The organism is Tsukamurella serpentis (assembly GCF_054780975.1).
The window spans coordinates 795706-851499 of the sequence record NZ_BAAGVH010000002.1 but is presented as its reverse complement, the minus strand read 5'-3'; the positions used below and the strand labels follow the sequence as shown (position 1 = coordinate 851499).

Here is a 55794-nt window from a genome sequence, read left to right as displayed (position 1 = left end):
ATCGCCGCCGAGCTCAAGATCGCCGGGAACCTGGACCGGTTCGCGGTGATCCGCGACGCGGGGCACATGCTGCCGATCGAGCAGCCGGAGAAGGTCAACGCACTGCTCGACTCGATCATCGAGGGCCGCCCGGCGCACACCGGCGCCCCCGCCTGACAGCCGCTAGGAGAAGACGACGGTCTTGCGGCCGTGCACCAGAACCCGGTTCTCCAGGTGCCAGCGCAGACCGCGGGCCAGCACCACCTTCTCGATGTCCCGGCCGCGCAGCACCATGTCCGAGGCCTCGTCGGAATGATCGACACGGGTCACGTCCTGCTCGATGATCGGCCCGGCGTCCAGATCCGCGGTCACGTAGTGACAGGTGGCACCGATCAGCTTCACCCCCCGGGTGAACGCCTGGTGATAGGGCTTGGCGCCGACGAACGAGGGCAGGAAGCTGTGGTGGATGTTGATCGCGCGCCCCGCCCACGCTTCGCACAGCTGCGGCGGCAGCACCTGCATGAACCTGGCCAGCACCACCGCGTCGGGGTCGAACCGGTCGGTGATCGCGGCGACCTCCGCGAAGGCCTCCGACTTGTCCTGTCCGGGGCCGGGGAAGGGCACGTAGTGGAACGGGATGTCCAGCCGCGAGGTGAAATCGCGCAGGTCCTCGTGGTTGCCGATCACCGCCGCGATCCGCGCGCGCAGCTCGCCCGTCGCGACCCGCCCGACCAGATCGTGCAGGCAGTGCCCCTCCTTGCTGACCAGGACGACGATGTCCTTGGGTTCGGCGGTGGAGGTCAGCCGCCACTCGGTCTCCGGTCCGATCTCGGCGGCGACCTCGGCGAACCGGGCGCGCAACTGCTCCAGCGGTAGGTCGACGCTGTCCGCCCGTACCGCCTGCCGGGTGAAGAACCACCCGGAGTCCGCATCCGAGTGGTACGCCGCCTCGACGATCCATCCGCCCACGTCGGCGAGGAAGGTCGAGATCTTCGCCACGATGCCGGTCGTGTCGGGGCAGCCGAGGGTCAGGACGTAGCGGGTATCACTGGTCACGAACGGTATCGTCTCAGACGTGCTCACACGTTCCGAAGTCGCCGCCCTCGTCGATCACACGCTGCTCAAGCCGGAGGCCACCGAGAGTGCCGCGGCCGCGGCCTACCAGGAGGGGCTGGACCTGGGCGTCTACGCCGTCTGCCTGTCCCCGTCGATGCTGCCGCTGCGGATCGCGATCGATGCGCAGGAGGCCGCTGGGGCGCAGGGCCGCTGGGCTCCGAGGACCTGCGTCGTCGCGGGTTTCCCGTCCGGCAAGCACCACTCGCTGATCAAGGCCGCCGAGGCGCGGATGGCGGTCGAGGAGGGTGCCCACGAGGTGGACATGGTGATCGACGTCGGCTTGGCGCTCGCCGGCGACCTCGACCGGGTGTTCGCCGACGTGCTGACGGTGCGCGAGGCGATCGGCGCCGACCCGGTGCTCAAGGTGATCGTCGAGTCCGCAGCGTTGCTGGAGTTCGGCGACGCCGACCTGCTCACCGAGGTGTGCCGCCGGTCGGTCAAGGGCGGCGCCACCTTCGTCAAGACCTCCACCGGGTTCCACCCCAGCGGCGGCGCCTCCGCCGAGGCGGTGCGATTGATGCGCGCGGCCGTCGGCCCCGAGGTGGGCGTGAAGGCCTCCGGCGGGATCCGCACCGCCGACGCCGCGCAGGAGATGATCGACGCCGGCGCGAACCGCCTCGGTCTCTCGGGGACCCGGGCCGTTCTGGCCGGGTTCCCCGAGTAGCCGGATCAGAGCAGCGAGCAGTTGGTGGCGCCCACGTCGTTACCGCTCTCGATATCGTTGGGCAGCACGTTCTGGCCGCTGTAGCGCATCGAGATGCCCTGATCGGTCATCTTGAGGTCGCTGGCGGTCAGTCCCTTCGGGGTGGGGATGTCGGCGACGGCGGTGATCAGCTGCTGCGCCAGGTCATCGGGTACGCCGATCCCGAAGACCGAGGCCTTGCTCGCGGTGAGCACCACCTTGTTGTCCTTGATCGACGGCGTCAGGTTCACCGTGACCGGGAAGATCACCGCGGTGCCGCTGATCTCGATCTTGTTCTCCGCCGCGTTCAGGTTCACCTTCGGGTCCGAGATCACCTTGACCTGCGTGATCTTGTTCTTGATCCCGTCGGCGGTGAACTCGCCGACGATGGTGGCGTCGTCGACCCGGTTCTCACCGCTGGGCTCGACGCCCTTGAGCAGGATCCGGGCGGACAGGCCCTCGGTGCCGTTGAGGCCGTTCGCCCGAATGTCGATCGACGGGATCTTGCCGGTGGCCTGCAGCAACATCGGGGTCTTCTCGAACGAGACCTGCACGTCGTTGGCCTGAGTGCCGTTCTTGATGTTGTCCGCCAGACAGCCCTGCACGCGGTTCCGGATGTACAGTTCGGAGCCCACGGCGAGGATCACCAGCAGCGCGACCAGCCCGACGGCGACCAGGCCGATCAGCTTGCCACGCGACTTCTTCGCCTGGGGCTTCGCGGCCGGAGCCGGGTTCGGGCCGCGCGGGGCGGGGTTCTGCGGAGGGTTCAGGTTCGTATCCATCGGCTGTGATTGTTCCTCATCCTCGGGTTGCAGTTGCGATGTCCCGGCGATCGGCGAGTACGCGCAGGTCGTGCACACCACACTACTGACTTCGGGTGCGGACTCAGCGAGCCGCTGCGGTGCTGCCGGGCGAGCCGGCGGCCGAGTCACCTCGTGCCGGCGGGCGGTCACGGCGCGACGAGGGCCCAATCGACGGTCAGCAGGTTGTCGCGGACCGGCCGCCGCGGTGCCCGCGCGGCACCGCCGGTGCGCTCGGCCAGCGCGGCAGCGGCGGCCCGCCACCGCATCCGGTTGCCGTACGGGGCGTACCCGGCGGCGTGGTCCCAGCACTCGTCGGCCAGCGTCAGCAGAGCGTGCACCTTCTCGCCGGGGACGTTGTGGTGGATCAGCGCCTTGGGCAGCCGCTCCGCCAGCTCGGACGGGCGGCCGGTGAAACCGGGATGCCAGGCCAGGGTGAGCACCTGCGGGCCGGACCGGTCCAGCGTGAGCCAACAGCACCGTCGGCCCAGTTCATCGCAGGTGCCCTCGATGAAGACCCCACCCGGGGCGAGCCGCTCCAGCACGGTCCGCCACGCATCGGGCACCTCGGGCTCGTCGTACTGCCGCAGCACGTTGAACGCGCGCACCAGGTTCGGGCGCAACCCCGCGAGTTCGAAACCGCCGCGGGCGAAGTGCACTCCGTCGCGTCCGGGGACCACCCGTGCCGGATCGATCTCCAGGCCGGTGACCCGCACCGACGGTGCCACCCGCCGCAGCCAGGAGGCCCATTCGAGAGTCGTGTCCGGGCGGGCGCCGTAGCCCAGGTCCACGGCCATCGGGGAGGGACCGTCGAGTGCGGCGCGGACGGTGCGCTCGTGCGCGGTCCAGCGGTCGCTGCGCCGAAGCCGGTTCAGGCCGGTGGTGCCGCGGGTGATGCGCCCGTGAGGCGAAGCGGCCGGCACCGGTCTAGTCGTTCTTGGACACCCAGTACTTGAGGTACTCGGCCTCGGCGCGGAACAGGTCCACCAGGTTGATCAGAATCAATTGTTCGAGCTTGGTGCCGACGAAGGGCACGAAGACCTTCACCACAGTGGTGTACCGCATGGTGCAGCCGGTCTCGGTGTTGAACAGCGAGCTCTCACCCTTGAGTGAGCCCGGTCCGGCGGGGATGGACGCCTTGTAATCGCCGATCGAGTTCTCCCCGTCCCACGCGCCGTAGAACTCCTCACGGGTGATGATCATGTCCTTCTTCACCACGCCCTGGGCGATCGGCGGAAGGTACTCGTGCGGCAGGTTCTGCTTCTGGACGACGGTGATCCCCTCGTCGTCGACGTCGAACTCCGTCACCTCGGACAGTGGGGTCAGGTTGCGGAAATCGGTCATCTTCTCGGTCCAGTACTCCTTGGTGGAGTACGCGTCGTAGAAGACCTGCGCGGGGAACGGGAACCGCGCCGAATAGCTCAAGCGTCGTGCCATGAAGGGAGACTTTACAAGGTCAGGGGTGCTCGGCGATCCACTGCAGCGTGAACTCGCGTTCGCTGACCATGAGCTCCTGCAGGTTCTCGATCACCAGCGACTCCACCTTCGAGGCCACGAACGGGATCGACACGGTGGCCTCACCGGCGGCGGTGATCCGGGCACCGTCGGGTCCGGGCTCCAGCACTGCGGTGCCGGAGAGCTGCGCCGGAACGCCCTGCACATCGGCGGAGAAACGCCCCTCACAGCGGTCACCCTGCAGCGGCCCCCACTCCTCGCGGCGGTGGATCTCCAGCCCGCCCGGCCGGATCGCGGTCACCACAGGCGGCAGCTTGTCCTCACTGATCACATGCACCACAAGGACCCGCACCGTGCGTGCGGCACCGTCGCCGGTCACATCCAGCTCCTCGATCCGCGCTCCGTCGCCGCCCACGGCAGCCACCCGGGCGGGCCAGTACGCGTCGTCGGTGAAGGCGGCGTGCAGTGCGGCCGGGGTCGCGGCGAAGTCGAGCGAGCGCTCGAGACGGGTGCTCATAGCGGGACACGTTACCGTTGCTTCGTGCCTGAACTGCTATCGGAGTTGACCACCCTGCGCCTGGGCGGCCCGGCGCGGACGTACCTGCGCTGCGCCGGCGGAGCCGAGGTCGTGGACGCGGTGGCGCGCGCCGACGCCGCGGGTGAACCGGTGCTGCTGGTCGGCGGCGGCTCCAACCTGGTGATCTCCGACGAGGGCTTCGACGGCACCGTCGTGCACGTGAGAAGCAGTGCGATCGAGATCGACGGGACCACGCTCACCGCCGATGCCGGCGCCGTCTGGGACGACGTGGTGGCCGCCTCCGTCGAAGCCGGGCTCGGTGGCCTGGAATGCCTGTCCGGCATTCCCGGCTCGGCCGGAGCCACCCCGGTGCAGAACGTGGGCGCCTACGGCGTGGAGGTGGGTGCCTGGCTCGACGCGGTGCAGCTGTACCACCGCGCGACCGGCACCGTCGAGTGGGTCACGCCGCAGTCCCTGGAACTGGCCTACCGCACGTCCCGGCTCAAACGTTCCGCCACCGACTCCGACGTGGTGCTGCGGGTGCGGTTCGCGTTGACCGACGGTGTCAGCGCCCCGATCAGGTACGGCGAACTGGCCCGCGCGCTGGGTGCCGAACCGGGAGACACCGTCGACCCGGCGGTCGCGCGCGAGCAGGTGCTCGCGCTGCGCCGCGGCAAGGGCATGGTGCTCGACCCGGGTGACCACGACACCTGGAGTGTGGGCTCGTTCTTCACCAATCCGGTTGTCCCGGAACAGGAGATCGTTGACCGGATCGAGCAGCTGACCGGCGAGAGCACGCCGCGGTACCCGGCGCCGGACGGCATCAAACTCTCCGCCGGCTGGCTGATCGAACGCGCCGGCTTCGGCAAGGGTTACAGCGGCGGACGAACAGGGGTGTCGCTGTCGACCAAGCACACCCTGGCGCTGACCAATCGGGGCACGGGCACCACCGCCGAACTGCTCTCACTCGCCGCGGAGGTCCGCGACGGAGTGCGCGATCGGTTCGGGGTGGAACTGCATCCGGAGCCGGTGCTGGTTAGGGTGGCGCTATGACCGCCACCGCAGCCCGGAAGATGTCGGCGCGGATCTCGTGCACCGTGCTCGCTCCGACAGCGCTCGAGTACCAGGTCACCGTGGCGCGGGTCCCTGGCCTGCAGGTGTACGAGTCGCTCTCGGTGACACGCGACGGCGCACCGTATCCGGTGCGCGAGATCGTCGGACCCCAAGGCGGGCGGATCCACCGGGTGGAGGTTGATTCGGGGTCCATCGAAGTGGACTACCTGGCGCGGGTATCGGGCTGCGCCGATCCGGAACCGGTGGACGACTACTTGAGTTCGCTGTACCTGCGGCCCTCGCGCTACGCCGATGTGGACCGGTTCTTCGGGTTCGCCGGACAGCAGTTCGCGGGCATCACCGACGACACCGACAAGGCTCTCGCGGTGCGTGACTTCGTGGCGGGCCGGCTCGATTACGTGCCCGGAGCCAGCCGTTCGCTCGACGGTGCCTCGGACACCCTGCTGGCCTCGGCCGGGGTGTGCCGCGATTACGCGCACCTGACGATCGCGCTGCTGCGGGCGCTGAAACTGCCGGCCCGGATGACGGCGGTGTACGCGCCGGGATGCGATCCGATGGACTTCCACGCGGTCACCGAGGTGTTGATCGACGGACGCTGGTGGGTATTGGACGCCACCGGACTGGCGCCGCGTGCGGCGATGGTTCGGATCGCCACCGGGCGGGACGCCTCCGACATCGCCTTCCTGGACAACCACGGCGGGTCCATCCGGTTCGAGCAGCTCACCGTGACCGCCGAATCCGCGGAGCCGCTGCCGGTCGACGATCCCGGAGCCCTGGTCCCGATCGCCTGACGGCCCAACCCGGCCGGCGCGCCCGATCGGGGTAGGAGCGGTTCAGCGCCGGCGCAGTGCCAGCAGATCCTCGAAGACGGTGCGTGCGGCGGCCGGATCGTCGACCCGGTACCGCGCGCCGGTCGCCACCTGCGGATCGGTGGCCACCTTGATCGAGACGTCACCGGCGCCGGTGAGTACCGCGAAGGCCTTCTCGTCGGTGACGTCGTCACCGAGGTAGAGCACCGCCTGCGCACCGATCCGTTCCCGCAGGATCTGCAGGGCCCGGCCCTTGGAGGCGTCGAGCACCGTCAGTTCCAGAACCGCCTTCCCCTCGGTGGCGTGCACACCGGCGAGTGCGGCAGGCCCCTGACGGGCCTGGTCGAGCGCTTGCGCCGCGGCGTCGGCGCCCGCCTCGACGTTGCGCACATGCAGTGCTGCGCCCAGTGGTTTCGCCTCGACCGAGGCGCCGGGGTAGCGCCCGGCGATGTCGGTGAGCCGCCCGAGCACGGTCGTCCGCAGAGCTCTGAGCCCTTCGTCCAGGGCGGCCTCGAATCCGTCGGCCCACTCCGCCCCGTGACTGCCGACGGTGACGATCGGGCCGCCCGCCCCGGACAGTCGGCCCAGGGTGTCGCGGTCGCGCCCGGAGACCAGGGCGACGGTGACCCCGGGCAGAGCGGCGAGTGCCTGCAGCGCCGCGATCGAACCCGGCAGTGGGAACGCCGCCGCCGGGTCGGAGACGATCGGTGCGATCACGCCGTCGTAGTCGGAGGCCACCAGAACCGTCGGCAGCGCGGCGAACCGTTCGAGCGCCCCGGGCAGGGTGATCATGCCCGGGGAGCCTCGTCGACCTTGCCGGCGAGGGTCTGCAGGAACGAGCGGGCCCAGCGGTCCACGTCGTACTGCAAAACCTGGCGGCGCATGGTGCGCACCCGGCGTTTGCCCTCCTCGGGATCCTGGTTGACGGCCTCGTCGATGGCGTTCTTCACGCCTTCGAGGTCGTGCGGGTTGCACTGGTAGGCCTGCCGCAGCTCGGCGGCGGCGCCGGTGAATTCGCTGAGCACCAGCGCGCCGGAGGAATCGGTGCGGCACGCCAGGTACTCCTTGGCGACCAGGTTCATGCCGTCGCGCAGCGGGGTGACCAGCATGACGTCGGCGGCCGCGAAGAACGACATCAGTTCGCGGCGCGGCACCGGCCGGTGGATGTAGTGCACCGCAGGGTGCCCGACCCGCCCGAAGTCGCCGTTGATCCGGCCCACCTGGCGCTCGATGTCGTCGCGCATCACCTTGTACGACTCGACCCGCTCCCGAGAGGGGGTGGCGAGCTGGACGAAGATGTGCCGCTCCGGATCGAGCCGGCCCTCCTGGTAGAGCTCGCCGATGGCGCGCAGCCGCACGTCGATGCCCTTGGTGTAGTCGAGGCGGTCCACTCCGAGCAGGATCTTCTCCGGGTTGCCGAGGTCCTTGCGGAGGTCGCGCGCGCGTTTGCGGGTCTCGGGCAGTTTCGCGATCGACGCGAGTTCGGCGGAGTCGATGGAGATGGGGAAGGCGCCGACCCGCACGGACCGGAACCCGACGGTGACCACGCCGAACTTCGAGCGCACCCCGATCGAGCCCTTGCTGGTGGGGTAACCGGCGAGCCGTTTGGCCAGGTAGAGGAAGTTCTGGGCGCCGCCGGGCAGGTGGAATCCGACCAGGTCGGCGCCGAGGATGCCCTCGATGATCTCGCGCCGCCACGGCATCTGCATGAACAGTTCGACCGGGGGGAAGGGGATGTGCAGGAAGAACCCGATCTTCACGTCGGGCCGCAGCATCCGCAGCATCTTGGGCACCAGTTGCAGCTGGTAGTCCTGCACCCAGATGGTGGCGCCCTCGGCGGCCACCTTCGCGGTCTCCTCGGCGAACCGGCGGTTCACCTCGACGTACGTGTTCCACCATTCGCGGTGGTACTCGGGCTTGACGATCACGTCGTGGTACAGCGGCCACAGGCTGCCGTTGGAGAAGCCCTCGTAGTGCTCCTCGACCTCCTGCGCGCTGAGTTTGACCGGGACCAGCAGCATGTCCTCACCGGTCACCGGATCGTCGGCCCCGCCGCCGATGTCCGGGGCGCCGGGCCACCCGACCCAGGCGCCGTTGCGGGCGCTGAGGATCGGTTTGAGCGCGGTCACCAGGCCGCCGGGTGCCTCCTTCCAGGTGAGAGTCCCGTCAGGAGCCTGCTCGACGTCCACCGGCAGCCGGTTGGCCACCACGATGAAATCGGATTCCCCCCGCACCGCAGCAGCCATGAAGGGCTACGCCTCCTTGGGGCCGATGCCGAGCATCGACAGCAGCATGCGGCACTCGTCGGCGTCCTCGGCGTACGCCGCGACGACCCGCTGGGCCTGGCGGGCGGTCTCGTCCCCGACGGGCTCGAGATCGTCTTCGCTGATGTCCTGCGTGGTCTTCGGGGGCATGAACGCACCTTTGTTTGGAGTGACGAACGTCTTCACTTTACCCGCGCATGGATCTATTCGCGGACCCGGCGGAAGGGCAGGCCGTTGATCTGGGGCCGGCGGATGGTGCGCGCCACCCATTCGCCGAGGGTCACACCGGCGGCGAGGGCGCATCCCACCGCGAGCGCGGTGGCCATGTTGGTCAGCGCGGACGTGGTCTGTCCGTCCATCAACTCCGATAGCCCGCGGTACACCGCAAGGCCCGGCACCAGCGGGGTGATGCCGGCGACGGCCACGATCAGTGGGGGAACCACGGCGCGCCGGGCGAGCAGGCCACCTGCGAGGCCGACGGCGGTGGCGGCCACCGTCGACGCGACGATCGGCCCGACGCCCAGGTTCAGGATCGAACCGGCGACCAGAGCTCCCGCTCCGCCCGCCAGGAACGACGCGGTGAGGGCTCGCAGCTGCGCGTATCCGGCCAGTGCGAAGGCCGCAGCCGCGACACCGCCGGCCACCACCAGGATCGGCAGTGGTGCGTAGTCGAAGGGCTGTTGCTGCATCGGCGGTAGGGTCGCCCCGAGTTCGCTGGTGACGCGCAGTGCCATGCCGACACCGGCGACCACACCACCGGTGAAGACGACCACCTCGAAGAAGCGGGCCGCACCGGTCACCGGCGCCCCGGTGATCGCGTCCTGCACCGAGCCGACCAGTGACAGTCCGGCCATGAGCACGATGATTCCGGCGACGATCACCCGGTACGGCTGCACGTCCCAGTCGTAGGTGATCGAGAGCCGGTAGATCAGCGCGGCCGGCAGCGTCGCCAGGAAACCGCCGACGACCTGTTGGAAGAAGTAGGGCAGGCCCCACTGGCTGAGCCGCACGTTCACCGCGTAGATCAGGGCGGTGGTCACGAAGGCCACCGCGGCGAGCGCCGGCTGGCCGCCGAGCAGCATGGTCAGGGAGGCCGACATGATCGCCCAACCCAGGGTCGCGACGGTGCGCGAGTACGGGTGCCCGGCGGTCATGATCGATTCGAGGGCGGTGAGCGCCTGGTCGGGCCGGATCCGGCCGCGGCCGATCCGCCGCACCAGGGTGTCCACCTGGGACAGCCGGGTGTAGTCCAGGGACCGGTGGCTGACGGTGCGCATGTAGGTCGACGGGGGCAGGCCGCGGCCGCGCTGCACCGAGACGTTGATCGAGTTGTAGGTGACGCTCACGGTCACCTCGTCGATGCCGTAGGTCGCGGCCACGTACCGCACCTGGGCCTCGGTGTCGACGGCGCCCGTGCCCGAGTCGAGCAGGACCTCCCCGACCTTCATCGCGACTTCGAGGACCTCGCCGACGGTCTCGTTGTCCCGTAGGTCGACCGGTTGCAGCGGGGTCAGCACCGGCATGCCCGCGGTATCGACGGTGGCGGCGTTACGGCCGGTCACGGATTGGACCGCGTTCGCGAGACGGTCGCGGAATGGGGTCATGTCCGGGGCACCTCCTCCGGGGCTGCACTGTGGTCCTACAAGCAGAACGGGCGCAGAACCGGCCGGGGCCGGCGCTGAACCCGTCGATGGAGCCCCCCGTCGGGATTGAACCGACGACCTTCGCTTTACAAGAGCGGTGCTCTACCACTGAGCTAGGGAGGCGGGCGGCCGTACGGCCGTCGATGCACAGCATATCGTTGCCCCATGACCGACTCCTTCGAGACCATCAGCTGCACGCTCGACGCCGACGGCATCGCCACCCTGGTGCTCGACCGGCCGGATCGGCTCAACGCCTTCAGTGTGACCATGGCGCGGGAACTGACCGAGTTCTTCACGGTGAACGCCCAGCGCGACGAGGTGCGCGCGGTGGTGGTGACGGGGTCCGGACGGGCCTTCTGCGCGGGCATGGACCTCACCGGGGAGGGCACCGAGGTCGGTGAGGGCGGCAACGTCTTCGGCCTGGACGAGTCGCTCGACCCGACTCCGGAGGAGTTCGCGGCGAACTTCGACCGTCCTCCGTACCAGGACGGGGTGCGCGATACCGGTGGCAAGCTGACGCTGGCGATCCACGCGCTGCCGAAGCCGGTGATCGCGGCGATCAACGGTCCCGCAGTGGGGATCGGCGCCACCATGACGCTGGCCATGGACACGCGGCTGGCGTCGACGACGGCGCGGATCGGGTTCGTCTTCGGCCGGCTCGGCATCGTCACCGAGGCCTGCTCCAGTTGGTTCCTGCCGAGGATCGTCGGCCCCGCCCGGGCGCTGGAATGGGTGTACTCGGCGGAGGTGCTGACGGCCGAGGACGCGCATGCGGGCGGACTGGTGCGCAGCCTGCACCAGCCGGACGAGTTGCTGCCGGCCGCCCAGCAACTGGCCCGGTCGTGGACGGTGGGCCGCTCGCCGGTGGGGATCGCGCTGAACAAGCAGCTCATCTACCGTGGAATGGGCGCAGCGACCCCGTTCGAGGCGCACCTCGCCGATTCTCTGGCGATGTACTACACCTCGGTGGGCGACGGTAAGGAGGGCGTGGCGGCCTTCCTCGACAAGCGAGCGCCGCGGTTCACCTCCCGGGCCTCGCAGGCGCCGCGGATCGTCGCGGACTGACGGCGTGCGAGAGTCGGTGTCATGACTGCGGGACCGCTGCACGAACAGATCGCGAGCCTGGCCCAGGGGAGCACCACCTCCACGACTCTGGTCGACCGAGCGTTGCGGGAGATCGACCGGACGCAGAGCACGCTGAACTGCTTCCGTCACGTCCGCGCCGACCGGGCCCGCGCCGAGGCCGCCGCCGCGGACGCCGAACGGTCCCGCGACGCGGCGGCCGCGGAGCGCAAGCCGCTGCTGGGTGTACCGATCGCGATCAAGGACGACACCGACATCGAGGGCCTGCCCACCCACTTCGGGTGCGGCGGCGAGGTGCCGCCGGCCACCGCCGATGCCGAGATCGTGCGCCGGCTGCGGGAGGCCGGCGCGGTCATCGTCGGCAAGACGAACACCCCCGAGCTCGGGCAGTGGCCGTTCACCGACGGTCCCGCCTTCGGGCACACCCGCAGCCCGTGGAACCGCGAACTGACCCCCGGCGGCTCGTCGGGTGGCAGTGCCGCCGCGGTCGCGGCCGGGATCGTCGCCGCGGCGGTCGGATCCGACGGTGCCGGGTCCATCCGGATCCCCGCCGCCTGGAGCAACCTGGTCGGCATCAAACCGCAGCGCGGCCGGGTCTCGACAGCGCCCTGGCCCGAGTTGTTCAACGGCCTGACCACTTCCGGGCCGCTGGCCCGCACCGTCGGCGATGCGGCCCTGCTGCTGTCGGTGATCTCCGGCAACGCCGAGGCGGACCTGCATCGCGCCGAGCCGATCGACGCCGTCGCCGCGGCCGCACGGACCCCCGGTCCGCTGCGCATCGGTCTGGCCACCACCGTCCCGTTCTCCGGCTTCCCGCACCGCGTGCACCCGGTCGTGGTCGCCGCGACCGAGCGGATGGGACGGGTGTTGCGCGAGCTCGGTCACCAGGTGGAGAACACCTCGATGCCGTACCGCTTCTACGACGGTCTGCAGTTCCTGCCGCGGTCGATGGCGGGTCTGCATCAGTGGGTCACCGAACGTCCGGCGATCGTTCCGCAGGACCGGCGCACCCGCTCGAACGCCGCTCTCGGGTCGATCGCGATCGCACCCGTCCTCGGCGCCGCCCGCCGGGCCGAGGCGGGGTTCGGCCGGCGCGTCGGGAAGCTGTACCGGCGGTTCGACGTGGTGCTCGCGCCCGCGACCGCCACGCCCGCTCCGGACGTGCACGGCATCGACTCCGCCGGGCCGATCGCCACCAACCGGATCATCACCGAACACTGTCCGATGACCTGGCCGTGGAACGTGCTCGGCTGGCCCGCGGTGAGCGTCCCGGCCGGATTCTCCGAGTCGGTACCGCTGGGCGTGCAACTGCTGGGCGACCCGGGCAGTGAGGAGACGCTGATCTCCCTGGCCGCGCACCTCGAACGCATCGAGCAGTGGCACCGGCACGTCCCGGGCCGGTGGTGGTAGCGCTTCGGTGGTGCGATCTCACGAGCGGGCAATAAGCTGGCCGTATGGAGATCCGCGACGCGCAACCGTCCGACCTGCCGGCGATCCTGGTCATCCACAACGATGCGGTGGAGAGCTCGACGGCGATCTGGTCCGAGGAGCAGACGGACCTCGCCGAGCGTGAGGCGTGGCTGGCCGAGCGGACGGCCGGGGGATTCCCGGTGCTGGTCGCGATCGTCGACGGTGAACTGGGTGGGTACGCCTCGTACGGGCCGTTCCGCGGCAAGTCCGGGTTCCGGCACACGGTGGAGAACTCGGTGTACGTCGCGGACGGTTTCTACCGGCGGGGGATCGCCGAGGCACTGATGAACGCACTGATCGAACGCGCTCAGCAGTCCGATGTGCACGTCGTGGTGGCCGCGATCGAGGAGTCGAACCACGCGTCGGTGGCACTGCACCGCAAGCTCGGGTTCCGCGTCACCGGTCAGATGCCGCAGGTCGGCAGGAAGTTCGGACGCTGGCTCGACCTGGTTCTCATGCAGCGCATCCTGTGACTGCGGCCGCGATCGGGGCTTAGTCTCGGAACCATGAGCAACCTCGATCGACGGCCCGAGGAACTGGCGTGCGGCGCCGGTGGCGCGGTACCGGACTCGGGGGTGGAGGTGATCGCGGCGCGTGAGGTGCCCCTCGGTGGCCCCCGCGCGATGACGGTGCGCCGCACTCTGCCCACCCGCCAGCGGTCGATGATCGGGGCCTGGTGCTTCGCCGACCATTACGGCCCCGATCAGGTGTCGAGTTCCGGCGGGATGAACGTGCCGCCGCACCCGCACACCGGGCTGCAGACCGTGAGCTGGCTGTTCGAGGGCGAGATCGAGCACCGCGACAGTGCGGGCGTCGTCGCCCCGGTGTTGCCGGGGGAGCTGAACCTGATGTCCGCCGGTGCCGGGATCAGTCACTCCGAGGTCTCCACCGGCAGCACCGTGCGACTGCACGGCGTGCAGCTGTGGCTGGCACTGCCGGACCGGGCGCGTCACGCCCCCAACGGTTTCCAGCACTACGCGCCGCCAGCCGTGGATGTTCCCGATGTCCGGTCCGGCGCTCCGGCGGCGACGGTCCGGGTGTTCGCCGGTGAGCTCGCCGGAAGCCGAGCGGAGGTGGTCACCGCCACGGAGCTGCTCGGCGCCGAACTGGTCCTCGCGCCCGGCGCCCGGATCGCGCTGACCGTCGACCCGCGATTCGAGCACGGCGTACTGCTCGACACCGAGCGGATGATCGTCGACGGCGTCCGCCTGGCCCACGGCGACCTCGGCTACCTCGCACCGGGCCCGGCCGGCCTGCGTCTGCACAACCCCACGGAGGCACCCGCCCGCGCGGTGCTGCTCGGCGGCGTCCCGTTCGACGAGGACATCGTCATGTGGTGGAACTTCGTCGGCCGCAGCCACGATGAGATCGCCGAGTACCGCGCGCAGTGGCAGGCCCGGGCCGAGCGGTTCGGCACCGTCGAAGGCTGGCGCGACGATCAGTACCTACCCGCGCCCCCACTGCCGACCACCAGGCTCACTCCCCGGAGGAGACGGGAGTAGACGTTCACAGCGAACTGACAGCGAGTCGTCAGAGTCCTGGCCGGTCCCACGGGCACGATGATCGGGTGAGCAGGATCAACACCGAGTCGGCGCCGCGGGTACTGGTCGTCGACGACGAGCAGAGCATCCGGGAGTTGTTGCAGGTCAGCCTCAAGTTCCAGGGATTCGACGTGGCGGTTGCGCAGGACGGCCCGGCGGCCCTCGATGTGGTGCGCGGCTTCCGCCCCGATGTGATGGTGCTCGACATCATGATGCCGGGTATGGACGGCCTGGGCCTGCTCAAGCGGATGCGGCAGGACGGTGTGGAAGCGCCCGTACTGTTCCTCACCGCCCGCGACTCGGTGGAGGACAAGGTCACCGGCCTGACCCTCGGCGGGGACGACTACGTGACCAAGCCGTTCTCCCTGGAGGAGGTGGTGGCCCGGATCAACGTGCTGCTGCGGCGCAGCGGATTCGGGGAGAAGGAGGTATCCACCCGGATCAGTTTCGCCGATCTCGAACTCGACGACGAGACCCATGAGGTGTGGAAGGCCGGTGAGCTGGTGGCCCTGTCACCGACCGAGTTCACGCTGCTGCGCTACTTCATGGTGAACGCGGGCGTGGTGCTGTCGAAGCCGCGGATCCTCGATCACGTGTGGCATTACGACTTCGGCGGTGACGTCAACGTCGTCGAGTCCTACGTGTCCTACCTGCGGCGCAAGGTCGACACCGGGGAGCGGAGGCTGATCCACACGCTGCGCGGGGTGGGGTACGTGCTGCGCGAGCCGCGGTAGCCATGCCGGGCCGATTCCCCCTCGTATCGCGGATACCGCTGCGGTTCTCCCTGGTCGCGGTGGTCGTCCTGCTGGTCTTCCTGGGGCTGTTCGTCTCCGGTACCGCGCTTACCGCCGCCATGCAGGACCGTCTGCTCTCCCGGGAGGACCAGAACCTGCGGCAGGCCGCGGACACCTGGGCGCGACCGCGGCAGAGCCTGCCCGAGCCGACCCGCGGCCGGACCCCGCCGACCCGCTTCTACCAGGCGTTGTTCCTCCCGGACGGTACCCAGCTGCAGATCAGCAACCCGGACTTCACCGAGCGGCCGGATCTGTCCGGGCTGGACGAGTTGCACGGCGCCGCCGTCACGGTGCACTCGGTCGGCGGGCGGGGCCCGAAATGGCGGGTGGTGCAGTCCAGCTCGCCGTACGGCGTCGCTTTCGTCGCGGTCACACTGTCCGATCTGGAGGCGACACTGCGCGCGATGGTGGCGCTGGAGCTGCTGATCGGCGGCGGTGTGCTGATCGTCGCCGGTGGTGTCGGCTACCTGGTGGTGCGCCGTTCACTGCGCCCGCTGGAGGAGGTCGAGACCACCGCGGAGGCGATCGCCGCCGGTGATCTCACCCGCCGCGTCCCCGAGGCGCCGCCGAACACCGAGGTCGGACGGTTGTCGTCGTCGATCAACGTGATGCTGCACCAGGTGCAGGACTCCTTCGGGCGGGTCGCCGCATCGGAGGAGCAGGCCCGCGCCGGGGAGGAGAGGATGCGCCGGTTCGTCGGCGACGCCTCACACGAGCTGCGTACCCCACTGACCTCGATCCGTGGCTTCTCCGAGCTGTACCGGCAGGGCGCCACCGACGACATCGGCTTCGTCATGTCCCGCATCGAGTCCGAGGCGCAGCGGATGGGCCTGCTGGTGGAGGATCTGCTGCTGCTCGCCCGGCTGGACGCGCGGCGTCCCCTGGCCCGCGACACCGTCGACCTGGCCGTCGTGGCCGACGACGTGGTGCGCGCCGCGCAGGCCCGCGAACCGGGCCGCGATATCGGACTGCAGGTGCGCGCCGATGGTGAACCCGGTGCCGCGGAGATCACCGGCGACCGGGACCGGCTGCACCAGGTGGTGACGAACCTGGTCTCGAACGCCTTGCGGCACACCCCCGACGATGCCTCGGTGCAGGTGTCGGTGACGGCGCAGGCCGATGCTGTGGTGATCTCCGTCGCCGATACCGGACCGGGGATGGGGCCCGACGAGGCCGCCCGGGTCTTCGAGCGGTTTTACCGCACCGACAGCTCCCGCAGCCGCGGCAGCGGCGGTTCCGGCCTGGGGCTGTCGATCGTGCAGGGCATCGTCGAACGGCACGACGGCTCGGTCACCGTGCACACCGCCCCCGGGCAGGGGGCGCGGTTCACCGTCCGCCTGCCCCGCTGAACGCCATCCGCGGGGCACGCGGATCTCGGAGTCTATTCGGCGGCGAGGGCCTCGACGATCCTCGTCTGCGCCTCGTCGAGGGATTCCGCGGACGGGTTCGGGTCGGCTTGGCCGAAGTCGAAATCCCCGAGGGTGTACGCCGGGAAGACGTGTACGTGCAGGTGAGGAACCTCCAGGCCGGCGATCACGACGCCCGCGCGCGGTGCGTCGAAGGCGCGTTTGACGGCGCGGCCGAGCTTGCGGGCGACGGTGCTGATGTGGTTCCACAGCTCGTCGTCCACCGACTCCCAGTGATCGACCTCGTCCCGAGGAACCACCAGCACGTGGCCCTGGGTGAGCGGGGCGATGGTCAGGAACGCCACCACCGAATCGTCCTGGTACACGAACCGGCCGGGTAGCTCTCCGGCGATGATCTTCGAGAAGACGGTTGCCATGCGCCCAGGCTAGTGGAGCGCCCCGGTAGTGTCATGACCGTGCGAGTACTCGTCATCGGCACGGGCGGCCGCGAACACGCCCTCTTGGATGCACTGTCGCGCGACCCGAAGGTCACCGAGCTGCACGCGGCACCGGGCAACCCCGGAACCGCGGCGCTGGCCACCAATCACGAGGTGGACGCCTCCTCGGGGGACGAGGTGGCCGGGCTCGCCGAGCGGATCGGCGCCGATCTGGTGGTGGTCGGACCGGAGGTGCCGCTGGTCCTCGGCGTGGCCGACGCGGTCCGCGCCCGCGGTATCGCCGTCTTCGGTCCTTCCGCCGAGGCCGCGAAGATCGAGGGTTCCAAGGCCTTCGCCAAGGACGTCATGGAAGCAGCGGGCGTCCGCACCGCCCGCAGCGAGATGATCGACAGTCCCGCGCTGATCGACGCCGCCCTGGACCGCTTCGGACCCACCTGGGTGATCAAGGACGACGGTCTGGCCGCGGGTAAGGGCGTGGTGGTCACCGCGGACCGCGCGCAGGCCCGCGCGCACGCCGCTGAGCTCATCGAATCCGGCCGTCCCGCCCTGTTCGAGTCGTTCCTCGACGGCCCCGAGGTCTCACTGTTCTGCCTGGTCGACGGCGAGGACGTGGTCCCGTTGCTGCCCGCGCAGGATCACAAGCGGGTCGGCGACGGCGATACCGGCCCCAATACCGGGGGTATGGGTGCCTACTCGCCGCTGCCGTGGCTCGCCGAGGGCGCGGTGGATGAGATCGTCGAGACCGTGGTGCGCCCCGTGGCCCGGGAGATGGTGCGCCGCGGCGTGCCGTTCTCCGGCCTGCTCTACGCCGGTCTGGCGATGGGAGCCGACGGGCCCGCAGTCGTCGAATTCAACTGCCGCTTCGGTGACCCCGAGACGCAGGCGGTGCTGAACCTGCTCGAATCCCCGCTCGGTGAGGCGCTCAACGCCACCGCCACCGGCGCGCTGGGTGCGCTCGCACCGTTGCGGTGGCGCGACGGTGCCGCCATCACCGTGGTGCTCGCGGCCGAGAACTACCCCGCCGCACCGCGTAAGGGCGATGTGATCACCGGAGCCGACGGTGCCGGGATCTACCACGCCGGCACCGCCCGCGACGCCGAGGGCCGTCTGGTCTCGGCCGGTGGCCGGGTGCTCAACGTGGTCGGTGTGGGCGACGACCTGGCCGCGGCCCGCGCCGATGCCTACGCCAAGCTGGAGCGGATCAAGCTGCCGGGCAGCCACTTCCGCACCGATATCGGACATCAGGCCTTGCAGTAGTGCAATTCACCCGCTGCGCCGTCCCCGGTCGGAGTGATTTGATCGAAACCGGCTGACGGGGCGCGGCTGCCTGGCACCATGTCTGGGATGACGGCCGCGACCACGCCCAAGGGAGAGCGCCGGCGGGCGGCCCTGGTGGCCGCCGCCGGTGAACTGCTCGTGGAAGGCGGCTTCGAATCGGTGCGTCACCGCGCCGTCGCCGACCGCGCGCACATCCCGCTCGCCGCCACCACGTACTACTTCGAATCGTTGGGGGACCTGCTCGCGAACGCGGTCGCCTACGCCGGTGAACACGATGCGGAGACGGTGCGTGAACGCGCCGCGGAGGTCAGCCGCCGCCGGCGCGGTGACGGCGCCCTGGCGCGAATGCTGGCCGCGGTCTTCTTCGCCTGCGAGACGCCCGCGCAGCGCAGCGCCCTGGTCTCGCGGTACGAGCGCATGGTGTTGTGCTCGCGTGACGCCGAACTCGTTCGGGTGCACGCGCGTTCGCGTTCCGTGCTGGCGGATCTGCACGGTGAGGTGCTCGCGCGGTCCGGCCGGCGGGCCGATCGGCGCACCGTCGAGCGTCTGATGGCGATCGAGGACGGTGCCGCGCTGGCGGCGCTCGCCACCGACGGTGCCGATGTCGAGCGTGCGGTCCGGGAGGCGCTGGCCGTCGTCGTCGACGATCTGGCACTGATGCCGCAGTGATTCCCCGCGCCGGTCCCGGTACCGCGGTACGTGCGAGAATCGTCGGGTGAGCACTCCCCGCATTCCCGATGTCCTCGCCAACCGGTACGCCAGCGGGCGTATGCGTGAGCTGTGGTCGCCCGAGTACAAGATCGTGCTGGAGCGGCAGCTGTGGATCGCGGTTCTCAAGGCGCAGCGCGACCTCGGGATCGACGTTCCCGACGGGGCCGTCGAGGCCTACGAGCGGGTCGTCGACCAGGTCGATCTGGCGTCCATCGCCGACCGTGAGCGGATCACCCGCCACGATGTGAAGGCGCGGATCGAGGAGTTCAGTGATCTCGCCGGGCACGAGCAGATCCACAAGGGCATGACCAGCCGCGATCTCACCGAGAACGTCGAGCAGCTGCAGGTGCTGCGTTCGCTGGAGTACGTGCGCGACCACGCGGTGACTGTTGCGGCGCGGCTGGCCGAGCGTGCGGCCGAGTACTCGTCGACGGTGATGGCCGGACGGTCGCACAACGTTGCGGCGCAGGCCACGACGCTCGGGAAGCGGTTCGCGTCGGCGGCGAACGAGCTGCTGGTGGCGATCGCCCGGCTCGAGGATCTGATCGCCCGGTACCCGCTGCGCGGTATCAAGGGCCCGATGGGCACCTCGCAGGACATGCTGGACCTGCTCGGCGGTGACGCCGCGAAGCTGGCCGCCCTGGAATCGCGGGTCGCCGAGCACCTCGGGTTCTCGGAGTCGTTCGTCTCGGTGGGGCAGGTCTACCCGCGCTCGCTCGATCACGACGTGGTGAGCGCCCTGGTCCAGGTGGCGGCGGCACCGTCGTCGATGGCCACCACGATCCGGCTGATGGCCGGGCACGAGCTGGTCACCGAGGGGTTCCAGCCGGGGCAGGTGGGTAGCTCCGCTATGCCGCACAAGATGAACACCCGCTCCTGCGAGCGGGTCAACGGTCTCGCCGTGGTGCTTCGCGGGTACGGCTCGATGGCCGCCGAGATGGCCGGTGCGCAGTGGAACGAGGGCGATGTCTTCTGCTCGGTGATCCGACGGGTCGCGCTGCCGGACGCCTTCTTCGCGCTGGACGGGCTGTTCGAGACCTTCCTGACGGTGCTCGCCGAGTTCGGCGCCTACCCGGCGGTGATCTCCAATGAGCTCGACCGTTATCTGCCCTTCCTGGCGACGACGCGGGTGTTGATGGCCGCGGTGCGTGCGGGGGTGGGCCGCGAGGTCGCGCACGAGGCGATCAAGGAGCACGCGGTGGCGGTCGCGCTGGCGATGCGGGAGCAGGGGCGTGAGCCGGACCTGCTGGACCGTCTGGCCGGCGACTCCCGCTTGGGCCTCTCCCGGCCCGAGCTCGACGCCGCCCTCGCCGACCGTGCCGCCTTCACCGGCGCCGCGCAGGACCAGGTCGCGCAGGTCATCGCCGATGTCGAGTCGCTGGTCGCGAAGTACCCCGCCGCCGCCTCCTACACCCCGTCGCCCATCCTCTAACCCCGCTTGAACACTGTTACGGTCCACCGCGACCTGCGGTTATGCCGGACGTAACAGTGTTCAATTGCGGTCGGCGGGGGAGGGTCAGCTTCGGGACCGTCGGCGACGGGCCGTTCCAGCCTCGGGACCGCAGCTCGCGCTCGACGCGGTCTAGGAACGCGGCTCGGCCGCTGAGCAGAGTCGTCGACGTGGCCCGGATCAGGCTCCAGCCCTGTCCGGTGATGGCGTTCCACCGGATCACGTCGGCGCGTTGCTGCTCGTCGGTGCGGTGATAGCCACCGTCGTACTCGATGGCGACGCGGTACCGCTGCGAGCCGAGGTCGACGTGGTAGGGCGTGCCCGGAATCGGTTGCTGCGGCCGGAAGAAGTCGAGTCCCGAGCGGTGCACGACGAGCCGGCTGTACGTTCCCACGGAGACTGCGAGCCCCCGTCGGCCTCGCCGAGGACCGCGCGGACGCGATTGGATGCGTACAGACCCGGATGGCTGTCGAGGTACGCGGCGATGGCGTGCCTGGTCGTGATCGATCGTCCGTCCCGGTTACGCCGGAGGAACTGGTCGATGCCGACGACGGCCTCGTCGTTCCTGATCAGGCGGGCGACGTCCACCGCGGTCCGGACCACCGACGTCGCAGGCCATCCGGACACCATGACCACGTCCTCCGCCGGCAGATGCCCGCACCGGACCACCACGCCGCGACGGTGTCGTTGTTCGGGAAGCCAGATCTCCGGCGGGTGCCCCGCGGCGAAGGGAACTCCGTGCAGCTCCGCCGCGGTCCAGCAGCTGAAGGCGAGCCCGGGGTAATTGAACACCAGCGCCGCCCGGACCTCGTCCACCGTCGGCGCGGCACCGGCGTCACTGCGGACGCCCCGGATGACGGACACCGTCGACGACCGGACCGAGCGGTGACTGCGCCGGGCGAGCAGGTCCCGTGTGCGACTCATCATATGAATTGGACGCACCAGCTCGACGATCGGATCCCCTCCCCGATTGAACACTGTTACTGACGTCGCGACCTGGGGTTTCATCGTCCGTAACAGTGTTCAATCGGAGGGGCGATAGGGTTGGGGGGTGCGTCCTGAACTGAGCGAGTACACGCCGATCTACTCGGGCAAGGTCCGCGAGCTGTACGAGATCGACGATGAGCACCTGCTGCTCGTCGCCAGCGACCGGATCAGCGCCTACGACCACATCCTGGACACGCCGATCCCGGACAAGGGACGCGTACTCACCGCGATGTCCGTCTTCTTCTTCGACGCCCTCGGGGTGCCGAACCATCTCGCCGGACAGGTCGACGATCCGCGCATCCCCGAATCGGTGCTGGGCCGCGCGCTGATCACCCGGCGGCTCGAGATGGTGCCCGTCGAGTGCGTGGCCCGCGGTTACCTCACCGGCTCCGGTCTCAAGGAGTACCGCGCCGGCGGTCAGGTCTGCGGAGTGCCGCTCGCGGCCGGGTTGGTCGACGGCAGCCGTATCGAGCCGCCGATCTTCACCCCCGCGACCAAGGCCGCGATCGGCGACCACGACGAGAACGTCTCCTTCGAGCGGGTTGCCGCCGATGTCGGACTCGAACTGGCCACGCAGTTGCGCGACCTCACGCTCGACGTCTACGCGCGCGGCGCGGAGATCGCCCGGGAGCGAGGAATCATCCTGGCAGACACGAAGTTCGAGTTCGGTCACGATTCCGACGGTGTCCTACTGCTGGCCGACGAGGTGCTCACCTCCGACTCGTCGCGGTACTGGGACGGGGCGCTCTACGAGCCGGGGAAGTCGCAGCCCAGCTTCGACAAGCAGATCGTCCGTGACTGGCTGACCAAGGATTCGGGCTGGTCCACCGACTCCGACGCCCCACCGCCTCCGCTGCCCGAGGACGTGGTGCGCCGGACCCGCGACCGCTACATCGAGGCCTACGAGCGCATCTCCGGCCTCAGCTTCGCGGACTGGCCGGGCGGCCAGGCGTGAGCGCCGCTCAGCCGATCGCCAAGAAGGTGCCCGCCGAGCGGACCTTCCACGGCGACACCGTGATCGACGATTACGCCTGGCTCTCCGATACCTCCGACGAGGAAGTGCTCGACTACCTGCGGGCGCACAACACCTACACCGAGGCCGCGACCGCAGGCCAGCAGCAGCTCCGCGACGCGATCTACGGCGAGATCAAGGCGCACACCCAGGAGACCGACATGTCGGTCCCGCAGCGGCGCGGCGACTACTGGTACTTCGCCCGCACCGCTGAGGGAAAGCAGTACGGGATCCATTGTCGCGCACCGATCACCGACTCCGGTGACTGGGCTCCACCGGTACTGTCGGACGATCCGCTGCCCGGCGAGCAGGTGCTGCTGGACCTGAACGTCGAAGCGCAGGGGCACGAGTACATCGCCGTCGGCGCCGCCTCCGTCTCGTCCGACGGTGCGCTGCTCGCCTACTCGCTCGACACCACCGGTGACGAGCGATTCACCCTGCGAGTGCGGGTGATCGAGACCGGTGAGGTGCTCGCCGACACCGTCGAGGGTGTGTTCTACGGCGCCACCTGGGCTCCCGACGGCCGGCACCTGTTCTACACCACCGTCGACGACGCCTGGCGCGCCGACAGTATCTGGCGCCACGAGATCGGCTCGGCGACAGACGATGTGCGTGTCTTCCACGAGACCGATCAGCGGTTCGGTGTGGGAATCGGTCTCACCCGCAGCGAGAAGTACCTGATGATCTCCGCATCGTCGACATTGAGCTCGGAGACCTGGGTGCTCGACGCCGCCGACCCGACCGGCGAGTTCCGCGTGCTGCGGTCCCGCGAGGAGGACGTCGAGTACTCGGTGGACCACGCTGTACTCGACGGTGAGGACAGGTTCCTGTTCCTGCACAACCGCACCGGCATCAACTTCGAACTGGCCAGTGCCCCCGTCGACACCCCGCAGGACTGGACCGTACTGGTACCGCACCGCGACGACATCCGCCTGGAGTACGTGGACGCCTACGCCCACCGGCTGGCGCTCGGCTACCGTCGCGGCGGCCTACCGCGGCTCGCCCTGGCTCCCACTGCCGGTGCGCAGGAATTCGTCGAGTGGAACCCGGGCGAGGAACTGGTGAACCTCGGCCCCGCGGCGAACCCGGAGTGGGATGCACCGCGACTGCGATTGGCGTACGAATCGTTCATCACTCCGGGGACGGTCCTCGAGATCGACCTCGAATCCGGGGACCAGACGGTGCTCAAGCGGGTCAACGTGCCCGGCTACGACGCCGCGCAGTACACCGCCGAGCGACTGTGGGTCGACGCCCGCGACGGCGTGCAGATCCCGGTGTCAGTGGTGCGCCGCAAGAAGCCCGATGCGCCCGACGGGACCGAGGGGACGGAAGCGGCGCCGACGCTGCTCTACGGGTACGGCTCGTACGAGGCCACCATGGACCCCTGGTTCTCGGTGGCCCGCCTGTCGCTGATGGACCGGGGCGTGGTCTTCGTGGTCGCGCACGTGCGCGGCGGCGGGGAGATGGGACGTGCCTGGTACGACCACGGGAAGAAGCTGGAGAAGAAAAACACCTTCACCGATTTCGTGGACGTCGCGCAGCACCTGGTCGACGGTGGCCGTGCACAGCCGCGAGGCCTGGTCGCCATGGGCGGTAGCGCCGGTGGGCTCCTGGTGGGTGCGGTGGCGAACCTGGCGCCGGAGCTGTTCTGCGGCATCGTCGCCGATGTGCCCTTCGTGGATCCGCTGACCTCGATCCTCGACCCGAGCCTGCCGCTCACGGTGGGGGAGTGGGACGAGTGGGGCAACCCGCTGGAGAGCGCCGAGGTGTACCGGTACATGCGGGACTACTCGCCGTACGAGAACGTCACGGCCAGGGCCTATCCGGCGATTCTGGCGACGACCTCGCTCAACGACACCCGGGTGCTGCCCACCGAGCCCGCGAAGTGGGTCGCCAAGCTCCTCGCACACAGCACGTCCGGTGAGCAGATCCTGCTCAAGACCGAGATGGTGGCCGGTCATGCCGGAGTCAGCGGGCGGTATGCGAAATGGCGTGAGACCGCCTTCGAGTACGCCTGGATCCTCACTCGCCTCGGCCGCGGCTGAGGCGGGCTGTCAGCGGCGTACCCGGCATTCCGAACGAGAAGTGCCCGGCCCCAGAAGGGGCCGGGCACTGTCGGTTTCCAGCGCAGGATCAGTGCGGCATGACCATCTGCCGCTCGGCGGCCTCGGTATCGGTCTCGTGGGTACGGGGCAGGAAGAACGCCGGGATGATGCACACCGCCACCAGGATCGCGGCCACGAAGTAGGTGCTGCCGAAGGCGTCCGCCGCGAACGGCAGATTCTGCTCCAGGAAGGCCTGGAACCGGTCGGCGCCACCCATCATCGTGACTGCGCCCTCGCGGGCCTCGGGGCTGGAGTTCATGCCGAACGCCGCCGCGCCGGTGGCGACCTCGCCGCCCTTCGGGCTGGGCATCATGGGGCCGGCGTGGGTGAGCCAGTTGGTGAACAGCACCGAGAACACGGCGGTACCGATCGACGCGGAGATCTGCTGCACGATGTTCGTGAGCGTGGAACCGCGTGAGATCGATTCCGGCGCCAGCGTGCGGATCGCGGCCGACATGGTGGGCATCATGGTCATGCCCATGCCCAGGCCCTGCACGAACAGCGAGCCGCAGATCAGCCAGTAACTGGTCTCCACGTCGAGCTGCGTGAACGCCACCAGGCCCAGGGTGATCAGCGCCAGTCCGCCCATGACGAACTTGCCCGGCCCCATCTTGTCGGTGAGGACACCGGCCACCGGCATGGTGACCATCGCGCCGATGCCCTGCGGGGCCAGCAGCAGTCCGGCCATCAGCGTGGTCTCACCGCGGATGCCGATGAAGTACTGCGCGTACAGGATCGAGCTGCCGAAGAAGGCGATCGCGAAGAACGCGAAGGTGATCATGGCCACCGTCATGTTGCGGTTCTTGAACAGCCGCAGGTCCAGCAGTGGGAGCTTGGCGCGCAGCGCCCAGAACACGAACGCGACGATCAGCGCGAGACCGATCAGCGTGGTGGCGACCACCCGGGGAGTGAAGAAGGTGCCGTCCTGTGCCTGAGCCTCCGGCACCGAGGAGATGCCGAACAGGAACAGTGCCAGACCGGGGGAGAGCAGCAGGAAGCCGACGAGATCGAACGACTGTCCGGTGACCGGCTCGTCCTTGGGCAGCACGACGTACGAGTAGATGATCGCCAGGATGCCGATGGGCAGGTTGATCAGGAAGATCCAGTGCCAGGAGAACGACTCGATCAGCCAGCCGCCCAGGATCGGGCCGCCGATCGGACCCAGCAGCATCGGGATGCCGAGCACGGCCATGACTCGGCCGATCCGCTCGGGACCCGCGGCGCGGGTGAGGATCATCATGCCCAGTGGCATCAGCATGCCGCCGCCGAGGCCCTGCAGCACACGGAAGACGATCAGCGCGTTGATCGAGCCGGCGGTGGCGCACAGCACCGAGCCGATTACGAACAGTCCGGTGGCGATCATGTACAGCCGCTTGGTGCCGAATCGGTCTGCGGCCCAGCCGGTCAGCGGAATGACCGCGGCCAGTGCCAGGGTGTATCCGGTCATCGTCCAGGCGACGGTGGCCGGGGAGGCACCCCACTGCGACTGGAAGGTGTTCTGCGCGACGGCGACGATGGTCATGTCCAGGATGGACATGATCGCGCCGAGCACGACGACGCCCGCGACCAGCAGGACGCGCCGATCGAGGCCCTCACCCGCGTGCGGGATCTCGCTCTTGTCGAGCGTGTTCTCGGTACTCATGCCTTCTCTTTCATTGCGGTGAAGATGGGGTTGGGAGGGATGAGGCCCTCGTCGAGGATCTCGACCATCACGTCGTGCAACCGGGTGCGCAGTTCCAGCGGCAGCCGCTCGGCGAAACTCAGCACTTCACGGTGCTTGTCGCTGATCGCGGATGCAACTGTTTTTCGCCCGAGGTCGGTGATCGTCAGGTTCTTGATCCGGCGGTCCGAGGCGTCCTCGCGCCGATCCACCATGTCGAGCTGCACGAGCTTCTCCACGTTCCGTCCGGTTGCTGCGACCGACAGGCCGAGGTCGTCGGCGAGACGGTTGATCGGCAGCGGAGCGTCCGCGGCCGCGAGCTGCAGCAGGATGTGGAACTGGTGCGCAGTGATGTCCGAGGACAACATCGTGCCGAGGCTCTCCTGTGTGACGTTGCACATCAGGCGGCCCATGAACTCCCCGAACACCTCGGTGAGGACCTCGGGGGTGACTTCCGTGGAGGTTGCTTGCACCCAAAAACGATAACGCTGCCGCAACCATTGCACAATCGACAATAGTGTGTTCTGCATTACAGCCGCGTTCCGGCCGTCCGGCCGTCCGGCCGCGACCGGTGGACGGGCCGGGCAGTTCGGGAACACGTAACCTCCCATCCCTGTGCCGGAAAGGTCCGCCGCCCACACTGACCCCATGAGCGCGCTGCTGTACGTCTCCGTCTCCGCACTCTCCGACGCCACCCGCGACTGCGCCGAGCGGTTCACCGGCGCGCTCGCCGATCGCGGAGTCCCCGTCTCCCTGCTGGTCGCGCCCCGGCTCAAGGGGAAGTACCGCCTGATCGAGGATCCGTCGACCCAGGCCTTTCTCCGTGAGCGTCGGGCCGCCGGCGACGCGATCGTGCTCAACGGCTACGACCAGGCCGCGACCAAGCGCCGGCGGGCGGAGTTCTCCACCCTCGGTGCGCACGAGGCGAAGCTGCGACTGACCGCCGCCGACCGGGTGCTGGAGGAAGTCGGCCTGCGTACCCGCGTCTTCGCCGCACCCCGCTGGAACGCCTCCATCGGCGCCCTGGCCGCCCTGCCCGGGGCCGGGTTCCGGGTCAACCTGGGCTACACCGCGATCACCGACCTGGTGACCGGCGAGGAGGACAAGGCCCGGGTGCTGGGTATCGGCGACGGATTCCTCAGCGAGCCCTGGTGGTGCCGGGCGCTGCTCGCGCAGGCCAATCGCATCGCTCGGCGGGGCGGAACGTTGCGCCTGGCCGTCGACGCACGGCGGCTGGAGTCGTCGACGGTGGAGCGAACCATGCTCGACGCGGTCGATCTGGCGCTGCACCACGGCGCCCGACCCTCGGTCTACGAACACCGGGCCCGGCTGCTCGTCGCCGCCTGACCTTCGAAGTCTGTCAGCGGGTCACAGCGCGACCGTCTGTCCGGTGCCCACCGGGAGCACCCGGGCGCCGTCGGGCCGCATCTCGGTGAGCCGGCCGAGGTAGATCGCCGAACCGGCCTCCGAGAGCAGTGCATCGTGCACCGGCACCGCGACGGACGGGTGCACCGCGCGGAAGAAGTCGATGGTCTCGCTGATCCGCGACCACGGCGCGCTGACCGGAAGCGCGAGCACGTCGACCGCCACGTCGGGTACCTCGAGGGCGTCACCGGGGTGGTAGAAGCGCCCGGACCGCTGCTCGTCACCGAGCAGGAACGACGTGTTGTCGATCACCGGGATGTCTGGGTGAATGGTGGCGTGCACCCCGCCGATCGCGCGCGCGATCAGGTTCCCGATCCCGTAATCGTGGCCCGCCGCCGCGGCGATCCACCGGCCCCCGCGCGCGGCGGCAGTGGTCGGATCGGCGAACAGCTGCGCCTGCGGATTGGCGTCGACCAGGGCGTCGATCCGCTCCGGATCGAGGTGATCGGGATGCTGGTGGGTCACCACGATCGCATCGAGGTCACGCACCTCTTCGAAGCCCTCGGAGAAGGTGCCGGGATCGAACAGGACCCGCGTCCGGGACATCTCCACGAGGACGCAGGAATGGCGGAAGTGGGTCAGTCGCATGGGGCCAGTATGCGCCGGTAAACTGGCCCGTACAGCGCGTTCGACTCCCCGGGCGTGATGGATACTTCGTTAAGGAGCCGCACGTGGCGCGGATTGTGGTGGACGTGATGCCGAAGGCCGAGATCCTTGACCCGCAGGGCCAGGCGATCGTCGGGGCACTGGGCCGGCTCGGTTTCCCGGGGGTGGCGGATGTGCGGCAGGGCAAGCGCTTCGAGCTCGAGGTCGACGGTGACCTCACCGACGATCAGTTGCAGCAGATCGCGGCGGACGTGCTCGCCAACACCGTCATCGAGGACTTCACCGTGACCCGGGTCGACGCATGACCTCCGGCGGTACCCGGGTGGGCGTCATCACCTTCCCGGGCACTCTCGACGATGTCGACGCCGCCCGCGCGGTCACTCTGGCCGGCGGTGAGGCGGTTCCGCTCTGGCACAAGGACCACGACCTGCAGGGCGTGGATGCCGTGGTGGTGCCTGGAGGCTTCTCCTACGGCGACTACCTGCGGGCCGGGGCCATCGCCTCGCTGGCGCCGGTGATGACCGAGGTCGTGGCCGCCGCCGGTAAGGGGATGCCGGTGCTCGGCATCTGCAACGGTTTTCAGATCCTGTGTGAGGCCGGCCTGCTGCCCGGCGCCCTGGTGCGCAACGAGGGCCTGCACTTCATCTGCCGTGACGAGTGGCTGAAGGTGGAGGCCACGAACACCGCGTGGACCTCCCGCTACGAGGCCGGCGCGGAGATCCTGGTGCCGCTCAAGTCCGGTGAGGGCCGCTACGTCGCCGACGAGCGCACCCTCGACGAGCTGGATGGCGAGGGCCGAGTCGCGTTCCGCTACGCCGGTGAGAACCCGAACGGTTCCGCGCGGGCGATCGCGGGCATCGCCTCGCCGAACGGCCGGGTCGTGGGCCTGATGCCGCACCCCGAACACGCCACCGAGGCGCTCACCGGCCCGTCCGACGACGGCCTGGGCATCTTCTACTCCGCGCTGGACGCGGTGCTCTCGGCCTGATGACCGACCTGGCTGCGGGAGCGTCCGCGGAGGGGCTGTGCGCGTTCGTCGACGCCTCGCCGTCGCCCTTCCACGTGGTGGAGACGGTGGCCGCACGGCTCCGGTCGGCCGGGTACAGCGAGCTCGCCGAGAGTGATCGCTGGCCGGTTGCGGGCAAGCACTTCGTGGTGCGCGGCGGCGGATCGATCGTCGCCTTCGACACCACCGCCTTCGGCGCGGCAGGCGGTGGACCGGCAGACGGCGGGGTGGGTTCCGGCGGGGTCTTCGAGTCCGGCGCCTTCCGGATCGTCGGCGGGCACACCGACAGCCCCAACCTGCGGGTCAAGCAGCATCCCGACGCGGAATCGGCGGGCCTGTCTCTGGTGCGGCTCGAGCCGTACGGCGGCGCCTGGCTCAACTCCTGGCTGGACCGCGATCTCGGCGTCTCGGGGCGGCTCTCGGTCCGCGGTGACGACGGTGCGCAGACCGTCCTGATCCGCATCGACGAGCCGGTCCTGCGGGTGCCGCAGCTCGCGATCCACCTGTCGGAGAACCGCAAGGGGGTCGAACTCGATCCGCAACGCCATCTCAACGCGATCCGCGGTGTCGGTGAGACGACGCCCTGGCGCGACTATGTGGCGCGTGCGGCCGGGGTCGGCGCGGACCGGGTGCTCGGCTGGGAACTGATGACTCACGATCTGGCGCCCAGCCGGGTCGTCGGCGCCGCCGGAGACCTCATCTCCGCGCCGCGACTGGACAATCAGGGCACCTGCTACGCCGCCACCGAGGCGCTGCTCTCGGCGCAGCCGGTCCGATCGCGGGAGACGATCGCCCCCGTCCTGGCACTGTTCGATCATGAGGAGGTCGGCTCGGGTTCCGATCGCGGCGCCGGATCGGACCTGCTGTTGACGGTGCTGGAGCGGATCGTGCTCGCCGCCGGCGGCGACCGCGAGGACTTCCTCCGGGTGATGAGCCGTTCGGTGTGCGCGTCCGGGGACATGGCGCACGCGACGCATCCGAACTATCCGGACCGGCACGAGTCGGGGCACCGGATCACGGTGAACGGTGGACCGGTGCTCAAGGTGAACCAGAACCTGCGCTACGCCTCCGATGCGGTCGGCGAGGCCGTGTTCGCCCTCGCCGCGCAGCAGGCCGGGGTGCCGTTGCAGCGGTACGTGCACCGCGCGGACCTGCCGTGCGGCTCGACCATCGGTCCGATCACGGCCGCCCGTACGGGGCTGAGCACCGTCGACGTGGGCGCCCCGCAGCTGGCGATGCACAGTTCCCGGGAGCTGATGGGTGCGGCCGACGTGGCGATGTACTCCGCGGCGCTGGCGGCGTTCCTCGCACCCGCCTGAGCCGGGGTCTGCGCAGGGGGCACCGCCGGGGGCCAGTACTGTCCCAGGACATGACCACACCGGCTGAGGCACCGTTCGACCCGCACGAGGATCAGCACCTGACCCGTGCGTTGAGCAACCGCCACATCCAGCTGATCGCCATCGGTGGCGCGATCGGCACCGGCCTGTTCATGGGCTCGGGCAAGACCATCTCGGTGGCCGGACCGTCGGTGATCGTGGTCTACATGATCATCGGCTTCATGCTGTACTTCGTGATGCGCGCCATGGGTGAACTGCTGCTCAGCCGGACCGGGTACCGCAACTTCTCCGATTTCGCCGGCGACATCCTCGGCCCCTGGGCCGCGCACTTCACCGGTTGGACCTACTGGTTCTGCTGGGTGGTGACGGCCGTCGCCGACGTGGTGGTGATCGCGTCGGTGTACATCACCTTCTGGGCGAAGGACCTCCCTCCGTGGATTCCGGCGGTCGCGGTGATCGTGCTGCTGATCGGCTTGAACCTGCCCACGGTCCGGGCCTTCGGTGAGACCGAGTTCTGGTTCGCCATGATCAAGGTGATCGCGATCGTGGCGCTGATCATCGTCGGTGCGGTGCTGATCATCACCGGTTTCGAACACGACGGTGCCCGCGCCTCCCTGACCAACCTGTGGGAGCACGGCGGCATGTTCCCGCAGGGCTTCATGGGTTTCGTGGCCGGCTTCCAGATCGCGGTGTTCGCGTTCGTCGGTATCGAGCTGGTGGGTACCGCCGCCGCCGAGACCAAGAATCCGGAGAAGAACCTGCCGCGTGCGATCAATGCGATCCCGATCCGCATCCTCCTGTTCTACGTGGGCTCACTGATCGTGCTGATGTCCGTGGTGCCGTGGGACCGGTTCAGCAAGGACGAATCGCCGTTCGTCATGTTGTTCACCCTCGCCGGTCTCGGTGCCGCCGCGCATCTGGTGAACGCGGTGGTGTTGACCTCGGCGATGTCGTCGGCGAACTCGGGCATCTACTCCACCTCGCGGATGGTCTACGGGCTGGCGACCGCCGGCGATGCGCCGAAGGTGTTCGCACACCTCTCCGGTCGGAAGGTGCCGCAGAACGCACTGTTCCTCACCGCGGTGATGATGTTGTCGTCGGTGGTGCTGCTGGCCTTCGGCCTGGACAAGTCCACCGGGTTCACCGTGGTCACGACGGTCTCGTCGCTGTGCTTCATGTTCGTCTGGACGATCATCCTGGCCAGCTACCTGGTGTACCGGCGGAGGCGCCCGCAGCTGCACGCCGAGAGCGCGTTCAAGATGCCACTGGGCACGATCATGCCCTGGGTGGTGTTCGCCTTCTTCGCCTTCCTGCTGTGGGCGTTCACCCGCGAGACCGACACGCTGCAGGCGATGCTGGTGACCCCGGTGTGGTTCCTGCTGGTGGGTATCGGCTACCTGGTCATCCGCAATACTCCCGAGCACCAGCAGGCCCGTGCGGCGTTCGCGGCGAAGGCCGGCGAGGAACGGGTGACGGCCGAGCAGTGGCGGGCCGCTCAGCGGTGACTGCGCGGTTTCGGTGACCGCCGCCGGGCGCATCGTTCAATCCTGTTCGGAGAGCATCGGGGCGTCGGGGCCCAGCGGGCGGTGCAGCAGCGCTCCGCGGGTGACGGCGGAGCGCCCGAACCGGTTTCGCAGACCGTCGAGCGCGAGGTCGAGATCGCAGGCGCGGGTCTCGCCGTCGAAGGGCAGCGTGAGTTGCACCGCCCCGTGGTTCTCCAGGTTCCCCAGGGACAGGCCGATCAGCGTGCAACCGCGTTCGCGGACCAGCGGTAGGGCTTCGTCGAGCAGGCCGCGAGCCGTTGCCAGCACCACCTCGGTGTGATCGGTGGGCTCGCGCAGGGACCGGGAGCGGGTGACCGCCGAGAAGTCGTGGAACCGCAGTCGCAGTTCCACCGTGCGTGTGACGCGCCCGGCCGCACGCAGCCGTTCGCCGAGCCGGTCCACGATGGCCAGGAGCACGGATTCGATCTCCGACTCGGATTTGATCCGCCGGCCCAGAGCCCGCTGGGCGCCGATCGACTTGCGTCGCCGCCCGGTATCGACCCGGCGCGGATCGTGTGCCATGGACAGGGCGTACAGGTGGCGGGCACTGCCCGCTCCGAGGAATCCGGCCAGCTGCTGCTCGCCGAGTTCGGCGATCTGCCCGACGGTCCTGATTCCCGCATCACGCAGCCGCGCTTCGGTCTTCGGGCCGACGCCCCACAGCCTGCGGACCGGCAGTGGGTGCAGGAAGTCCAGTTCGGTACCGACCGGAACCTCCAGCAGCCCGTCCGGCTTGCCGACGGCGCTGGCAACCTTCGCCAGGAACTTGCTGCGCGCCACTCCGACGGTGATCGGCAGTCCGACCTCGTGCTTGACACGTTCGCGGAGCCGCTGCGCGATCTGGACCGGGGTGCCGTCGATGCGGTGCAGGCCGGCCACGTCGAGGAAGGCCTCATCGACCGACAGGCCTTCGACCAGCGGGGTGATGTCCCGGAAGACCTCGAAGACCCGGCGGCTGGCCTGCATGTAGACCTCGAACCGCGGCGGCATGGTGATCGCGAAAGGGGAGAGCGCCAGTGCTTCGCGGTGCGGCATGGGCGAGCGCACCCCGTGCGCTTTCGCCTCGTAGCTGGCGGCGAGCACCACCCCGGAGCCCACCAGGACCGGGCGGCCGCGGAGCCAGGGGTGATCGCGTTGCTCCACCGAGGCGTAGAAGGAATCGAGATCGGCGTGCAGGATCGTGGCTCCTGCCCGCGCGCCCTGCTCGATTCCCATGCCGTCATGATCGCGCCGGGGTCTGACAAGTGCCGTCACGACGCTGCCTGATGCGAGCCGTCGTCGCGGCTACTCAACGGTGGACTAGTCAGACTAGTGTGACTAGTCAGTTTGGCGTATCGTGGGTCTCATGCGCACGATCACCAGCACCGAAGCGAAGGCGACGTTGAACGCCATCCTGGCTGAGGTCGAGAAGACGGGTAGCCCGGTCACGATCACCTCGCGCGGTCGCGCGGTGGCGGTGATCTCGTCGGTGGTGCCACGAACGCGGACGTTCGGGCAGTTCCCGGGACTGACGATCCCCGGGGATTTCGATGCGCCGCTGCCCGAGGATGAACTCACAGCTTGGGATCCGGCGTCGTGACCTCGATCCTGCTCGATACCAACGCCCTGCTGTGGCTGGTCTCGGTTCCGGATCGGATCGCTCCGCCTGCTCTCGCCGTGGTCGAGGATCCTGCAAACGAACTGTTCGTCTCCGCTGCTTCGGCCTGGGAGATCTCCATCAAGACCCGGCTCGGTCGTCTCGACGGGGCGGGAATCCTCTCGAGCTGGAGCGATACGCTGCACGCGATGGGTGCGCAGGAACTCCCGATGGACTCGGCCGATGCCACACTGGCCGGACAGCTCAACTGGGACCACCGCGACCCCTTCGATCGCATGATCGTCGCGCAGGCCACTCGGCGCGGACTGGCGATCGCCACCAGTGACCGTGCGATTCGAGGCGGCGCGATGACCCCGGTCATCGACACGACCTCGGGGTAGCGGTCCTAGGAGGGCAGGATTTCCCAGGTGGGTTCGAATCACTTAGGCTGGCCTAATCTACCGAGGAGGGCTCATGCCGGAGGACGCCGCATTCGACCATCTCGTCCACTGGGTCGATGACCTCGACCGCGTGACGGAGGAGTACCGACGATGCGGACTCCCGGCGGTCCCGGTCCTCACGATGCCAGGATTCCGCAACGCGGCCTGGCCGGTGGACGCCGAACGCTACGTGGAGCTGGCGGCGGTCGACGACTGGCGGGCCGTCACTGAGTCGAAGTACGCAACCGCGATCGATGTCCTTAAACCCGCTATCGACGCGCTCGTCGGCCCCGGTCTGTTGACCTTCGCCGTGGACGTCGACGATGCCCGCGCCACCGCCGCCCGAATGCGCGCCGCCGGCCGCGACGTCGAGGTCGTCGAGGTGCACTTCGAGGACCTCGATGTCGGGTTCGTCGAGGTATTCGTGCGTGATGCCCCGGCTCATTTTCCGTTCTTCATCACATACTCGCCGCCGCGCGCAGAGCTCGCGCGGATGCGTGCTGAAGCACTCGAAGCGGCCGGAACACCGGTCGGCCCCGGCCCGGAACTGGTCGCACTGGTCATCGGGAGCGCGGATCCACACGGAGAGTCGCGGCTACTCGCCGAGTTCGTCGGGTGTGCAGTGCGGGACACGACGGTCGAACTTCCCGGCGCCCAGGTCCGGTTCGTCGAGAGCGAGAGTCCGGGGCTGTGCGGGATCGTGGCGCGCGGAATACCGGAACCGGAGCAGGCCACGATCGCCGGAATGACGGTCACCGTCGAAGAACTCGGATAGCCGGCGGTCACAGCCAGCGGTAGCGGACCTGGGGCCGCCCGCGGCCGCCGTACTCGGTGACCCGCTCGCACAACCGGTCATCGGCCAGGCGTTCCAGGTAACGCCACGCGGTGACCCGTGACATGCCCGTACTCGCGGCCACCTCCGCCGCGCCCAGCGGAACGTCCGAGTGACGCAGCGCGGCCGTCACCGATTCCAGGGTCGACGGCGCCAGCCCCTTCGGTGCGGAGGTGCTCGGCGGGCTCTGCCGCAGCGCTGCGAACGCCGCATCCACCTCCCGCTGACCCACGTCCGGTCCGCTGAGGGCATCGCGGAACGACGCGTACCGGCTCAACCGGTCGGCGAACGCGGCGAACGTGAACGGTTTGATCAGGTACAGGATCGCGCCGCCCGCCATGGCGCCACGAACAGTGGCGATGTCCCGCGCCGAGGTGATCATCATGACGTCCGGCCGCGGCCGGACCCCGGCCAGATCGGCCGCCAGGTCCAGCCCACTGCGATCGGGCAGTCCCACATCGGCGAGAACCAGGTCCACCGGGGAACCGGCGTCGGCGCACCGCCTCACCTCGTGCAGCGCCGCAGTCGCGGTACCCGTCACCGCCGCGACCTCGAATCCGTCGATCCGGCCCACGTACTCGGCGTGCGCGGCCGCGATCTGCGGCTCGTCGTCCACGACGAGGACGCGCACCGTCATCGCTCACCTCCCGGCAATCGCACCGTGACCGTCGACGGTGCCCTACCCACCTCGATCCTGCCACCGGCCGCACGCACCACCTGATCGACCAGGGCCAACCCGAGACCGCCGCCGTGCAGCCGATCCGCACGATCCTTGGTGGTGTAGCCGCGGGCACGGGCCCGCGCGAACTCGTCCGCCGTCATCCCGGGCCCGCTGTCGGCGACCAGTAACTCCCACGCGGCCCCGCTGCGTTGCGCGGACACCTCCACCCAGCCGCCCGGCCCGGCCGCCTCCACCGCGTTGTCCACCAGGTTCCCCAGCAGTGTCAACACCTGCGGATCCGGCAACGGTGCACCGGCCAGATCGGTGCCCTCGGTGACCGTCAGCTCCACGTCCAGAGCGGACGCCGCTGCGGTCTTGGCCACCAACAGCGCCACCGCCGATGGCGCCGCATCGCCGGCCAGCCGGTCGATCAGGCCCTGCGCCGAACTGCGGTCGGCCACGGCCAGTTCCGCTGCTGAACCACCCTCCCCGAGTTCGATCATGGTGATCACCGAGTGCAACCGGTTCGCGTGCTCATGGGCCTGCGCGCTGAGCGCCTCGGCCAGCGAGCGAGCGGTGTCGAGTTCGCCCAGCACCGTCTGCAGTTCGGTGCGATCACGCACCGTCAGGACGGTTCCCAGCGGACCCGTCGGACCGGTGACCGGCCGGCGGTTCACCAGCAGCACCCGATCACCGGTCACGTGCAGCTCGTCGGTCAGGTCGGCGGCGCCGCGGAGCGACGCGGGCAGATCCGGTTGGCGCACGTCACCGTCCGGCAACTGCAGCAGGCGGCGGGCCTCGTCGTTGACCACCCGCGCCGGAGCGTCCGGCAGCTGCGCATCGAACACGATCAGCCCCTCCGACAAGGTGTGCAGCACCGCATCGTGGTGCTCGTACAGGCCGCGCAGATCGTGCGCCGACAAACCCAGCGTCTGTCGCCGAAGCCGCCGCTCCGCCAGTACGGACAGCGCCGTCAACAGCAGCAGCGCCGCCGCGACCACGGCCAGGATCCGCGGCATCGCCTCGCGTACCTGGTCGCCGAGCCGGGCCCGGGTGACACCCGCGGACACCAGGCCGACCAGTGCACCGGAGGCGTCGTGCACCGGGGTGACGGTGCGGATCGACGGTCCCAGGCTGCCCGCGTAGGTCTCGGTGAAGGTCTGCCCGGCCAGCGCCCGGTCGATGGTGCCGGTGAACCGCCCGCCGATCAGCGTCGGATCGGTGTGGCTGAGCCGGGTGCGGTCCGGCCGCATCACCACCACGAAGTCGAGACCGCCGCGCAATCGCACCTGCTCGGCGACCGCCTGCACACCGGCCGCCGACACCGGATCGGTCAGCGCGGCCACCGTCGACGGTGCCGCCGCGAGCGAGACCGCGGCGGCCCGGGTCTGGCTGCTCGCGGTGCGGTCACCGTCGTCTCGGACCTGGGTGATGAGCAGCCAGGAAGCGCCGACGGCGATCACGATCAGGATCGCCACCTGCGCCAGGAAGGACTGGGTGGCCACGCTGCGGGCTCGGTTCCTCACAGGAAGACGTTTACACAATGAACACAAGTTGTGTGGCAGGTCACACCCCTCGCATGATTGCCACCGAGCCGCCGGACCATCGAAGGAGGACACGGTGACGGGAATCGACAGCGCCGCGCAAGCGCCCACACCCAGACGGGACCGCACACACTGGCTGTACATCGCGGTGATCATCGCGGTGATCGCCGGCATCACCGTGGGACTGGTCTCACCGGAGTTCGGCAAGAGCCTCAAACCGCTGGGCGACATCTTCGTGGATCTGATCAAGATGATGATCAGCCCGGTGATCTTCTGCACCATCGTGCTGGGCATCGGCTCGGTGCGCGCCGCCGCCAGCGTCGGCCGGATCGGCGGACTGGCACTCGGCTACTTCATCGCGATGTCGACGTTCGCGCTGCTCATCGGTGTGGTCGTGGGCAACCTGCTCAAGCCCGGCACCGGCCTCGGAGTGCACGCCGACGCGGCGGCCGGCGCCAAGTACGCCGATCAGGCCCATGCCGCCGGCGGTACCTGGGGCTTCATCCGCGGGATCGTGCCGGAGACACTGTTCTCCGCGCTGACCGCCGGCAGCGTGCTGCAGGCGCTGTTCGTGGCCCTGCTGGTGGGCTTCGCGCTGCAGGCCATGGGGCCGGCGGGGGAGCCCGCGGTGCGAGCCATCGCGGTCCTGCAGAAGCTGGTCTTCCGGGTACTGGTGATGGTGCTGTGGCTCGCCCCGGTGGGCGCGTTCGGTGCGATGGCCGCCGTGGTCGGGGCGACGGGGTTCGACGCGGTACTGCAGCTCGGCTGGCTGATGCTCGCCTTCTACATCACCTGCGTGCTGTTCGTGTTCGTGGTGCTCGGCACCATCCTTCGAGTGGTCACGGGCCTGTCGGTGTTAAAACTCGTTCGGTACCTGGGCCGCGAGTACCTGTTGATCGTCGCCACCAGCTCCAGTGAGTCGGCACTGCCACGGCTGATCGCGAAGATGGAGCACGCCGGCGTCGACCGGACCACCGTCGGCATCGTCGTGCCCACCGGCTACTCGTTCAACCTGGACGGCACCGCGATCTACCTGACCATGGCGTCGCTGTTCATCGCCGACGCGATGGGATCGCCGCTGAGCTACGCCGAGCAGTTCTCACTGCTGGTCTTCATGATGATCGCCTCCAAGGGCGCTGCGGGCGTCACCGGTGCGGGTCTGGCCACCCTGGCCGGTGGCCTGCAGAGCCACCGTCCGGACCTGCTCGGTGGCGTCGGTGTGATCGTCGGCATCGACCGGTTCATGTCCGAGGCCCGCGCGTTGACCAACTTCTCGGGCAACGCGATCGCCACGCTGCTGGTGGGCAAGTGGACCGGCACCGTCGACATCGACCACACCCGCAAGGTGCTGGACAAGCAGGTGCCGTTCGACGAGGCGACGATGGTCGACGACCACGGCACCCCGGCCCTCGCCCCCTCCAATTGAACACTGTTACGGTCCGCTGCGACCTGCGGTTTCTCTGTCCGTAACAGTGTTCAATCGGGAGGGGGGAAGGTGGCGCGGACCAGGTCTTCGGTGAGGCCGTAGTCGGAGAGGGAGTAGGTGTGGTTGGGGCGGCGGGCGCCGGTGCGGCTGGCCCGGTGCATCGCGTCCATCGCCTCCCGCGCCGGCGTGGTCGACTCGATGCCGAATGCGCGGTAGATCCGCTCGACGGTACCCAGCGGGTCGGATACCAGGTCCCGGTAGTCGACGTCGACGAACCGGTCGCCCCGGCCGGCGGCGGTGTGCCGGGCGCGGGCATCGTCGAACGCGGTGAGCCCGCGCGCCCAGGTATCGAGCTGATCGGCGCCGATCACGTCCCCGGCGAACACCGTCGACCAGCCCCGAGTGGCGTGCTGGGCGAGGCTGCAGACCGAGGCGATGATCGTCTCCGCCGGACGGTGGCACTGCACGATCAGCGCGTCCGGGTACACCTCGAAGATCGCATCCAGCGCGAACAGGTGGCTGGGATTCTTGAGCACCCACCGCTTTCCGGGATCGTTCATGCCGATCAACTGCAGGTTCCGCCGGTGTCGACGGTACGCCGGGGTCCAGTCCCGCTGGGCCAACCACCGCGCATAGCCCGGCACGTGCGCCAGGCACTCGTAGGAGACCGACTGCACCGACTGTCGCAGCAATTGCCAGCACTCCTCGACCTCGCCGGCCGACATGTAGTGCAGCCCCATGAACTCCGGGTGGTCGGTGTGGTGCTGCGCGTACTGCTCGTCGAGCATCCGGAACACTGGGTTCTGCTCCCAGGTGCTGCGCTCGGGACGCGGCTGCGGGACCTCGGCCAGCCACATCTGCAGCCCCTGGTTACCGGGGTCGGCGTCGAGCAGGCGGTGCAGCGCCGTGGTGCCGGACCGGGGCAGACCCGTCACGAAGATCGGCCGGTCGATCCCGGTGTGCGCGGCCGCGGGATTCGCCGCGAACGCGGCCTCGCTGATCAGCCGGGCCGAGAGCGCCCCGCGCAGGAACACCCGCGACAGTTTCGAGCCGGTCTCGGTGAGCGCGGCCTCGTCGCGGTAGGACTCCAACAGCACCCCGAGTGCCTCACGATAGCCGTCCGACGGGTCGCCGAAGTCGCTCAATCCGGTGCGGCGCATCGCGGATTCGTGCAGATCGTCCACGGTTCCGACGGTGCCGGTACGGCCGCGCTCCGAGTCGGCGGAGCTGCGCGGGCCGGAAGAAGGGGTATCAGGCAGCGAGGTATCAGGCATGGAACTCTCCGCAGTTGACGTCCAAGGTCTGACCGGTGATGCCGGATGCGCATCCGGAGGCGAGGAACAGAACTGCCGAGGCCACCTCGTCCTCGGTGGGCAGGCGCCGCAGATCGGCGTTGCGCGCGGCCTCGGCGTAGCCCTCCTCGACGCTCACGCCCTTCGTCTGCGCGCGGTACTCGAAGTAGGAGCGCAGGGTGTCACCCCATATCCACCCCGGCACGACCGAATTGATCCGGATGCCCTCGGGGCCGAGTTCGGTGGCCAACGACTGGGCCAGAGCCAATTGCGCGGTCTTCCCGGCCTTGTAACCGCCGTACCGCAGCTCGGAGTGCCGGATCACCATGGAGTTCACGTTCACCACCGCGCCGCCGCCGTCCGCCGATGACGCCGCCAGCCCTGCCCGGAAGGCGAGCGTGGTGCGCATGGCGCCGAGCGCCATCAGGTTCACGCTCTCCAGGATGTGCGCCGGATCGGTCTTCACCAGCCGCTGCATGGCCGGATAGGTGAAAGCGTTGTTGATCACCGCGTCGACCCGGCCGAACTCGTCGTCCACCCGCGCGGCCAACGCGGTCACGGAATCGAAGTCGGTGATGTCGGCGGGGATCGCCACGGCACCGTCGATCCCGTCGGCCAGCGCCTGCAACCGGTCCGCGTTCCGCGCGACCAGCACCACCCGCGCCGATTCGGCGGTGAACCGCCGGGCCAGTGTGGCGCCCAGTGCGGGACCCGCACCGGCGATCACGACGACCCTGCCGTCGAGTCCGAAGCCGGGCATCAACCCACCATCCTCTCGCCGATCAGTCGGGTACGCGCCGAGATCCGCTCGCGCCAGGCCCGTTCGGTGATCCGGTTGTCGGCGTAATAGGGCAGTGCCCGCGCGAGCTCGGACACCGGCACCAGCTCCGCCACCGGGCCGTCGCCGGGGTTGAGTGGGCGGCTCGTGCGCTGCCATCGGAACTGCAGGTACCCCCGGCGATGCCCGAGCGTCTCGACCCAGTTGTGCACGCCCGGGTCGGTGTCCGAGACCACGATGCGGATCATGCCGTCCGGGTCCACCTGGGCCTGGCTGCCGTTGAGCGAGGTCTGATGGCGGATGTAGTCCAGCGAGATGTACCACCGGCTGCCGAGCTGGAAGCCCAGGTACGGGACCTCGCCCCGGGGCACGGTGAGGACCAGCGCCTGACCGTCGGCCAGTTCGTAATGCCCCACCGAGGAGAACTGGGTGGCCAACCCGCCGGGCGTGAGCCGCGGCGCGGTCAGGGTGTTCACCGGTAGCGGATCGTAGAACCACTTCGGGAATTGCAGCCAGGTCTTGACCCGGCTGACCAGCTGTTTCCCTGCGCCTGCGTACCGCTTGGCCATCAGTTCGGCGGTCACCGGGGGCGGCGCCGTGCCGTCGGTGTCCGTGCGGGAGAGCGCGAAGGTGCTGCGCCGCGCGGCCCAGTCGTCGAAGACCTCACGGATCACCAGTTGGGCCTTTCCGGGCGGCAGCCGGTAGTAGCCGGGACCGGGTTCCCCGGGACCGAAGCGCACCTCGAACCGGCCTTCGGCGTCGACGGTGAGCTCCCGATCGTCGAAGGCGACGGTGCTGGCCGGAACGTTCTCGTCGGTGTACTCGCCCCCGCCGAGCACCTGGAAGCTGATATCGCAGGTGGTGCCGCGGCGGCCGGTCACCAGGTACTCGTGCGCGCCGTCGACCCGGGCGCCGAAGTACAGGGTGTCCGGGTTGTCCAGACCCATCTTGGTGAACGGCCCGGTGCCGCTGAGCAGGAACGGGTGGTCCTTGTCGAAATGGAAGGCGCCGTGCACACAGGCTGCCACGCCCTGTGCCAGGTACTGCATGCCCTCCAGCAGATCGGCCTCGGTCTCGATGTGCGGGGCGGCGGCCACCAGCGCCTCGGCCTCGGAGATCGCAGCGGTGAGCGGTTCGCTGTACATCGGAGCCCTTCTCTCACGAACCCGGTACAGATGTGAACCGGTCGGATACCGTCGACGCACGCTAGAACGTGTTCTTGTCATCTGTCCAGGGAATGGAGGAATCCCGGTGCCGCCCACCACTCGCACCTCGCCGCCGACCGAGCGCGTCCTGGCCGTCCTCGACGTTCTCGCCGCGCAGCCGACCCGTGCCCTCGGGCTGTCCGAACTGTCCCGCCGGGCGGAGGTCAGCAAACCCACGTGCCTGGGCATCGTCACCACCCTGGTGGCCCGCGGGCACCTGATCCGCGACGCCGAGGCCGGTTACCGCCTGGGGCCGGCGCTGGTCCCGGTCGGGCGGGCGGCGCGCCGATCGCTGCGCGCGGCACCGGTGGGCGGCACCGCGCTGGCCGCGCTCTCGCGCCGGTTCGGGGCGCCCGCCTCGATCTCGGCGGTGCTCGCCGGCCGGATCGTGGTACTCGACGTGGCCGGACTCGCGCCCGGGATGCGGCCCGGAGACGGCTTCGGCGGGGGCGACGGGGCGCTGATGTACCGGCTGTGGGACGCGGACTTCGAGACCGACGATCCGCTGCTGCAGCGGGTCCGCGCGGACGGCTACCTGGTGGAGGCCGGGACCGAGGCGGGGGCGCGGGTGCGCCGGGCCCTGACCGCGGGGGAGGCGGTGCGCGCCGGGGAGCTGGGCGAGGTGATCGGCGCTCTCGCGGCCCGGGTGCTGCTGCCGCAGGCCGGTGGCGGGCGGTACCCGGTGAGCGTGATCTCGGCCCCGGTCCGCGACCCGGACGGCCGGCAGACGATGGTCGCCAGCCTGCATCTCGACGGTGAGTTCTCCGCCTGCGAGCTCGCCGAGCGCGGCGGTGAGCTGATGCGGGCCTGCCGGCGCATCGCCCGCCGGTAGTCGCTCCTGTTGACCGCCGCTCAGATCCCGTCCTGGCCGTTGACACCGCCCAGAACGCGTTCTATCTTCTGCGCGGCCGGGCCAGTCCGGTCCACATTTGGACCGAAAGGGAGACGATGGCGCAGGTCGTATGGCACACCGCGGTGGTCACCCGCGAACAGCGTGCGAGCCGGGGAGGCACCGTCTGGCTGACCGGACTGTCCGCGTCCGGTAAGTCGACGGTGGCGTGCGAGCTCGAACGCCTGCTCGTCGAACGCGGGGTTCCCGCGTACCGGCTCGACGGCGACAATCTGCGACACGGACTCAACGCCGACCTCGGCTTCTCCGAGCGGGACCGCGCCGAGAACGTCCGCCGGGTGGGCGCCGTCGCACAGCTGCTCGCCGACTCCGGCACCATCGCGATCGCCTCCCTGATCAGCCCCTACCGGCGCGACCGTGACCTGATCCGCGCCCAGCACCTTGAGGCGGGCCTGCCCTTCCTGGAGGTCTTCGTCGACACCCCCGTCGAGCTGTGCGAACAGCGTGATCCGAAGGGGCTGTACGCGAAGGCCCGCGCCGGGGAGATCACCGATCTCACCGGCGTCGACGCGCCCTACGAGCGGCCGCAGCACCCGGACGTGGTGCTCCGCCCGGCCGACGGCGAGCCCACCGCGCAGGCGCAGATCCTGCTGGAGCACTGCTGCGGACTCGGCCGTCGCACCGGCCCTCTAAACTGACCGCGTGCACGTAGACACGGTCACCCACGCCGCCGCCACGCCCGATCTCGACCAGCCGTACCGCGAGCTCGGGCTCAAGGACGACGAGTACCAGCGAATCCGCGAGATCCTCGGCCGCCGGCCCACGGACGCCGAACTCGCCATGTACTCGGTGATGTGGTCCGAGCACTGCTCCTACAAGAGCTCGAAGGTGCACCTGCGCTACTTCGGCGAGACCACCACCGACGAGATGCGCGAGGTGATGCTCGCCGGGATCGGTGAGAACGCCGGCGTGGTGGACATCGGTGACGGCTGGGCCGTCACCTTCAAGGTGGAATCGCACAACCACCCGTCCTACGTCGAGCCGTACCAGGGCGCCGCGACCGGTGTCGGCGGCATCGTCCGCGACATCATGGCCATGGGCGCCCGGCCGATCGCGGTGATGGACCAACTGCGCTTCGGTCCCGCCGACGCCCCCGACACCCGCCGCGTACTCGACGGCGTGGTCCGCGGAGTGGGCGGATACGGCAACTCCCTGGGCCTGCCGAATGTGGGCGGTGAGACCGTCTTCGACGCCTCCTACGCCGGTAACCCGCTGGTCAACGCGCTGTGTGCGGGTGTCTTGCGCACCGAGGACCTGCACCTGGCCTTCGCCTCCGGCGCCGGCAACAAGATCATCCTGTTCGGCGCCCGCACCGGCCTCGACGGCATCGGCGGAGTCTCCGTGCTCGCCTCCGAGACCTTCGAGGAGGGGAGCAAGCCCAGGAAGCTGCCCGCCGTTCAGGTCGGAGACCCGTTCACCGAGAAGGTACTCATCGAGTGCTGCCTCGATCTGTACCGGGAGAAGCTGGTGGTCGGCATCCAGGACCTCGGCGGCGCCGGGCTGTCCTGCGCCACGTCCGAGCTGGCCGCGGCCGGCGACGGCGGCATGCTCATCGACCTCGACCAGGTGGCCTGCCGCGCGGAGGGCATGACCGCCGCCGAGATCCTCTCCTCCGAGTCGCAGGAGCGCATGTGTGCGGTGGTGACCCCGGAGAACGTCGACGCGTTCATGGCCGTGTGCGCCAAGTGGGACGTGCTGGCCACCGTGATCGGCGAGGTCACCGACGGTGAGCGCCTGGAGATCACCTTCCGCGGCGAGACGGTGGTCGACGCCCCGCCGCGCACCATCGCCCACGACGGCCCCGTCTACCACCGGCCGGTCGCCCGCCCCGACTTCATGGACGCGGTGGTCGCGGACACCACCGCAGGGCTGCGCCGTCCCGCCTCCGACGACGAGCTGCGCGCCACCGCGCTGAAGATGCTCGCCTCCCCGGCACTGTGCTCGCGCAAGTTCATCACCGAGCAGTACGACCGGTACGTCCGCGGCAACACCGTCCTGGCCGAGAACGCCGACGGCGCGGTGATCCGCATCGACGAGAGCACCCAGCGCGGGATCGCGCTGTCCACCGATGCCTCGGGTCGCTACACGTACCTCGACCCGTACACCGGCGGCAAGCTCGCGCTGGCCGAGGCGTACCGCAACGTCGCGGTCACCGGTGCCACCCCGAAGGCCGTCACCGACTGCTTGAACTTCGGCTCCCCCGAGGACCCGGGCGTGATGTGGCAGTTCCAGCAGGCCGTGCACGGGATCGCCGACGGCTGCGTGGAACTGGGCATCCCGGTGACGGGCGGCAACGTCAGCTTCTACAACCAGACCGGTGCCACCGCGATCCTCCCGACCCCGGTGATCGGTGTGCTCGGCGTGATCGACGATGTCCGCCGCCGCATCCCGACGGGGCTGGGCACCGAGCCCGGAGAGACCCTCTACCTGCTGGGCGAGACCCGCGACGAGTTCGACGGCTCGATCTGGGCCCAGGTCGAGCACGATCACCTCGGTGGCGTGCCGCCGCAGGTGGACCTGCAGCGCGAGAAACTGCTCGGCGAAGTGCTCACCGCCGCCTCCCGCGACGGCCTGATCTCGGCCGCGCACGATCTCTCCGAGGGCGGACTGTGGCAGGCCGTGGTCGAGGGGGCACTCGCCGGGGAGACCGGCTGCCGGCTGCTGCTCGACGGTGCCGGTGTCCCGGCTGCCGATGGGGCTGCCGACGGGGAGGCGCTCAGCGCGTTCGTGCAGTTGTTCTCCGAGTCGTCCGGGCGTGTGCTGGTGGCCGTCCCGCGCACCGAGGAGACCCGGTTCGCCGCGATGTGCGCCGCCCGTGGACTGCCCGCCGCCCGGATCGGCGTGGTCGATCAGGGCAGCGACTCGGTCGAGGTCCAGGGCCGTTTCACCGTGACCCTCGCGGACCTGCGGGCCGCGCACGAGGGCACCCTACCGGCGCTGTTCGGCTGATGGCGGCATCGTCGGCCGAGCTATCGCCCCGCACCGAGGAACGACTGCACGCGGGCCTGCGGGCCCGGCACCTGATCATGATGAGCCTCGGCTCCGCGATCGGCGCCGGGCTGTTCGTGGGCGCCGGTAAGGGCATCGCACTGGCCGGTCCGGCGGTGCTCGTCGCCTACGCGCTGGCCGGTGTCGTGGTGATCGCCGTGATGCGGATGCTCGGCGAGATGGTCGCCGCGGACCCGAACCCCGGTGCCTTCTCGTACTACGCCGGCCGGGCGCTCGGCCCCGGCGCGGGGTTCGCCGTCGGCTGGCTGTGGTGGGTCCAGTTGTGCCTGGTGGTCGCCGCCGAGGCGGTGGCCGCCGCCGCGATCCTCAACGGGCTGTTGCCCGGTGGGCCACCGGTGTGGGTGTGGGCGCTGATCTTCATGACCGCCCTGACCGCGCTGAACCTGACCGCGGTCCGGGGGTTCGGCGAGTTCGAGTTCTGGTTCTCGCTGATCAAGGTGATCTTCGTGACGCTGTTCCTGATCGTCGGCGTGGGCTTCCTGCTCGGCTGGACGTCGGCACCGTCGCCCGGACTGGGCAATCTCACCGAGTTCGCCCCGCACGGCGCCGGCGGTGTGGTGGCCGCGCTACTGGTGGTGATCTTCGCCTTCGGCGGCATCGAGATCGTGGCGGTGGCCGCCGCCGAGACCCGCGATCCGGAGCATGCGGTGGGCCGGGCGATCCGCGCCACCGTCTGGCGGATCCTGGTGTTCTACGTGGGCAGCGTCGCCGTCATCCTGCTGGCCCTGCCGTGGGATTCGAAGGCCGTCGCCGAGAAGCCCTTCGTCGCCGTGCTGGACGCCGCGGGCCTGCCGGCCGTGGGCGCCACGCTCGGTGTGGTGATCGTGGTGGCACTGCTCAGCTCGCTCAACGCGAACCTCTACGGCAGCTCGCGCATGCTGTACTCGCTGGCCGAGCGGCGCATGGCCCCGGCCGCCGCGGCGCGGGCCACCGGTTCCGGTGTGCCGGTGACAGCGGTGCTGGCGAGTTCGGTGATCGGCTTCCTCGCGGTCCCGGCGACGTACCTGTGGGGCGCCGAGGTGCTCGACCGGCTCCTGGCCGTCGTCGGTTCCACGCTGATCGTCACCTGGCTCGCGACCATCGGCTCGCAGATCGTGCTGCGCCGTCGCGCCGAACGGGACGGCACGGCGCTGCCGTTGAGGATGTGGGGCCACCCGTACCTGTCGTGGGCGGTGCTGGTGCTGCTGCTGGTCATCGTGACGGCCGCCGTCTGCAACGCCGACGTCCGCAGTCAAGTGCTCTCCACCGCCGCGGTGGTACTGGCGCTGTGGCTGGCCGGTGCGGTGCACGCCAGGATTCAGGCCCGGCGCGCCTCCTTGGACCGGTAGAGCCCGGCGTCCGCGGCCGCGATCAGGGTCTCGATCGTGGCCTGCTGCGGGGTCGCGACGGTGGTGCCGATGCTGGCGCCCACTCGTACCGGCAGGGGACGAGGTCCGACCCCGTCGGCCGCGGGGAGTTCCAGCGGTGTCGACAGGGCCCGGTGCAGCAGTTCGGCCGCGTCCTGCGGACGGAAGGGCTGTGGCACCAGGACCGCGAACTCGTCACCACCGACCCGGTACAGGGTGCCGGTGCCGCCGAGGATCGACCGCATCCGGTGCGCGGCGGCGACCAGGAGCTGATCGCCCGCGGCGTGCCCGAGACGGTCGTTGAAGTGCTTGAAGCCGTCCAGGTCGATCAGGCAGAAGCCGAACGGGACCGGCGGCATGGCATCGAGATCGTCGGTCAATCGCCGGCGGTTCGGCAGCCCCGTCAACGCGTCGTGATGCGCGAGGTGGCTGAGTTGGGCGTGCAGCTCCTGCAGTTCGGTCACATCGTGACCGACCCCCACGATGAGTGCGGGCCGGTCGTCCCGGGAGCGGACCCGGTTCAGTGCCCACCGTCCGACGGTGCTGCCCACCGTCCCGCCTCCGGCGTGCAGGCGGGGGTGTTCGAGGAACCGGGTGACGGTGTCGTCGTCGGCCTCGATCAGCTCGCGGAGCACCCGGTCGACGGTGGCGGGATCGTCGTTGAGCAGGGGCCGGACGTCGTCGGCGCGGGCACCCACCAGATCGCGGTTGGCGTCGATCACCATCGCCATCACCGGGCTGACCTCCAGCAGGGTGCCCCGTTCGTCGGCCACGAACAGAGCCGAGCGGGCGTGCTCGAACATCACCCGCAGCCGCGCCAGCGCCTGCCGTTCCCCCTCGACCGCGGTGCGCCGGGCGGCGTCGGTGGCGCGGTGCACACCGGCCTGGCCGTCGACGATCCGGCGGGCGGACGCGTCGGCGTATCCGCCGGTGAACTCGGCCAGGATCAGTGCGGTGCGGCGGCGGACCTCCGTGGACGGATCGGGGATCAGTGCGTCGGCCAGTCCGGCGATCGACCGGGCCGCGGCGGCGGCCGCCTCGGCCGCGGTGATCTGCAATGAGACCAGGACCCGCCCGAACTCACGGCCGGCGTCCGGGGAGAAGTCCTCGGCGGTGAGCGCCGCGATCACGCCCTCGAAAGCCGTCGCCAGCGCGGACCGGCAGACCGCGGCGGGAAAGGGGAGGTACACCACGTCGGCGATCGAGGTGAGGTAGTCGTCCACCAACAGTGCCACCACGGATTCACCGCGAGCCAGGCCACGCAGGGGTGAGGGGCGATCGGTCATCCGCACCTCCTCACCTCACATTCGCAGCCTAATGGCAACGTCCGTTGGCTACAGTGAATAGAGCATGACAGAACAGCAGACACCGTCGCACCGCAGGACGTCCGGACCGCGCTCGCTGGACGTCGATCGCCCGAACGTGGCCCGGATGTACGACTACTTCCTCGGCGGGGTCAGCTACACACCGGTGGATCGCGACGCGGGCGAGCGGATCGGCGCCAGGGCCCCGCACTGGCTCATCGGGGCCCGGCTGAACAGGGCGTTCGTGCGGCGCGCGGTCCAGACGATGTCCGTCGCCGGGATCGACCAGTTCCTCGACCTCGGTTCCGGCATCCCGACCGCGGGCAACGTCCACGAGCTGGCCCGCAGTCTCAACCCGGCGGCGAAGGTGGTGTACGTCGACAACGAGCCGGTGGCCTACGAGATGGCGCGGCAGATGCTCGACGGTGATCCTGATGCGGCGATCCTGAACGCCGACCTGCGGGACTGCGATGCCGTGCTCGGACACCCGGCGACGCGCGAGCTGATCGACTTCTCCCGGCCGGTGGGCCTGCTGGCCGTCGGCGTGCTGCTGTTCCTGTCCGACGAGGACGATCCGGGGACGGTGCTCGGCCGCTACCGCGAGCACCTGGTGCCGGGGAGCTACCTGGCGCTCTCGCAGGCCACCGACGACTGCCCGGACGAGGAGGTCGCCGCTGAAGTGCAATGGGTGCGCGGGCAGTACGAGCAGACCGCGGACCGGTTGCACCTCCGCTCGAAGCAGCAGATCGAGCAGTGGTTCGACGGGACCGAGCTGGTGGCACCCGGGCTGGTGCGGTACGGCCGCTGGCGGCCCGAGTTCCCGCTCACCCCGGAGCAGTTGCGGTGCAGCTACGGGTACGTGGGGCTGGGCCGGATCGTGTGAGAGCCTCGGCGCGGACGGGCGCAACGCCGCCCTCACCCGCTCGGAGGTGGGCGGGTTTTGGCCGTCGTTCCCGGCCGGGAAACGGGTAGCGTCCAGGATGTGCTTTCGCTCCTGGCGTACCTCGGCGAAGTCATCCCTGTCGCCGTGTTCCTCTACAACCTGCCCGTCCAGGGCTTTCCCGGCATGCCCGAACTGTTGCTGCCGGTGATGCTGTGCTTCCCCTACATGTTCCTGCATCGTCGGCGACCGCTGATCGCGTTCCTCGTGGTCGGCGCCACCGCATACGTGCAACTCGCGGCCGGGATCGGGCTGCTGGTAGCCGACGTGATGCTGCTGCTCGCGCTCTATCGCGTGGCCCGAGCGGATTCGTGGCGACGATCCGTACCCACGACTGCGGCCGTGGTGATCTGGGCGTTGTTGATCGCACTGCCGGCCCGTACCGAGAACGGCTGGTCGATCGGGGACGTGGCGCTTGTGGCCCTCCTGCCGGTGCTCGCATGGTTGCTCGGGTCGCTGTCCCAGACGCGCCACCGGTACGTGCTGAGTCTGGAGGAACGAGCTCGCCAGGCCGAACGGGAGCAGGAGATCCGTGCCCGAGTGGCCGTGATCGAGGAACGCACCAGGATCGCCCGCGAACTCCACGACATCGTCTCGCACGGTCTGAGCGCCATCGTCCTACTGGCGGACGGGGCCGCATCGGTGGTCCGCAAGGATCCTGAAGTGGCGGCCCGGACGATGCGGACGGTGAGCAGTACCGGGCGTACAGCGATGGCGGAGATGCGTTCCATGCTCTTGGTGCTGCGCGCCGACGGCGTGGACGAGGGCACACCGGCACCGGGCCTGAAAGACCTCGACGCCTTGATCGATCAGTCCCGCACCGTGGGAGTTCCGGTGACGATGCAGGTCACTGGGACACCGGTTCCCATCGGCGGGGGAGCCGAACTGGCCGTCTACCGGATGATCCAGGAGGCACTGACCAACGTGCGCAAGCACGCAGAGGCGGCGACAGCGGTACAGGTGGCCGTGCAGTGGGGTAGCGACGAACTCGCCATTGAGATCACCGATGACGGCGAGCGCGATCTCCGGGGCAATGGTGAGGACGTTGCAGTGGAGGGCTTGGGCCTGACCGGAATGAGGGAGCGGGTGACGGCGCAGGGAGGGATGGTGGAGTTCTCCCGCCCCCTGTCGGGCGGATTCCGGATACGCGCCGGGTTGCCGATCGCCGGAGGCGAACTCGGATGACGATTCGCGTTGTGCTGGTGGATGATCAGGAGCTCGTTCGCGCGGGCTTGCGAATGGTGTTGGAATCGCGCGACATCGAGGTGGTGGGCGAGGCCGCCGACGGCCGGGAAGCACTCGGCGTGGTGCGGCGGGTCCGGCCGGACGTCGTGCTGATGGACATCCAGATGCCGGTGATGAACGGGGTCGCGGCGACCGGAGAGCTGTGCTCCGGCGACGCCCCTCCGAAGGTTCTGGTACTGACCACTTTCGACCTCGACGAGTACGTCTTCCACGCACTGAAGAACGGGGCGAGCGGCTACCTCCTCAAGGACGGGACAGCCGATGAACTGGCGGCGTCGATCAGGCACGTCGCCGCCGGCGATGCGGTGGTGGCACCCAGTACGACCAGGCGGCTGATCGAGCACTTCACCCGGAGAGGCGTCACCTTCTCCCCTCCGCCGGACCTATCGGATCTGACCTCCCGGGAAGTGCAGGTGCTGCGACTGGTCGCCACCGGGCTGTCGAATGCGGAGATCGCGGAACATCTGGCGATAGCGGAGATTACCGTGAAGGTCCACGTCAGCCGGGTACTCGCCAAGCTCAAGGTGCGCGATCGCACCCAGGCGGTCATCGTCGCGTACGAGACCGGCCTCGTCGGCGGGTAATACTCGGGTATAGGTGGTGGATTCCCACTTCGGGGGGACGACGCGCGGCATCGGCGGCGTGACGATGGTGGCATGGACGTTGTGAGTACCCGAGGCCTGGGAAAGAGCTACGGCTCGACGACCGTCGTCGAGGATCTGAACCTCCGTGTGCCGCAGGGCTGCGTGTACGGATTCCTCGGCCCCAACGGCGCCGGTAAGTCGACCACGATGAAGATGCTCCTGTCGCTGATCCAGCCCTCCTGCGGGGAGATCCGGATCTTCGGCCGGGAGATGACCCGTTCGACACGGCGAGAGCAGCTCGCCCGGATCGGCTCGCTCATCGAGACTCCCCCCGGGTACGGACATCTGACCGGGGCTGAGAACCTTCGCATCGTTCAGCGATCCCTCGGTCTGCGCGACGACCAGATCGCGGGAGCGGTGCGCACCGTCCGGCTGCAGGAGCAATTGGAGAAGAAGGTGCGCAACTACTCGTTGGGTATGAAGCAGCGCCTGGGCATCGCCATGGCGTTGGCCCGGGAACCGCAACTGCTCATCCTCGATGAGCCGACCAACGGGCTCGACCCAGCAGGAATCGAGGAGATCCGCGGACTGCTGCGCCACCTCGCTGATCGGGGTGTCACGGTGGTGGTCTCGAGTCATCTGCTCGGAGAGATCGACCGGACCGCGGATGTGCTGGGCATCCTGAACGCGGGACGCATGATCTTCCAGGGGACGCGCGCGGACCTGATGGCCGCGACGGTCCCGGACGTGCTCGTCGAGACGATGGATCCTGCGGCCGCTGCGGAGACCCTGCGGGAGAAGATCCCCGCGCGGATCGACGGGCGAACCCTGCGACTGCCCGGCATCGATGATCGCAGTACTGCTCGCGTGGTGGCGGACCTGGCCGGGGCCGGTGTCGGTGTCTTCGGGGTCCGGCGGGATGAACAATCACTCGAAGACGTGTTCATGAGCCTCACCGGCGGGGCGCGATCATGACCGCGGCCCTGGGTGGTTCGGCGGTGCTGCGCAACGAGTTCGCCAAGTTCCGCCGTCTCCGTCTCGGCGCGATCGCCGCGGTGCTGCTGCTGGGAGTCACGGGTCTGACGGCGATCGGGATGGTCGGCGGTACGTCCGGGGAGGGGGTGCAGGCGTTCACGTGGGCGCTGCCTCTCGCCGGTCTCGGCCTCGCCTTCCCGATCGTCGCGCCGTTGTTGATCGCGGTCCTCGCCAGCCGGGCGGTGGAGATCGAACACCAGGGCAACGGTTGGATGCTGAACGCAGGGACCGGTGTCGGACGCGGACAACTGTGTCGCGCGAAGGTGACCAGTGCCGGAGCGCTCGTCGCCGCCGGCACCGTCATCAGTTCCTGCGCGGCGCTCGTCATCGGTCTGTTTCTCGGTGGCACGGGTCGTCCTCCGGTCGGACTGTGGATGGCGTACACGTTCTCGGTGGTGATCATCAACCTCGTCGTGCTGGCGGCTCAGGTCCTGATCGCGGCCCGTGTGGACAACCAACTCATCGGGCTCGGGACCGGGATCGTGGGGACGGTCATCGCGCTGTCCGCCCCGGCGATGCCCCGTGCGCTCGTTCACCTGACGCCGTGGGGCTATTACTCGCTGGTCGAACCGGCGGACTACCAGGGGGATGCAGCGGTGTTCCTCACGCCGTCGTATCCGAGTGTCGTCCTCTTGGCGGTGGTGGCTCTGATCGGCTTCCACACGATCACAGTGCGACTCGATCGGAAGGAATCAGCGGGATGAACGCATTCGTCGTGGAACTCATCAAGTTGCGCCGCTCGCAGGCGTGGGTGGTGGTTGTCGCGTTGCCGGTACTCATCGCGGCCGTCGGCACCTTCAACACCCTCGGCTCCGGCGCCGAACTCGAGAATGGCTGGGACACACTGTGGTTGCGTACCGTGGTCTTCTACGGTCTGTTCCCGCTCCCGCTCGGGATCGCGGTCCTCGCTTCGTTGGTGTGGCGCGGTGAGCACCGTGGTGGGAACTGGAACGCCCTCATGTCCGGCGCGCTTCCGGCGTCGAGGATCGTCGTCGCCAAAGCGGGTACCGTCGCCCTGCTCACCGCCGGAATGCAATCGGTGATGCTTGTGACCGTGGTGGTGATCGGAAAGACGGTCTTCGATCTCCCCGGGATGCTGCCCGCGCGCTACCTCGTGATCGGCGTACTCATCATGGTGGCCTCGGCACCGGTTGCGGCCGTGCAGTCCTGGATGTCGATGTCGTTGCGTTCCTTCGCGGCGCCGATAGCCGTTGCACTGGTGGGGGCCGGGGGCGCCGTCGTCCTGCTCACCGCGAAGGTCCACGCCGCGGTCTTCGTCCTCCCGTACGCACTGGCGGCGCGGGCCACCCAGCTGGCTTCCGGATCGTTCGGCGACAGCGGCACTCTCACCCCGGGAACGGTAATCACCGCGCTGGTGGCGACCGTTCTACTCTCCGCGGTGACACTCGCAGTCGGCGTCGTCTCGCTCGAACGTCGCGAGGTGCACTCCTGATCCGGTCTCACACCTGCCAGGTGTGCACCGGATCGCCCTGGTGCATCAGCTCGACGTAGTCGGCGAGCATCCCGCGCAGGGCCTGCGGACGGGACTCGCCCGCGGCCTCACGCCGGGCGACGGCCGCCCGCTGCCAGGAGGAACCGGTCTGCCGCGCGATGCAGCGGCCCTCGAGCACCTCCAGATACCGCTCGCGGGACTGCGAACCCACACCGTAGGCCTTGAGACCCTCGTCCATCAGCGGCAGCAGCCGCCGCAGCACCAGCTCGTCCGGACGGATCCAGCCCACGTTCGGCCAGTACAGGCCGGCATCGAATCCGTCACGCGCTCCGGAGTGCAGGTTCTCGGTGGCCGCATCGAAACTCATCTGCGTCCAGATCGGACGCTCGGCGTCGACCATCGCCCGCACCACGCCGTAGTAGAACGCCGCGTTCGCCATGGTGTCGACCACCGTCGGGCCGGCGGGCAGTACCCGGTTCTCCACGCGCAGGTGCGCGTGACCGTCGACCACGTCGTACACCGGACGGTTCCACCGGTACACGGTGCCGTTGTGCATCCGCAGCTCCGGCAGTTCCGGCGACTCACCGCGGGCGACCACCTCCAGCGGATCGACGTCACTGCACACCGGCAGCAGGGCCGGGAAGTAGCGGGTGTTCTCCTCGAACAGATCGAAGGTGGAGGTGATCCACCGCTCTCCGAACCACACCCGCGGCCGCACACCCTGATTGCGCAACTCGATCGGACGGGTGTCAGTGGCCTGCTCGAACAGCGGGATCCGGGTCTCGTGCCACAGCGCCCGGCCGGCCAGGAACGGTGAGTTCGCCGCGATCGCCACCTGCACCCCGGCGATCGCCTGCGCGGCGTTCCAGTGCGCGGCGAAATCCTCCGGCGCCACTCGAAGATGCAGCTGCAGGGAGGTGCACGCCGCCTCCGGCAGGATCGTGTCGGAGGTGATGTCGAGCCGCTCGCCGACCACCGCGCCGGGCAACGGAGCACCCTCGATGTCGATCTCGATGTCCTCCCCGCGCGCCGCGAAGACCTGTTCGTTGAGCAGGTCGTAGCGCGGATTCGCGGAGAACCACTGCGCGGCGAAGTGCTCCTCCTCGAGCGTGGGCAGCATCCCGATCATCACCAAGTGGGCGCCGCGTTCCCTCGCTCGGGAATCGGCCCGGTTCAGCGAATCCCGCAGCGCCTGCTCCAGGCCGAAGGTCTGCTGGTCGACGAAGGGACGCGGCGCCACGTTGATCTCGATGTTGAACTGCCCGAGCTCGGTCTGGAAGTCCGGATCGGCGATCGCATCGAGCGCTTCCGCGTTCGCCATCGCCGGCGCCATCTGCGCATCGACGAGGTTCAGCTCCACCTCCATGCCCAGCAGTGGCTGCGGCGGCGCACCGTCATCGGTGAACAGTCCCTCGGAGAGCATCCGGGCGATGGCGTCGGTGCCGCGCTGCACCTGGCGCCGGAACCGCATCCGGTCCTCGCGCGTGAACACCCTTGCCTCGACATCGGCACCCATGGCCGAAGCCTGACAGAAACAGCACGTCGCGTGGGGCGTATTCCGGGCATCCGCGTGTCGGCCGCGCCGTCGTCAGCGCCGTGTTCAGAGCCGCAGGACCGGAAGATGCCGGGCCACCTCAGCGGCGCGGGCGCCACTGGCGGCCAGTTCACCGGCCGTGGTCGCCGTCTCGACGGTGACCATCCCGGTAGCCAGGCGCAGCCACACCCTGGGCGTGCACTCCACCACGTTCGGCGGGGTACCCCGGGTGTGCCGCGGACCGTCGATGCACTGCACCGCCACGAACGGCGGTACCCGTACCTCCACCGACGCGCCCGGAGCGTCCTGCGCCAGCATCCTCGCGGTGGTCCGGACCGCGTCCGCGAGGGCGGCGCGCGGTGGCACCGGGGCGGCGTCGTCGGCCAGCCACTCGGCCACCGCGAGCACCGAGGCGCGCATGTGCGCGGGGTCGATCCGCTTGGCCATCTGCGCTCCGTTCCGGTGGGGTCCGCGCGGCGGCACTCGCCGTCGCTGGAAGAAAGGTACTCGTCGATTCGTTCGATCTGC

Annotated in this window: 56 protein-coding genes, 1 tRNA gene and 1 pseudogene (1 of these 58 only partly in view); 34 read left to right on the top strand and 24 right to left on the bottom strand. The window is 69.4% G+C overall.

The window, feature by feature from the left end; genetic code table 11:
• Positions 1-156, top strand: the 3' portion of a protein-coding gene (locus tag ACYVHG_RS06565) for an alpha/beta fold hydrolase (RefSeq protein WP_461166597.1). It extends 897 nt beyond the left edge of the window; the window shows 156 of its 1053 coding nt (coding positions 898-1053); the start codon falls outside the window, past its left edge; the stop codon is at positions 154-156.
• Between the two features lie 6 nt (positions 157-162).
• Here ACYVHG_RS06565 and purU read toward each other — a convergent pair whose 3' ends face one another.
• The gene (gene purU, locus ACYVHG_RS06560) at positions 163-1035 is read right to left on the bottom strand and encodes a formyltetrahydrofolate deformylase (protein WP_461166596.1); all 873 of its coding nucleotides are present in this window, start codon (positions 1033-1035) and stop codon (positions 163-165) included.
• Between the two features lie 7 nt (positions 1036-1042).
• Here purU and deoC point away from each other — a divergent pair, with 7 nt between their 5' ends.
• Positions 1043-1759 carry a deoxyribose-phosphate aldolase gene (gene deoC, locus ACYVHG_RS06555; protein ID WP_461166938.1) on the top strand — a complete coding sequence of 239 codons (717 nt, stop codon included), beginning with the start codon at positions 1043-1045 and terminating at the stop codon, positions 1757-1759.
• Positions 1760-1764: 5 nt separating this feature from the next.
• Here deoC and ACYVHG_RS06550 read toward each other — a convergent pair whose 3' ends face one another.
• From ACYVHG_RS06550 to ACYVHG_RS06535, 4 genes are all read right to left on the bottom strand, one after another.
• Positions 1765-2559, bottom strand: coding sequence for an LmeA family phospholipid-binding protein (locus ACYVHG_RS06550; protein WP_461166595.1), 795 nt, complete (start codon positions 2557-2559; stop codon positions 1765-1767).
• A gap of 167 nt (positions 2560-2726) precedes the next feature.
• On the bottom strand, positions 2727-3500 hold the full coding sequence (locus ACYVHG_RS06545; protein WP_461166594.1) for a class I SAM-dependent methyltransferase: 774 nt from the start codon (positions 3498-3500) through the stop codon (positions 2727-2729).
• Between the two features lie 4 nt (positions 3501-3504).
• Positions 3505-4014 carry a DUF2505 domain-containing protein gene (locus ACYVHG_RS06540; protein WP_461166593.1) on the bottom strand — a complete coding sequence of 170 codons (510 nt, stop codon included), beginning with the start codon at positions 4012-4014 and terminating at the stop codon, positions 3505-3507.
• Positions 4015-4033: 19 nt separating this feature from the next.
• Positions 4034-4549 (bottom strand): DUF2505 domain-containing protein, encoded by a 516-nt coding sequence (locus ACYVHG_RS06535; RefSeq protein WP_461166592.1) that lies wholly within the window; start codon positions 4547-4549, stop codon positions 4034-4036.
• 24 nt (positions 4550-4573) lie between these two features.
• Between ACYVHG_RS06535 and ACYVHG_RS06530 the strand changes: the two genes are divergently transcribed.
• Positions 4574-5602 carry a UDP-N-acetylmuramate dehydrogenase gene (locus ACYVHG_RS06530; RefSeq protein WP_461166591.1) on the top strand — a complete coding sequence of 343 codons (1029 nt, stop codon included), beginning with the start codon at positions 4574-4576 and terminating at the stop codon, positions 5600-5602.
• Positions 5599-6414: a transglutaminase-like domain-containing protein gene (locus ACYVHG_RS06525; RefSeq protein ID WP_461166590.1), complete on the top strand. Its 816-nt coding sequence runs from the start codon at positions 5599-5601 to the stop codon at positions 6412-6414. Before ACYVHG_RS06530 ends, ACYVHG_RS06525 begins: the two co-directional genes overlap by 4 nt.
• Positions 6415-6456: 42 nt before the next feature.
• On the opposite strand, the gene otsB is transcribed toward ACYVHG_RS06525, so the two are convergent.
• From otsB to ACYVHG_RS06500, 5 genes are all read right to left on the bottom strand, one after another.
• Positions 6457-7224 (bottom strand): trehalose-phosphatase, encoded by a 768-nt coding sequence (otsB, locus tag ACYVHG_RS06520; protein WP_461166589.1) that lies wholly within the window; start codon positions 7222-7224, stop codon positions 6457-6459.
• Positions 7221-8678: an alpha,alpha-trehalose-phosphate synthase (UDP-forming) gene (locus ACYVHG_RS06515; protein ID WP_461166588.1), complete on the bottom strand. Its 1458-nt coding sequence runs from the start codon at positions 8676-8678 to the stop codon at positions 7221-7223. The genes otsB and ACYVHG_RS06515 overlap by 4 nt, the downstream gene beginning before the upstream one ends.
• A 6-nt stretch (positions 8679-8684) precedes the next feature.
• The gene (locus tag ACYVHG_RS06510; protein WP_461166587.1) at positions 8685-8846 is read right to left on the bottom strand and encodes a hypothetical protein; all 162 of its coding nucleotides are present in this window, start codon (positions 8844-8846) and stop codon (positions 8685-8687) included.
• A gap of 53 nt (positions 8847-8899) precedes the next feature.
• Positions 8900-10300, bottom strand: a complete 1401-nt coding sequence (locus ACYVHG_RS06505) for a threonine/serine exporter family protein (RefSeq protein WP_461166586.1) — start codon at positions 10298-10300, stop codon at positions 8900-8902.
• A gap of 87 nt (positions 10301-10387) precedes the next feature.
• A tRNA-Thr gene (locus ACYVHG_RS06500) sits at positions 10388-10462 on the bottom strand.
• 42 nt (positions 10463-10504) lie between these two features.
• On the opposite strand from ACYVHG_RS06500, the gene ACYVHG_RS06495 reads away from it, so the two are divergent.
• From ACYVHG_RS06495 to ACYVHG_RS06470, 6 genes are all read left to right on the top strand, one after another.
• On the top strand, positions 10505-11404 hold the full coding sequence (locus ACYVHG_RS06495; RefSeq protein ID WP_461166585.1) for a crotonase/enoyl-CoA hydratase family protein: 900 nt from the start codon (positions 10505-10507) through the stop codon (positions 11402-11404).
• Positions 11405-11425: 21 nt separating this feature from the next.
• The gene (locus tag ACYVHG_RS06490; RefSeq protein WP_461166584.1) at positions 11426-12832 is read left to right on the top strand and encodes an amidase; all 1407 of its coding nucleotides are present in this window, start codon (positions 11426-11428) and stop codon (positions 12830-12832) included.
• A gap of 44 nt (positions 12833-12876) precedes the next feature.
• Entirely contained in the window at positions 12877-13365 is a 489-nt protein-coding gene (locus ACYVHG_RS06485) for a GNAT family N-acetyltransferase (protein WP_461166583.1), read from the top strand.
• 33 nt (positions 13366-13398) lie between these two features.
• Complete coding sequence (locus ACYVHG_RS06480; protein WP_461166582.1) at positions 13399-14394, top strand: pirin family protein; 996 nt, start codon at positions 13399-13401, stop codon at positions 14392-14394.
• A 65-nt stretch (positions 14395-14459) separates the two neighbouring features.
• The gene (locus ACYVHG_RS06475) at positions 14460-15167 is read left to right on the top strand and encodes a response regulator transcription factor (protein ID WP_461166581.1); all 708 of its coding nucleotides are present in this window, start codon (positions 14460-14462) and stop codon (positions 15165-15167) included.
• Between the two features lie 2 nt (positions 15168-15169).
• Complete coding sequence (locus tag ACYVHG_RS06470; protein ID WP_461166580.1) at positions 15170-16576, top strand: sensor histidine kinase; 1407 nt, start codon at positions 15170-15172, stop codon at positions 16574-16576.
• A 32-nt stretch (positions 16577-16608) separates the two neighbouring features.
• On the opposite strand, the gene ACYVHG_RS06465 is transcribed toward ACYVHG_RS06470, so the two are convergent.
• Complete coding sequence (locus ACYVHG_RS06465) at positions 16609-17010, bottom strand: HIT family protein (protein WP_461166579.1); 402 nt, start codon at positions 17008-17010, stop codon at positions 16609-16611.
• Between the two features lie 39 nt (positions 17011-17049).
• On the opposite strand from ACYVHG_RS06465, the gene purD reads away from it, so the two are divergent.
• The 3 genes from purD to purB all read left to right on the top strand — a co-directional run bounded on the left by purD (position 17050) and on the right by purB (position 20452).
• Positions 17050-18288 carry a phosphoribosylamine--glycine ligase gene (gene purD, locus ACYVHG_RS06460; RefSeq protein ID WP_461166578.1) on the top strand — a complete coding sequence of 413 codons (1239 nt, stop codon included), beginning with the start codon at positions 17050-17052 and terminating at the stop codon, positions 18286-18288.
• An 87-nt stretch (positions 18289-18375) separates the two neighbouring features.
• On the top strand, positions 18376-18978 hold the full coding sequence (locus tag ACYVHG_RS06455; RefSeq protein ID WP_461166577.1) for a TetR/AcrR family transcriptional regulator: 603 nt from the start codon (positions 18376-18378) through the stop codon (positions 18976-18978).
• 46 nt (positions 18979-19024) lie between these two features.
• Positions 19025-20452, top strand: a complete 1428-nt coding sequence (gene purB / locus ACYVHG_RS06450) for an adenylosuccinate lyase (protein WP_461166576.1) — start codon at positions 19025-19027, stop codon at positions 20450-20452.
• Positions 20453-20468: 16 nt separating this feature from the next.
• Here the strand turns inward: purB and ACYVHG_RS06445 are convergent, their stop codons facing one another.
• Entirely contained in the window at positions 20469-20864 is a 396-nt protein-coding gene (locus ACYVHG_RS06445; RefSeq protein WP_461166575.1) for an endonuclease domain-containing protein, read from the bottom strand.
• Between the two features lie 657 nt (positions 20865-21521).
• Here ACYVHG_RS06445 and ACYVHG_RS06440 point away from each other — a divergent pair.
• Together ACYVHG_RS06440 and ACYVHG_RS06435 are read left to right on the top strand one after the other, a co-directional pair.
• Positions 21522-22412: a phosphoribosylaminoimidazolesuccinocarboxamide synthase gene (locus ACYVHG_RS06440; RefSeq protein WP_461166574.1), complete on the top strand. Its 891-nt coding sequence runs from the start codon at positions 21522-21524 to the stop codon at positions 22410-22412.
• Positions 22409-24514 (top strand): S9 family peptidase, encoded by a 2106-nt coding sequence (locus tag ACYVHG_RS06435; RefSeq protein WP_461166573.1) that lies wholly within the window; start codon positions 22409-22411, stop codon positions 24512-24514. The genes ACYVHG_RS06440 and ACYVHG_RS06435 overlap by 4 nt, the downstream gene beginning before the upstream one ends.
• A gap of 88 nt (positions 24515-24602) precedes the next feature.
• Here ACYVHG_RS06435 and ACYVHG_RS06430 read toward each other — a convergent pair whose 3' ends face one another.
• Together ACYVHG_RS06430 and ACYVHG_RS06425 are read right to left on the bottom strand one after the other, a co-directional pair.
• Positions 24603-26216 (bottom strand): DHA2 family efflux MFS transporter permease subunit, encoded by a 1614-nt coding sequence (locus ACYVHG_RS06430; RefSeq protein ID WP_461166572.1) that lies wholly within the window; start codon positions 26214-26216, stop codon positions 24603-24605.
• A complete protein-coding gene (locus ACYVHG_RS06425) occupies positions 26213-26707 on the bottom strand; it encodes a MarR family winged helix-turn-helix transcriptional regulator (protein WP_461166571.1) in 495 nt (164 codons plus the stop codon). The genes ACYVHG_RS06430 and ACYVHG_RS06425 overlap by 4 nt, the downstream gene beginning before the upstream one ends.
• Positions 26708-26882: 175 nt before the next feature.
• Here ACYVHG_RS06425 and ACYVHG_RS06420 point away from each other — a divergent pair, with 175 nt between their 5' ends.
• Positions 26883-27581 carry a DUF2334 domain-containing protein gene (locus tag ACYVHG_RS06420; RefSeq protein ID WP_461166570.1) on the top strand — a complete coding sequence of 233 codons (699 nt, stop codon included), beginning with the start codon at positions 26883-26885 and terminating at the stop codon, positions 27579-27581.
• A gap of 21 nt (positions 27582-27602) precedes the next feature.
• On the opposite strand, the gene ACYVHG_RS06415 is transcribed toward ACYVHG_RS06420, so the two are convergent.
• Positions 27603-28247 carry an MBL fold metallo-hydrolase gene (locus ACYVHG_RS06415; RefSeq protein ID WP_461166569.1) on the bottom strand — a complete coding sequence of 215 codons (645 nt, stop codon included), beginning with the start codon at positions 28245-28247 and terminating at the stop codon, positions 27603-27605.
• A gap of 83 nt (positions 28248-28330) precedes the next feature.
• On the opposite strand from ACYVHG_RS06415, the gene purS reads away from it, so the two are divergent.
• From purS to ACYVHG_RS06395, 4 genes are read left to right on the top strand one after another with little or no spacing between them, the layout of a single operon-like run.
• Positions 28331-28570, top strand: coding sequence for a phosphoribosylformylglycinamidine synthase subunit PurS (purS, locus tag ACYVHG_RS06410; protein WP_461166568.1), 240 nt, complete (start codon positions 28331-28333; stop codon positions 28568-28570).
• On the top strand, positions 28567-29253 hold the full coding sequence (purQ, locus tag ACYVHG_RS06405) for a phosphoribosylformylglycinamidine synthase subunit PurQ (RefSeq protein ID WP_461166567.1): 687 nt from the start codon (positions 28567-28569) through the stop codon (positions 29251-29253). Before purS ends, purQ begins: the two co-directional genes overlap by 4 nt.
• On the top strand, positions 29253-30590 hold the full coding sequence (locus ACYVHG_RS06400; RefSeq protein WP_461166566.1) for a M18 family aminopeptidase: 1338 nt from the start codon (positions 29253-29255) through the stop codon (positions 30588-30590). Before purQ ends, ACYVHG_RS06400 begins: the two co-directional genes overlap by 1 nt.
• Positions 30591-30640: 50 nt before the next feature.
• Complete coding sequence (locus tag ACYVHG_RS06395) at positions 30641-32113, top strand: amino acid permease (RefSeq protein WP_461166565.1); 1473 nt, start codon at positions 30641-30643, stop codon at positions 32111-32113.
• 36 nt (positions 32114-32149) lie between these two features.
• Here ACYVHG_RS06395 and dinB read toward each other — a convergent pair whose 3' ends face one another.
• Positions 32150-33367 (bottom strand): DNA polymerase IV, encoded by a 1218-nt coding sequence (gene dinB / locus ACYVHG_RS06390; RefSeq protein ID WP_461166564.1) that lies wholly within the window; start codon positions 33365-33367, stop codon positions 32150-32152.
• 130 nt (positions 33368-33497) lie between these two features.
• Here dinB and ACYVHG_RS06385 point away from each other — a divergent pair, with 130 nt between their 5' ends.
• The 3 genes from ACYVHG_RS06385 (at position 33498) to ACYVHG_RS06375 (ending at position 34943) form a co-directional block, all read left to right on the top strand.
• On the top strand, positions 33498-33731 hold the full coding sequence (locus ACYVHG_RS06385) for a type II toxin-antitoxin system Phd/YefM family antitoxin (RefSeq protein ID WP_461166563.1): 234 nt from the start codon (positions 33498-33500) through the stop codon (positions 33729-33731).
• The gene (locus ACYVHG_RS06380; RefSeq protein ID WP_461166562.1) at positions 33728-34129 is read left to right on the top strand and encodes a type II toxin-antitoxin system VapC family toxin; all 402 of its coding nucleotides are present in this window, start codon (positions 33728-33730) and stop codon (positions 34127-34129) included. Before ACYVHG_RS06385 ends, ACYVHG_RS06380 begins: the two co-directional genes overlap by 4 nt.
• Positions 34130-34202: 73 nt before the next feature.
• A complete protein-coding gene (locus tag ACYVHG_RS06375) occupies positions 34203-34943 on the top strand; it encodes a VOC family protein (protein ID WP_461166561.1) in 741 nt (246 codons plus the stop codon).
• A 7-nt stretch (positions 34944-34950) separates the two neighbouring features.
• On the opposite strand, the gene ACYVHG_RS06370 is transcribed toward ACYVHG_RS06375, so the two are convergent.
• A complete protein-coding gene (locus ACYVHG_RS06370; RefSeq protein ID WP_461166560.1) occupies positions 34951-35637 on the bottom strand; it encodes a response regulator in 687 nt (228 codons plus the stop codon).
• Complete coding sequence (locus ACYVHG_RS06365; RefSeq protein WP_461166559.1) at positions 35634-37187, bottom strand: sensor histidine kinase; 1554 nt, start codon at positions 37185-37187, stop codon at positions 35634-35636. The genes ACYVHG_RS06370 and ACYVHG_RS06365 overlap by 4 nt, the downstream gene beginning before the upstream one ends.
• Before the next feature lie 94 nt (positions 37188-37281).
• Here ACYVHG_RS06365 and ACYVHG_RS06360 point away from each other — a divergent pair, with 94 nt between their 5' ends.
• Complete coding sequence (locus ACYVHG_RS06360; protein WP_461166558.1) at positions 37282-38631, top strand: cation:dicarboxylate symporter family transporter; 1350 nt, start codon at positions 37282-37284, stop codon at positions 38629-38631.
• 50 nt (positions 38632-38681) lie between these two features.
• Here ACYVHG_RS06360 and ACYVHG_RS06355 read toward each other — a convergent pair whose 3' ends face one another.
• The 3 genes from ACYVHG_RS06355 to ACYVHG_RS06345 are packed head-to-tail and all read right to left on the bottom strand — an operon-like array spanning position 38682 to position 41846.
• Positions 38682-39905 (bottom strand): sulfotransferase family protein, encoded by a 1224-nt coding sequence (locus tag ACYVHG_RS06355; RefSeq protein WP_461166557.1) that lies wholly within the window; start codon positions 39903-39905, stop codon positions 38682-38684.
• Positions 39898-40683 carry an SDR family oxidoreductase gene (locus tag ACYVHG_RS06350; protein ID WP_461166556.1) on the bottom strand — a complete coding sequence of 262 codons (786 nt, stop codon included), beginning with the start codon at positions 40681-40683 and terminating at the stop codon, positions 39898-39900. Before ACYVHG_RS06350 ends, ACYVHG_RS06355 begins: the two co-directional genes overlap by 8 nt.
• On the bottom strand, positions 40683-41846 hold the full coding sequence (locus ACYVHG_RS06345) for a hypothetical protein (RefSeq protein ID WP_461166555.1): 1164 nt from the start codon (positions 41844-41846) through the stop codon (positions 40683-40685). Before ACYVHG_RS06345 ends, ACYVHG_RS06350 begins: the two co-directional genes overlap by 1 nt.
• Positions 41847-41952: 106 nt before the next feature.
• On the opposite strand from ACYVHG_RS06345, the gene ACYVHG_RS06340 reads away from it, so the two are divergent.
• From ACYVHG_RS06340 to ACYVHG_RS06325, 4 genes and pseudogenes are all read left to right on the top strand, one after another.
• Entirely contained in the window at positions 41953-42738 is a 786-nt protein-coding gene (locus ACYVHG_RS06340; protein ID WP_461166554.1) for a helix-turn-helix domain-containing protein, read from the top strand.
• A gap of 119 nt (positions 42739-42857) precedes the next feature.
• A pseudogene (gene cysC / locus ACYVHG_RS06335) lies at positions 42858-43454 on the top strand (adenylyl-sulfate kinase); the annotation flags it as partial.
• Positions 43455-43458: 4 nt separating this feature from the next.
• Positions 43459-45765, top strand: coding sequence for a phosphoribosylformylglycinamidine synthase subunit PurL (gene purL, locus ACYVHG_RS06330; protein ID WP_461166553.1), 2307 nt, complete (start codon positions 43459-43461; stop codon positions 45763-45765).
• The gene (locus tag ACYVHG_RS06325; RefSeq protein ID WP_461166552.1) at positions 45765-47153 is read left to right on the top strand and encodes an amino acid permease; all 1389 of its coding nucleotides are present in this window, start codon (positions 45765-45767) and stop codon (positions 47151-47153) included. The genes purL and ACYVHG_RS06325 overlap by 1 nt, the downstream gene beginning before the upstream one ends.
• Here ACYVHG_RS06325 and ACYVHG_RS06320 read toward each other — a convergent pair.
• The gene (locus tag ACYVHG_RS06320) at positions 47123-48457 is read right to left on the bottom strand and encodes a diguanylate cyclase domain-containing protein (protein ID WP_461166551.1); all 1335 of its coding nucleotides are present in this window, start codon (positions 48455-48457) and stop codon (positions 47123-47125) included. The two genes, ACYVHG_RS06325 and ACYVHG_RS06320, sit on opposite strands and share 31 nt — an antisense overlap.
• A 64-nt stretch (positions 48458-48521) precedes the next feature.
• On the opposite strand from ACYVHG_RS06320, the gene ACYVHG_RS06315 reads away from it, so the two are divergent.
• The 6 genes from ACYVHG_RS06315 to ACYVHG_RS06290 all read left to right on the top strand — a co-directional run bounded on the left by ACYVHG_RS06315 (position 48522) and on the right by ACYVHG_RS06290 (position 53732).
• Positions 48522-49358 (top strand): SAM-dependent methyltransferase, encoded by an 837-nt coding sequence (locus ACYVHG_RS06315; protein ID WP_461166550.1) that lies wholly within the window; start codon positions 48522-48524, stop codon positions 49356-49358.
• A gap of 99 nt (positions 49359-49457) precedes the next feature.
• On the top strand, positions 49458-50600 hold the full coding sequence (locus ACYVHG_RS06310) for a sensor histidine kinase (RefSeq protein ID WP_461166549.1): 1143 nt from the start codon (positions 49458-49460) through the stop codon (positions 50598-50600).
• Complete coding sequence (locus ACYVHG_RS06305) at positions 50597-51244, top strand: response regulator (protein ID WP_461166548.1); 648 nt, start codon at positions 50597-50599, stop codon at positions 51242-51244. Before ACYVHG_RS06310 ends, ACYVHG_RS06305 begins: the two co-directional genes overlap by 4 nt.
• Positions 51245-51316: 72 nt before the next feature.
• Positions 51317-52219 carry an ABC transporter ATP-binding protein gene (locus ACYVHG_RS06300; protein ID WP_461166547.1) on the top strand — a complete coding sequence of 301 codons (903 nt, stop codon included), beginning with the start codon at positions 51317-51319 and terminating at the stop codon, positions 52217-52219.
• Positions 52216-52983 carry an ABC transporter permease gene (locus ACYVHG_RS06295; protein WP_461166546.1) on the top strand — a complete coding sequence of 256 codons (768 nt, stop codon included), beginning with the start codon at positions 52216-52218 and terminating at the stop codon, positions 52981-52983. The genes ACYVHG_RS06300 and ACYVHG_RS06295 overlap by 4 nt, the downstream gene beginning before the upstream one ends.
• Positions 52980-53732 carry an ABC transporter permease gene (locus ACYVHG_RS06290; RefSeq protein WP_461166545.1) on the top strand — a complete coding sequence of 251 codons (753 nt, stop codon included), beginning with the start codon at positions 52980-52982 and terminating at the stop codon, positions 53730-53732. The genes ACYVHG_RS06295 and ACYVHG_RS06290 overlap by 4 nt, the downstream gene beginning before the upstream one ends.
• A 7-nt stretch (positions 53733-53739) precedes the next feature.
• Here ACYVHG_RS06290 and ACYVHG_RS06285 read toward each other — a convergent pair whose 3' ends face one another.
• Positions 53740-55248: a glutamate-cysteine ligase family protein gene (locus ACYVHG_RS06285; protein ID WP_461166544.1), complete on the bottom strand. Its 1509-nt coding sequence runs from the start codon at positions 55246-55248 to the stop codon at positions 53740-53742.
• An 84-nt stretch (positions 55249-55332) separates the two neighbouring features.
• Positions 55333-55713 (bottom strand): sterol carrier family protein, encoded by a 381-nt coding sequence (locus ACYVHG_RS06280; RefSeq protein WP_461166543.1) that lies wholly within the window; start codon positions 55711-55713, stop codon positions 55333-55335.
• Positions 55714-55794 lie beyond the last annotated feature (81 nt).

Excerpts from the sequence above, each read along its gene's own strand:
- ACYVHG_RS06550 (WP_461166595.1), bottom strand. The coding sequence starts at position 2,559 with ATGGATACGAACCTGAACCCTCCGCAGAACCCCGCCCCGCGCGGCCCG.
- ACYVHG_RS06540 (WP_461166593.1), bottom strand. The coding sequence starts at position 4,014 with ATGGCACGACGCTTGAGCTATTCGGCGCGGTTCCCGTTCCCCGCGCAG.
- ACYVHG_RS06535 (WP_461166592.1), bottom strand. The coding sequence starts at position 4,549 with ATGAGCACCCGTCTCGAGCGCTCGCTCGACTTCGCCGCGACCCCGGCC.
- ACYVHG_RS06525 (WP_461166590.1), top strand. The coding sequence starts at position 5,599 with ATGACCGCCACCGCAGCCCGGAAGATGTCGGCGCGGATCTCGTGCACC.
- otsB (WP_461166589.1), bottom strand. The coding sequence starts at position 7,224 with ATGATCACCCTGCCCGGGGCGCTCGAACGGTTCGCCGCGCTGCCGACG.
- ACYVHG_RS06515 (WP_461166588.1), bottom strand. The coding sequence starts at position 8,678 with ATGGCTGCTGCGGTGCGGGGGGAATCCGATTTCATCGTGGTGGCCAAC.
- ACYVHG_RS06510 (WP_461166587.1), bottom strand. The coding sequence starts at position 8,846 with ATGCCCCCGAAGACCACGCAGGACATCAGCGAAGACGATCTCGAGCCC.
- ACYVHG_RS06505 (WP_461166586.1), bottom strand. The coding sequence starts at position 10,300 with ATGACCCCATTCCGCGACCGTCTCGCGAACGCGGTCCAATCCGTGACC.
- ACYVHG_RS06495 (WP_461166585.1), top strand. The coding sequence starts at position 10,505 with ATGACCGACTCCTTCGAGACCATCAGCTGCACGCTCGACGCCGACGGC.
- ACYVHG_RS06490 (WP_461166584.1), top strand. The coding sequence starts at position 11,426 with ATGACTGCGGGACCGCTGCACGAACAGATCGCGAGCCTGGCCCAGGGG.
- ACYVHG_RS06485 (WP_461166583.1), top strand. The coding sequence starts at position 12,877 with ATGGAGATCCGCGACGCGCAACCGTCCGACCTGCCGGCGATCCTGGTC.
- ACYVHG_RS06480 (WP_461166582.1), top strand. The coding sequence starts at position 13,399 with ATGAGCAACCTCGATCGACGGCCCGAGGAACTGGCGTGCGGCGCCGGT.
- ACYVHG_RS06470 (WP_461166580.1), top strand. The coding sequence starts at position 15,170 with ATGCCGGGCCGATTCCCCCTCGTATCGCGGATACCGCTGCGGTTCTCC.
- ACYVHG_RS06465 (WP_461166579.1), bottom strand. The coding sequence starts at position 17,010 with ATGGCAACCGTCTTCTCGAAGATCATCGCCGGAGAGCTACCCGGCCGG.
- ACYVHG_RS06455 (WP_461166577.1), top strand. The coding sequence starts at position 18,376 with ATGACGGCCGCGACCACGCCCAAGGGAGAGCGCCGGCGGGCGGCCCTG.
- ACYVHG_RS06430 (WP_461166572.1), bottom strand. The coding sequence starts at position 26,216 with ATGAGTACCGAGAACACGCTCGACAAGAGCGAGATCCCGCACGCGGGT.
- ACYVHG_RS06420 (WP_461166570.1), top strand. The coding sequence starts at position 26,883 with ATGAGCGCGCTGCTGTACGTCTCCGTCTCCGCACTCTCCGACGCCACC.
- ACYVHG_RS06415 (WP_461166569.1), bottom strand. The coding sequence starts at position 28,247 with ATGCGACTGACCCACTTCCGCCATTCCTGCGTCCTCGTGGAGATGTCC.
- purQ (WP_461166567.1), top strand. The coding sequence starts at position 28,567 with ATGACCTCCGGCGGTACCCGGGTGGGCGTCATCACCTTCCCGGGCACT.
- ACYVHG_RS06400 (WP_461166566.1), top strand. The coding sequence starts at position 29,253 with ATGACCGACCTGGCTGCGGGAGCGTCCGCGGAGGGGCTGTGCGCGTTC.
- ACYVHG_RS06395 (WP_461166565.1), top strand. The coding sequence starts at position 30,641 with ATGACCACACCGGCTGAGGCACCGTTCGACCCGCACGAGGATCAGCAC.
- dinB (WP_461166564.1), bottom strand. The coding sequence starts at position 33,367 with ATGGGAATCGAGCAGGGCGCGCGGGCAGGAGCCACGATCCTGCACGCC.
- ACYVHG_RS06385 (WP_461166563.1), top strand. The coding sequence starts at position 33,498 with ATGCGCACGATCACCAGCACCGAAGCGAAGGCGACGTTGAACGCCATC.
- ACYVHG_RS06375 (WP_461166561.1), top strand. The coding sequence starts at position 34,203 with ATGCCGGAGGACGCCGCATTCGACCATCTCGTCCACTGGGTCGATGAC.
- ACYVHG_RS06370 (WP_461166560.1), bottom strand. The coding sequence starts at position 35,637 with ATGACGGTGCGCGTCCTCGTCGTGGACGACGAGCCGCAGATCGCGGCC.
- ACYVHG_RS06355 (WP_461166557.1), bottom strand. The coding sequence starts at position 39,905 with ATGCCTGATACCTCGCTGCCTGATACCCCTTCTTCCGGCCCGCGCAGC.
- ACYVHG_RS06350 (WP_461166556.1), bottom strand. The coding sequence starts at position 40,683 with ATGCCCGGCTTCGGACTCGACGGCAGGGTCGTCGTGATCGCCGGTGCG.
- ACYVHG_RS06345 (WP_461166555.1), bottom strand. The coding sequence starts at position 41,846 with ATGTACAGCGAACCGCTCACCGCTGCGATCTCCGAGGCCGAGGCGCTG.
- ACYVHG_RS06325 (WP_461166552.1), top strand. The coding sequence starts at position 45,765 with ATGGCGGCATCGTCGGCCGAGCTATCGCCCCGCACCGAGGAACGACTG.
- ACYVHG_RS06320 (WP_461166551.1), bottom strand. The coding sequence starts at position 48,457 with ATGACCGATCGCCCCTCACCCCTGCGTGGCCTGGCTCGCGGTGAATCC.
- ACYVHG_RS06315 (WP_461166550.1), top strand. The coding sequence starts at position 48,522 with ATGACAGAACAGCAGACACCGTCGCACCGCAGGACGTCCGGACCGCGC.
- ACYVHG_RS06305 (WP_461166548.1), top strand. The coding sequence starts at position 50,597 with ATGACGATTCGCGTTGTGCTGGTGGATGATCAGGAGCTCGTTCGCGCG.
- ACYVHG_RS06300 (WP_461166547.1), top strand. The coding sequence starts at position 51,317 with ATGGACGTTGTGAGTACCCGAGGCCTGGGAAAGAGCTACGGCTCGACG.
- ACYVHG_RS06295 (WP_461166546.1), top strand. The coding sequence starts at position 52,216 with ATGACCGCGGCCCTGGGTGGTTCGGCGGTGCTGCGCAACGAGTTCGCC.
- ACYVHG_RS06290 (WP_461166545.1), top strand. The coding sequence starts at position 52,980 with ATGAACGCATTCGTCGTGGAACTCATCAAGTTGCGCCGCTCGCAGGCG.
- ACYVHG_RS06285 (WP_461166544.1), bottom strand. The coding sequence starts at position 55,248 with ATGGGTGCCGATGTCGAGGCAAGGGTGTTCACGCGCGAGGACCGGATG.
- ACYVHG_RS06280 (WP_461166543.1), bottom strand. The coding sequence starts at position 55,713 with ATGGCCAAGCGGATCGACCCCGCGCACATGCGCGCCTCGGTGCTCGCG.